Source organism: Qipengyuania sp. (assembly GCF_964227205.1).
Classification (GTDB): domain Bacteria; phylum Pseudomonadota; class Alphaproteobacteria; order Sphingomonadales; family Sphingomonadaceae; genus Qipengyuania.
This window is the reverse complement of sequence record NZ_CAXQVB010000002.1, coordinates 886,988-943,720: the sequence shown is the minus strand read 5'-3', so window position 1 is coordinate 943,720 and position 56,733 is coordinate 886,988. Positions and strand designations below refer to the sequence as shown.

52 protein-coding genes (2 of these 52 only partly in view) are annotated in these 56,733 nt (G+C 66.4%); 39 read left to right on the top strand and 13 right to left on the bottom strand.

All coding sequences use genetic code 11. The annotated features are described in order from the left end of the window. The 7 genes from ACEQZ0_RS06725 to tatC form a co-directional block, all read left to right on the top strand. Positions 1-590: the 3' portion of an SPOR domain-containing protein gene (locus tag ACEQZ0_RS06725; protein ID WP_370189619.1), read on the top strand. The gene continues 106 nt to the left of window position 1, outside the view; only the last 590 of its 696 coding nucleotides appear in the window; the start codon falls outside the window, past its left edge; the stop codon is at positions 588-590. Positions 591-671: 81 nt separating this feature from the next. Further along, positions 672-1,694: a beta-N-acetylhexosaminidase gene (gene nagZ, locus ACEQZ0_RS06720; RefSeq protein WP_370189617.1), complete on the top strand. Its 1,023-nt coding sequence runs from the start codon at positions 672-674 to the stop codon at positions 1,692-1,694. Beyond that, positions 1,691-2,500: a ScpA family protein gene (locus tag ACEQZ0_RS06715; protein WP_370189615.1), complete on the top strand. Its 810-nt coding sequence runs from the start codon at positions 1,691-1,693 to the stop codon at positions 2,498-2,500. The genes nagZ and ACEQZ0_RS06715 overlap by 4 nt, the downstream gene beginning before the upstream one ends. Further along, positions 2,500-3,099 (top strand): SMC-Scp complex subunit ScpB, encoded by a 600-nt coding sequence (gene scpB, locus ACEQZ0_RS06710; protein WP_370189613.1) that lies wholly within the window; start codon positions 2,500-2,502, stop codon positions 3,097-3,099. Before ACEQZ0_RS06715 ends, scpB begins: the two co-directional genes overlap by 1 nt. Before the next feature lie 68 nt (positions 3,100-3,167). Beyond that, on the top strand, positions 3,168-3,395 hold the full coding sequence (gene tatA, locus ACEQZ0_RS06705) for a twin-arginine translocase TatA/TatE family subunit (RefSeq protein WP_370189611.1): 228 nt from the start codon (positions 3,168-3,170) through the stop codon (positions 3,393-3,395). Between the two features lie 24 nt (positions 3,396-3,419). Continuing rightward, positions 3,420-3,854: a Sec-independent protein translocase protein TatB gene (tatB, locus tag ACEQZ0_RS06700; RefSeq protein WP_370189609.1), complete on the top strand. Its 435-nt coding sequence runs from the start codon at positions 3,420-3,422 to the stop codon at positions 3,852-3,854. Between the two features lies 1 nt (position 3,855). After that, positions 3,856-4,650 (top strand): twin-arginine translocase subunit TatC, encoded by a 795-nt coding sequence (gene tatC, locus ACEQZ0_RS06695; RefSeq protein ID WP_370189607.1) that lies wholly within the window; start codon positions 3,856-3,858, stop codon positions 4,648-4,650. Here tatC and ACEQZ0_RS06690 read toward each other — a convergent pair. Next, the gene (locus ACEQZ0_RS06690) at positions 4,635-6,284 is read right to left on the bottom strand and encodes an amidohydrolase (RefSeq protein WP_370189606.1); all 1,650 of its coding nucleotides are present in this window, start codon (positions 6,282-6,284) and stop codon (positions 4,635-4,637) included. The two genes, tatC and ACEQZ0_RS06690, sit on opposite strands and share 16 nt — an antisense overlap. Positions 6,285-6,394: 110 nt before the next feature. Here ACEQZ0_RS06690 and ACEQZ0_RS06685 point away from each other — a divergent pair, with 110 nt between their 5' ends. From ACEQZ0_RS06685 to ACEQZ0_RS06670, 4 genes are all read left to right on the top strand, one after another. Further along, complete coding sequence (locus ACEQZ0_RS06685) at positions 6,395-7,648, top strand: threonine ammonia-lyase (RefSeq protein ID WP_370189604.1); 1,254 nt, start codon at positions 6,395-6,397, stop codon at positions 7,646-7,648. Positions 7,649-7,773: 125 nt separating this feature from the next. Then, the gene (locus ACEQZ0_RS06680) at positions 7,774-8,616 is read left to right on the top strand and encodes an arginyltransferase (protein WP_370189602.1); all 843 of its coding nucleotides are present in this window, start codon (positions 7,774-7,776) and stop codon (positions 8,614-8,616) included. Continuing rightward, positions 8,546-10,756, top strand: coding sequence for an autotransporter assembly complex family protein (locus ACEQZ0_RS06675; protein ID WP_370189600.1), 2,211 nt, complete (start codon positions 8,546-8,548; stop codon positions 10,754-10,756). Before ACEQZ0_RS06680 ends, ACEQZ0_RS06675 begins: the two co-directional genes overlap by 71 nt. Next, positions 10,756-14,964, top strand: a complete 4,209-nt coding sequence (locus ACEQZ0_RS06670) for a translocation/assembly module TamB domain-containing protein (RefSeq protein ID WP_370189598.1) — start codon at positions 10,756-10,758, stop codon at positions 14,962-14,964. The genes ACEQZ0_RS06675 and ACEQZ0_RS06670 overlap by 1 nt, the downstream gene beginning before the upstream one ends. Here ACEQZ0_RS06670 and ACEQZ0_RS06665 read toward each other — a convergent pair. From ACEQZ0_RS06665 to ACEQZ0_RS06630, 8 genes are all read right to left on the bottom strand, one after another. After that, complete coding sequence (locus ACEQZ0_RS06665; protein WP_370189596.1) at positions 14,948-15,538, bottom strand: fasciclin domain-containing protein; 591 nt, start codon at positions 15,536-15,538, stop codon at positions 14,948-14,950. The two genes, ACEQZ0_RS06670 and ACEQZ0_RS06665, sit on opposite strands and share 17 nt — an antisense overlap. An 11-nt stretch (positions 15,539-15,549) precedes the next feature. Continuing rightward, positions 15,550-16,521, bottom strand: a complete 972-nt coding sequence (locus tag ACEQZ0_RS06660; RefSeq protein ID WP_370189594.1) for a hypothetical protein — start codon at positions 16,519-16,521, stop codon at positions 15,550-15,552. Between the two features lie 213 nt (positions 16,522-16,734). Beyond that, positions 16,735-20,175, bottom strand: coding sequence for an autotransporter domain-containing protein (locus ACEQZ0_RS06655; RefSeq protein WP_370189592.1), 3,441 nt, complete (start codon positions 20,173-20,175; stop codon positions 16,735-16,737). A gap of 231 nt (positions 20,176-20,406) precedes the next feature. After that, on the bottom strand, positions 20,407-21,816 hold the full coding sequence (gene glnA / locus ACEQZ0_RS06650; RefSeq protein ID WP_370189590.1) for a type I glutamate--ammonia ligase: 1,410 nt from the start codon (positions 21,814-21,816) through the stop codon (positions 20,407-20,409). A gap of 59 nt (positions 21,817-21,875) precedes the next feature. Next, positions 21,876-22,214 (bottom strand): P-II family nitrogen regulator, encoded by a 339-nt coding sequence (locus tag ACEQZ0_RS06645; RefSeq protein ID WP_370189588.1) that lies wholly within the window; start codon positions 22,212-22,214, stop codon positions 21,876-21,878. Between the two features lie 213 nt (positions 22,215-22,427). Then, entirely contained in the window at positions 22,428-23,366 is a 939-nt protein-coding gene (gene argC / locus ACEQZ0_RS06640) for an N-acetyl-gamma-glutamyl-phosphate reductase (RefSeq protein WP_370189586.1), read from the bottom strand. Beyond that, positions 23,356-23,709 carry a hypothetical protein gene (locus tag ACEQZ0_RS06635; protein WP_370189584.1) on the bottom strand — a complete coding sequence of 118 codons (354 nt, stop codon included), beginning with the start codon at positions 23,707-23,709 and terminating at the stop codon, positions 23,356-23,358. The genes argC and ACEQZ0_RS06635 overlap by 11 nt, the downstream gene beginning before the upstream one ends. A 74-nt stretch (positions 23,710-23,783) precedes the next feature. Beyond that, positions 23,784-25,172 (bottom strand): M17 family metallopeptidase, encoded by a 1,389-nt coding sequence (locus ACEQZ0_RS06630; protein WP_370189582.1) that lies wholly within the window; start codon positions 25,170-25,172, stop codon positions 23,784-23,786. Positions 25,173-25,219: 47 nt separating this feature from the next. Between ACEQZ0_RS06630 and ACEQZ0_RS06625 the strand changes: the two genes are divergently transcribed. Together ACEQZ0_RS06625 and map are read left to right on the top strand one after the other, a co-directional pair. Beyond that, positions 25,220-26,026: a DUF4163 domain-containing protein gene (locus ACEQZ0_RS06625; protein ID WP_370189580.1), complete on the top strand. Its 807-nt coding sequence runs from the start codon at positions 25,220-25,222 to the stop codon at positions 26,024-26,026. A 41-nt stretch (positions 26,027-26,067) separates the two neighbouring features. Further along, on the top strand, positions 26,068-26,895 hold the full coding sequence (map, locus tag ACEQZ0_RS06620) for a type I methionyl aminopeptidase (RefSeq protein WP_370189578.1): 828 nt from the start codon (positions 26,068-26,070) through the stop codon (positions 26,893-26,895). 63 nt (positions 26,896-26,958) lie between these two features. Here map and ACEQZ0_RS06615 read toward each other — a convergent pair whose 3' ends face one another. Both ACEQZ0_RS06615 and ccmA read right to left on the bottom strand, forming a co-directional pair. Continuing rightward, on the bottom strand, positions 26,959-27,612 hold the full coding sequence (locus tag ACEQZ0_RS06615; RefSeq protein WP_370189576.1) for a heme exporter protein CcmB: 654 nt from the start codon (positions 27,610-27,612) through the stop codon (positions 26,959-26,961). Then, positions 27,609-28,190 carry a heme ABC exporter ATP-binding protein CcmA gene (ccmA, locus tag ACEQZ0_RS06610; RefSeq protein ID WP_370189574.1) on the bottom strand — a complete coding sequence of 194 codons (582 nt, stop codon included), beginning with the start codon at positions 28,188-28,190 and terminating at the stop codon, positions 27,609-27,611. Before ccmA ends, ACEQZ0_RS06615 begins: the two co-directional genes overlap by 4 nt. Before the next feature lie 57 nt (positions 28,191-28,247). Here ccmA and ACEQZ0_RS06605 point away from each other — a divergent pair, with 57 nt between their 5' ends. Then, on the top strand, positions 28,248-28,541 hold the full coding sequence (locus tag ACEQZ0_RS06605; RefSeq protein ID WP_370189572.1) for a 4a-hydroxytetrahydrobiopterin dehydratase: 294 nt from the start codon (positions 28,248-28,250) through the stop codon (positions 28,539-28,541). 2 nt (positions 28,542-28,543) lie between these two features. On the opposite strand, the gene ACEQZ0_RS06600 is transcribed toward ACEQZ0_RS06605, so the two are convergent. Both ACEQZ0_RS06600 and ACEQZ0_RS06595 read right to left on the bottom strand, forming a co-directional pair. Beyond that, complete coding sequence (locus ACEQZ0_RS06600) at positions 28,544-29,350, bottom strand: SDR family oxidoreductase (RefSeq protein WP_370189570.1); 807 nt, start codon at positions 29,348-29,350, stop codon at positions 28,544-28,546. A gap of 26 nt (positions 29,351-29,376) precedes the next feature. Then, positions 29,377-29,994 carry a DNA-3-methyladenine glycosylase gene (locus ACEQZ0_RS06595; protein ID WP_370189568.1) on the bottom strand — a complete coding sequence of 206 codons (618 nt, stop codon included), beginning with the start codon at positions 29,992-29,994 and terminating at the stop codon, positions 29,377-29,379. A 90-nt stretch (positions 29,995-30,084) separates the two neighbouring features. Here ACEQZ0_RS06595 and ACEQZ0_RS06590 point away from each other — a divergent pair, with 90 nt between their 5' ends. From ACEQZ0_RS06590 to ACEQZ0_RS06470, 25 genes are all read left to right on the top strand, one after another. After that, entirely contained in the window at positions 30,085-30,402 is a 318-nt protein-coding gene (locus ACEQZ0_RS06590; protein WP_370189566.1) for a 2Fe-2S iron-sulfur cluster-binding protein, read from the top strand. Between the two features lie 217 nt (positions 30,403-30,619). Continuing rightward, positions 30,620-31,636 (top strand): cysteine synthase A, encoded by a 1,017-nt coding sequence (locus ACEQZ0_RS06585; protein ID WP_370189564.1) that lies wholly within the window; start codon positions 30,620-30,622, stop codon positions 31,634-31,636. A 31-nt stretch (positions 31,637-31,667) separates the two neighbouring features. Beyond that, positions 31,668-32,030, top strand: coding sequence for a hypothetical protein (locus ACEQZ0_RS06580; protein ID WP_370189563.1), 363 nt, complete (start codon positions 31,668-31,670; stop codon positions 32,028-32,030). A gap of 1 nt (position 32,031) precedes the next feature. Continuing rightward, a complete protein-coding gene (locus ACEQZ0_RS06575; RefSeq protein ID WP_370189561.1) occupies positions 32,032-32,772 on the top strand; it encodes an ABC transporter in 741 nt (246 codons plus the stop codon). Between the two features lie 343 nt (positions 32,773-33,115). Further along, positions 33,116-33,601, top strand: a complete 486-nt coding sequence (locus tag ACEQZ0_RS06570) for a division/cell wall cluster transcriptional repressor MraZ (protein WP_370189559.1) — start codon at positions 33,116-33,118, stop codon at positions 33,599-33,601. Then, positions 33,598-34,560: a 16S rRNA (cytosine(1402)-N(4))-methyltransferase RsmH gene (rsmH, locus tag ACEQZ0_RS06565; RefSeq protein WP_370189557.1), complete on the top strand. Its 963-nt coding sequence runs from the start codon at positions 33,598-33,600 to the stop codon at positions 34,558-34,560. The genes ACEQZ0_RS06570 and rsmH overlap by 4 nt, the downstream gene beginning before the upstream one ends. Next, a complete protein-coding gene (locus ACEQZ0_RS06560) occupies positions 34,560-35,072 on the top strand; it encodes a hypothetical protein (RefSeq protein ID WP_370189950.1) in 513 nt (170 codons plus the stop codon). Before rsmH ends, ACEQZ0_RS06560 begins: the two co-directional genes overlap by 1 nt. A gap of 62 nt (positions 35,073-35,134) precedes the next feature. Continuing rightward, positions 35,135-36,838, top strand: coding sequence for a peptidoglycan D,D-transpeptidase FtsI family protein (locus tag ACEQZ0_RS06555; RefSeq protein WP_370189947.1), 1,704 nt, complete (start codon positions 35,135-35,137; stop codon positions 36,836-36,838). Next, entirely contained in the window at positions 36,835-38,307 is a 1,473-nt protein-coding gene (locus ACEQZ0_RS06550) for a UDP-N-acetylmuramoyl-L-alanyl-D-glutamate--2,6-diaminopimelate ligase (protein ID WP_370189553.1), read from the top strand. Before ACEQZ0_RS06555 ends, ACEQZ0_RS06550 begins: the two co-directional genes overlap by 4 nt. Further along, complete coding sequence (murF, locus tag ACEQZ0_RS06545) at positions 38,304-39,770, top strand: UDP-N-acetylmuramoyl-tripeptide--D-alanyl-D-alanine ligase (RefSeq protein ID WP_370189551.1); 1,467 nt, start codon at positions 38,304-38,306, stop codon at positions 39,768-39,770. Before ACEQZ0_RS06550 ends, murF begins: the two co-directional genes overlap by 4 nt. Before the next feature lie 18 nt (positions 39,771-39,788). Further along, positions 39,789-40,859 carry a phospho-N-acetylmuramoyl-pentapeptide-transferase gene (gene mraY / locus ACEQZ0_RS06540; RefSeq protein WP_370189550.1) on the top strand — a complete coding sequence of 357 codons (1,071 nt, stop codon included), beginning with the start codon at positions 39,789-39,791 and terminating at the stop codon, positions 40,857-40,859. A 97-nt stretch (positions 40,860-40,956) separates the two neighbouring features. Next, complete coding sequence (murD, locus tag ACEQZ0_RS06535; RefSeq protein WP_370189548.1) at positions 40,957-42,279, top strand: UDP-N-acetylmuramoyl-L-alanine--D-glutamate ligase; 1,323 nt, start codon at positions 40,957-40,959, stop codon at positions 42,277-42,279. Beyond that, complete coding sequence (locus ACEQZ0_RS06530; RefSeq protein ID WP_370189545.1) at positions 42,276-43,544, top strand: FtsW/RodA/SpoVE family cell cycle protein; 1,269 nt, start codon at positions 42,276-42,278, stop codon at positions 43,542-43,544. Before murD ends, ACEQZ0_RS06530 begins: the two co-directional genes overlap by 4 nt. Continuing rightward, positions 43,541-44,737 (top strand): undecaprenyldiphospho-muramoylpentapeptide beta-N-acetylglucosaminyltransferase, encoded by a 1,197-nt coding sequence (murG, locus tag ACEQZ0_RS06525; RefSeq protein WP_370189543.1) that lies wholly within the window; start codon positions 43,541-43,543, stop codon positions 44,735-44,737. Before ACEQZ0_RS06530 ends, murG begins: the two co-directional genes overlap by 4 nt. Then, positions 44,734-46,158: a UDP-N-acetylmuramate--L-alanine ligase gene (murC, locus tag ACEQZ0_RS06520; protein ID WP_370189541.1), complete on the top strand. Its 1,425-nt coding sequence runs from the start codon at positions 44,734-44,736 to the stop codon at positions 46,156-46,158. The genes murG and murC overlap by 4 nt, the downstream gene beginning before the upstream one ends. Then, positions 46,155-47,060: a UDP-N-acetylmuramate dehydrogenase gene (murB, locus tag ACEQZ0_RS06515; protein WP_370189539.1), complete on the top strand. Its 906-nt coding sequence runs from the start codon at positions 46,155-46,157 to the stop codon at positions 47,058-47,060. The genes murC and murB overlap by 4 nt, the downstream gene beginning before the upstream one ends. Beyond that, positions 47,057-47,551 carry a DUF4262 domain-containing protein gene (locus ACEQZ0_RS06510; protein ID WP_370189538.1) on the top strand — a complete coding sequence of 165 codons (495 nt, stop codon included), beginning with the start codon at positions 47,057-47,059 and terminating at the stop codon, positions 47,549-47,551. The genes murB and ACEQZ0_RS06510 overlap by 4 nt, the downstream gene beginning before the upstream one ends. Beyond that, positions 47,551-48,525: a D-alanine--D-alanine ligase gene (locus ACEQZ0_RS06505; protein ID WP_370189536.1), complete on the top strand. Its 975-nt coding sequence runs from the start codon at positions 47,551-47,553 to the stop codon at positions 48,523-48,525. Before ACEQZ0_RS06510 ends, ACEQZ0_RS06505 begins: the two co-directional genes overlap by 1 nt. Then, on the top strand, positions 48,518-49,426 hold the full coding sequence (locus tag ACEQZ0_RS06500) for a cell division protein FtsQ/DivIB (RefSeq protein ID WP_370189534.1): 909 nt from the start codon (positions 48,518-48,520) through the stop codon (positions 49,424-49,426). The genes ACEQZ0_RS06505 and ACEQZ0_RS06500 overlap by 8 nt, the downstream gene beginning before the upstream one ends. After that, on the top strand, positions 49,426-50,712 hold the full coding sequence (ftsA, locus tag ACEQZ0_RS06495; protein WP_370189532.1) for a cell division protein FtsA: 1,287 nt from the start codon (positions 49,426-49,428) through the stop codon (positions 50,710-50,712). Before ACEQZ0_RS06500 ends, ftsA begins: the two co-directional genes overlap by 1 nt. A 134-nt stretch (positions 50,713-50,846) precedes the next feature. Then, entirely contained in the window at positions 50,847-52,616 is a 1,770-nt protein-coding gene (ftsZ, locus tag ACEQZ0_RS06490; RefSeq protein ID WP_370189530.1) for a cell division protein FtsZ, read from the top strand. 88 nt (positions 52,617-52,704) lie between these two features. Further along, positions 52,705-54,294: a tetratricopeptide repeat protein gene (locus ACEQZ0_RS06485; RefSeq protein ID WP_370189528.1), complete on the top strand. Its 1,590-nt coding sequence runs from the start codon at positions 52,705-52,707 to the stop codon at positions 54,292-54,294. Between the two features lie 150 nt (positions 54,295-54,444). Continuing rightward, positions 54,445-54,948 (top strand): YbjN domain-containing protein, encoded by a 504-nt coding sequence (locus ACEQZ0_RS06480; protein ID WP_370189526.1) that lies wholly within the window; start codon positions 54,445-54,447, stop codon positions 54,946-54,948. A gap of 134 nt (positions 54,949-55,082) precedes the next feature. Beyond that, on the top strand, positions 55,083-55,823 hold the full coding sequence (locus ACEQZ0_RS06475) for a Bax inhibitor-1/YccA family protein (protein ID WP_370189524.1): 741 nt from the start codon (positions 55,083-55,085) through the stop codon (positions 55,821-55,823). A gap of 128 nt (positions 55,824-55,951) precedes the next feature. Beyond that, a protein-coding gene (locus ACEQZ0_RS06470; RefSeq protein WP_370189522.1) for a hypothetical protein crosses the window boundary here: on the top strand, positions 55,952-56,733 show its 5' portion. Its footprint extends 151 nt past the window's final position; the window shows 782 of its 933 coding nt (coding positions 1-782); the start codon lies at positions 55,952-55,954; the stop codon falls past the right edge of the window.

Below are 56,733 nucleotides of genomic sequence, written 5' to 3'. Positions count from 1 at the left end.
AAGACGACGCGGCGGGGTTCGATACCGCGCGCCTCGTGATGGTCGGTGTGCTCGCGCTGGCGCTGCTCGCAGCGGTCGTCGGCGGAATCTGGTTCGTTTCCAACCAGGCCTCGGACGAACCGGAGGCTGATGGAAGCGTGATCGCCGCGCCCGAGGAACCCTACAAGACCCGACCCGACGATCCTGGTGGCAAGACCTTCGCCGGCACCGGAGATACCAGCTTCGCCGTGGGCGAAGGGCAGACCCGCGAAGGCAAGCTGGCCGAGACCGCGCCGCCCGAGTCGGTGGCGAAGCCCGCGGCTAGCGGACCCTCGATCGCCTCCACGGTGAACGAGCCTCCGCGCACTTCCGCCGCGCCGGGAACCGTAGTGCAGGTCGGAGCCTATCCGCGCCGCGAGGATGCCGAGGCGGCCTGGGCGCGACTGATGCGCCAGACCGAGGCGCTCAATGGCGTCAGCCACCGCGTCGTCGAGGCGCAAGTCGACATCGGGCGGGTTTACAGGTTGCAGGCGGTGGCCGGCGATCGCAGCGGTGCCAACCGGCTGTGCGCCGCGTTGAAAGCCGACGGGCTGGCCTGTTTCGTCAAGTAGATCGCTCGGCCCGGCGGAATTTCCACACCTCCCGCACGCCGCAAGCTTGCGGCATCGGGGCGAAAGACACAGTTTCCTTCCATGACACCCGCCATTTTCGGCATTTCCGGCCTCGAACTGACGGTCGATGAGCGTGCCTTCTTCAAGGAGGCCGAGCCGGCGGGCTACATCCTCTTCGCGCGCAATTGCGAGAGCCGGGATCAGCTGCGGCGGCTGACCGACGATTTGCGCGGCATCCACGGGCGAGAGCGGCTGATCGTCTCGATCGACCAGGAAGGCGGACGCGTGGCGCGGATGAAGCCGCCCGTTTGGCAGCGCTATCCCGCGGGCGAGGCCTTCGCGAAACTATGGGAAATCGCCCCCGCCTCGGCGATCGAGGCCGCGCGAGCCAATGCCGAGGCGATGGGCCGCGAGCTCGCCGAAATGGGCATCACGGTCGATTTTCACGCGCCCTTCGATGTGCGACGGCCCGAGACCGACGATGTCATCGGCGACCGCGCGCTCGGCAGCGAGCCGATGCAGGTTGCGGCGCTCGGCCGCGCGGTGCTCGACGGGATGGGCCGCGCGGGTGTGGTCGGGTGCCTCAAGCATATGCCCGGCCATGGCCGGGCGACCTGCGATTCGCACAAGGAACTCCCATATGTATCGGCGAGCGACATCGAACTCGGCATCGACATCGAACCGTTCCGCACGCTTTCCGCGCACTCGCTGGGCATGAGCGCCCACATCGTCTTCGAAGCGTGGGATGCGGACAATCCCGCGACGCTTTCGAAAACGGTCATCGGCGAAGTGATCCGCGGCAGGATCGGGTTCGACGGCCTGCTGCTGACCGACGATATCGACATGCAGGCGCTCGACGGAACCGTTCCCGACCGCGCCGAACGCGCGTTGGCGGCGGGCTGCGACATCGTGCTCAATTGCTGGGCGAAGATGGACGACCAGGCCGCCATCGCCGAGCGCCTCGGGGCGATGCGCGCGGCGACCGCCGAGCGGCTCGAGCGCGTGCATGCGGCGATGGGTGAGCCTCGCGACGGACCCGACACCGCCAAATTGCTGGCCAAGCGCGATGCCTTGCTGGCCATTGTGGAAGATCGCACGGGATGACCAGCGACGGCCTCCTCTTCACCGAACCCGCTGGCACCCCGCCGGATGAATGGGACGAGGTGACAAGCGAAGCGTCCGTCGACGACAATGCGCTCTACCTCGAGCTCGACGGCTGGGAAGGGCCGCTCGACCTGTTGCTCGACCTTGCGCGGCGGCAAAAGGTCGACCTCCGCTCGATCTCGATCCTCGCGCTGGTCGACCAGTATCTCGACTACATCGACCGCGCCGGCGCGCTGAAACTCGAGCTCGCCGCCGACTATCTCGTGATGGCGGCCTGGCTCGCCTATCTCAAATCGGCGATGCTCCTGCCCAAGGAAGAGCAGGAAGACCCCAGTCCCGAAGAACTGGCGCTCAAGCTGCAGCTGCGCCTCCAGCGGCTCGGCGCGATGCGCGATGCTGCAGCGCGGCTGATGGGGGGCAACCGGATCGGGCGCGACGTATTTCTGCGCGGCAGCCCCGAAGGTCTCGAAATCGCGCGCAAGAACCTGTGGCAATGCGACCAGTTCGCGCTCATCGAGGCCTATGGCCGGGTCAAGGCGCGCACCGCGCCCGCGATCCACATGGTCCGCGAAAGGCCCGTGATGACGCTCGAATCCGCGCTCGACCGGGTATCGAACATGCTCGGCGTCACGCTCGAGTGGATGGAATTGCGCGATTTCCTTCCCCCGCATGCCGAACCGCGGCTCAAGCGCTCCGCACTCGCGTCAAGCTTCGTGGCCGCACTCGAGCTGGCGCGGCTGGGTAAGGCCGAACTGCAGCAGGAGGACACCTTCGGTCCGCTGCACCTGCGCCGGATGCCCGCCTGATGGACGAGCTCGCCCGCGCCGTGGAAGCCGCGCTTTTCGCGGCGGAAGAGCCAATGACCGCAGAGGCACTGGCGGGATTTCTCGGCGATGCGGCGGTCGGCGAGGTGCGCGATGCCTTGCGCAGTGTGGCGGCGGATTACGACAAGCGGGGCATTCACCTGGTCGAGCGCGGCAAACGCTGGCATTTCGAAACTGCGCCCGACCTCGCCCACCTGCTGCGGCGCGAGAAGGAACAAGTTCGCCGCCTCAGCCGCGCCGCGACCGAGGTGCTGGCGATCATCGCCTATCACGAGCCGGTCAGCCGCGCTGAAATCGAATCGATCCGCGGCGTGCAGACCAGCGGCGGGACACTCGACGTGCTGATGGAAGCGGGCTGGGTGAAGATCGCCGGGCGGCGCGAGGTGCCCGGGCGCCCGACGATCTACGCGACCACGCCCGAATTCCTCGAGCATTTCGGCCTCTCGAGCCGCCGCGACCTACCCGGTATCGCCGAACTGCGCGCCACGGGCCTGCTCGACCCGGTCGACGATGCCTATGACGAACTGGTCGGCGGAGACGACGGCGAGGCCGAGGCGGAGGTCGAATCCGACAATGGTTAGCACGCCTGACTGGCGCTCGGCCGTCGGCAGGCCTATATTCGCCGTCTAGCTACGAAAAAGGTTTCACAATGTCGCTCGGTCCCTGGCAGCTCATCATCATCGCCATCGTCATCCTCGTGCTCTTCGGCCGCGGGCGGATCTCCGAAATGATGGGCGATTTCGGCAAGGGTATCAAAAGCTTCAAGCAGGGCATGAACGAGGACGATGCGCCCGCGAAGCGGATTTCGCACGATGCGAAGCCGGCCGACGAGGGGCTGACCCCCGATCAGGTCAAGCAGACCACCGACAGCAAGTAAGCCGCAGCCAGGCGGAGCCCGCCCATGTTCGATATCGGCGCCAGCGAACTGCTGGTCATTGTCGTGGTGGCGATTCTCGTGATCGGCCCCAAGGATATGCCGCGCGCAATGCGCACTGCGGGACGCTGGATCGGCAAGATGCGCCGGATGTCGGGCCATTTCCGGGCAGGGCTCGACGAAATGGTCCGCCAGGCGGAAATCGAGGAAATGGAAGAACGGTGGGCCGAGCGGAACAAGGCGATCATGGCCAAGTATCCCGACGGCGAGACGCCCGAGGGTGGCGCGCCTGAGAACCTGCTGCCCGACGAAATGGAATCGCTCGCCGCTGCGGGCGAAGTGCCCGATGCCGATGCGGCGGCGGAAGCGGCGATCAAGCGCGCCGCACCGGTCAAGGCGCCCGAACACACCGACGAGCCCACGCTCCCGCTCGATCCGCCATCGCCAGGCAAGGATGCCTGACATGGCGGTGATCAAGGATATCGACGAAAGCCAGGCGCCCCTGCTCGACCACCTGATCGAGCTGCGCGCGCGGCTGGTGCGCTGTGTGCTGGCGCTCGTCGTCGCCTTCGGCATCTGCCTTTATTTCGCCGATCCGATCCTCGGCTTCCTGATCCAGCCGCTCAAGAGCGCCTTTCCCCAGGGCCAGGGCCAGCTTATCTTCACCAAGCTCTACGAGGTGTTTTTCGTCGAGTTGAAGGTGGCGCTGTTTGCCGGGTTCTGCCTCAGCTTCCCGATCATCGCCAACCAGCTCTGGGCTTTCATCGCGCCCGGCCTCTACGCCAAGGAAAAGAAGGCCTTCCTTCCCTTTCTGCTGGCGACCCCGGTGTTGTTCACGATGGGCGCCGCGCTGGCCTATTACGTGGTCATGCCGACGGCCTTCAAATGGTTCCTCGGCTTCCAGGGGACCGCGGGCGGGCTGGAGATTCAGGCGCTGCCCACCGCCAATGAATATCTCGGCCTGGTGATGCAATTCATCCTCGCCTTCGGGATGAGCTTTCTGCTGCCGGTGCTGCTGCTGCTGCTCCATCGCGCGGGCATCGTCACCCGCGTCCAGCTCGTCGCGGCGCGGCGCTATGTTATCGTGCTGGTGGTGGCGCTCGCGGCGATCATCACGCCGCCCGATCCGGGCTCGCAGCTGCTGCTGGCGATCCCCCTCTTGCTGCTGTTCGAGGGCTCGCTGCTGCTGATGCGGGTGACCGAGAAGCGCCGCAAGGCGGCGGTCGACGGTCCTGAAGAGCCTCAGTCCGCTTCGTAGACCTTGCGCCCGCCGACCCAGGTTTCGAGGACCTTTGTCTCCCGCAATTCGCTCGGCGTGGCGAGCATGGGATCGCGATCGATGAGGACGAAATCGGCTCTTTCGCCGCGCAGCAGGCGACCGAAACGCCCTTCCGCGAATCCGGCATAGGCTGCGTCGCTGGTAAAGCCCGCCAGCGCCTGTTCGCGGTTGACCCGGTCCTGCGGGCGCCATCCGCCGAAAGGCTCCCCATTGGCGTCCATGCGGGTGGTCGCCGCGGCGAGACCGGCAAAGGGATCGGGCGATTCGACCGGTGCGTCCGACCCGAAGGCCAGCCGCCCGCCGAGCCGGAGGATGGTGTTCCAGGCATAGGCTCCGTCGAGGCGGTCTGGCCCGAGCCGCGCCTCGGCCATCAGCCGGTCGCTGGTCTGGTGGACGGGCTGCATCGAAGCGATGATGCCATGCTGCCCGAACTTGGGCAGGTCGACGGGATCGACAATTTGCGCATGTTCGATCCGCCAGCGCCGGTCGCCGGGAAAACTCTCGGCGATTTCGGCGATCGCATTGAGCGCATCCTCGTTCGCGGCACTACCGATGGCATGGATTGCGGGCTGGAAATTGCCCGTGGCTGCCCGCACGAGGATGTTGCGGAGCTGCGCGGGGCTCATCAGCGGAAGGCCGGTATTGCCCGGATCGTCGGCATAGGGACGCTTGAGCCAGGCTCCGCGACTGCCGAGCGCACCATCGAGATAGAGCTTCACGCCGTTCATGCGCAGCTTGTCGTCATAGAGCCAGGGGGACGGTCCCGATCCGGCGATGAGGTCCATCTGGTCGGGGCCGGCGGCGTAGGACATGATCCGCAGCGTCAGCGCGCCCCGATCCCCCGCCCGGCGAAAGGCCTGCCAGTCCTCGATCGTGGTACCCATGTCGGCCACGGCGGTGATGCCGAAGCGATGGAGGACCTTCTGCGCCTCGGCAAAGGCAAGATCGCGCTCTTTCGGACGCGGTGCGGGAACGGCGGCCTGCAACAAGTCAGTCGCCCGGTCGATGAACACGCCCGATGGGGTCTTTCCGTCGGCCAGTCGTTCGATGCGCCCTCCGGCTGGTGTCTTCGTCGCCGCATCGACGCCCGCTGCGCGCAGTGCGACGCTGTTGGCCCAGCCGGCATGGCCGTCGACCCGCTCGAGATAGACCGGGCGGTCGGCGATCGCGCTGTCGAGCTCGGCGGCAGTGGGGAAGCGGCCCAGGCCCCATTTCTCCTGGTTCCAGCCACGCCCGAGGATCCACGGGCGATCGGGATTGGCTGCGGCGAAGGCGCGAATCTTGTCGAGCGCCTCGGCGAGCGATTTGGTCTCCGACAGGTCGAGTGTGAGCGCACCGATTCCGATGCCCATGACGTGGACATGGGCATCGATCAGCCCGGGAATCATCACCCGGCCCTTGCCGTCCTCGCGATAATCGGTCTGCGGCTTCTTGTCCTTCGCCTGAAGGATCTGCGCGACCTTGCCCTCGTCGTCGATCACCAGCGCAGTGAAGCGCTGGACCTTGCCGTCTTCGCCGATGGTGATCCCCTCGACATTGTCGACCAGCACGTCGGCCTGCGCAGGTAGGGCGAAGGCGAAGGCGAGCGCAGTTGCAAGGAGTTTGAGCTTCATGTCAGGCAGTCCTGTCAGGCGGTTGGCCGCCCGCGATAAGGCATAGCTTGGCCAAGGCAAACCCTTTCGGCGATTGCGCCGCAGCCCTGCGCGCCGTAGGGGCGGGGACCATGACCGAAGCATCCCCCGTGCGTGTCGCCGCTCCGGCGACCGAGCTCCTGACTCTCGACGATGTGCGGGCCGCGGCCGCGCGCATCGAAGGCGCGGTGGTACGGACGCCGATGTTGCGCTCGCAGACGCTATCGGACATCACCGGGGCCGACATCTGGCTCAAATTCGAGAACCACCAGTTCACCGCCGCCTACAAGGAGCGCGGTGCGCTGAATGCGTTGTTGCACCTGACCGACGAGCAGCGCGCGCGCGGCGTGATCGCCGCATCGGCAGGCAACCATTCGCAGGGGCTGAGCTATCATGGGCGCCGGTTGGGCGTCCCGGTGACGATCGTGATGCCGCAGACCACGCCGAGCGTGAAGGTGATGCAGACCGAGAGCGTGGGTGGCAATGTCGAGCTGTTCGGCGAGACTTTCGATGAAGCCTATGCCCATGCGCGCGAGCTCGAACGCGCGCGCGGCCTGACCTTCGTCCATCCCTTCGACGATCCGCTGGTCGCCGCGGGGCAGGGCACGGTCGCGCTCGAAATGCTCGCCGACAAGGACGATTTCGACTGCCTCGTCGTACCGATTGGCGGGGGTGGGCTGATGAGCGGCATGGCCACGGTTGCCAAGGCGCTGAAGCCTGAAATCGAGATGGTCGGCGTCCAGGCCGAACTCTATCCCTCGATGTATTCCGCGGTGACCGGCGACGAACGCCCCTGCGGCGGCGACACGCTGGCCGAGGGGATCGCGGTCAAGGCACCTGGGGAATTCACCCGCCAGATCATCGCGGAGCTGGTCGACGAGGTGCTGCTGGTCAAGGAAGGGACACTCGAGCACGCCGTCTCGCTGCTTCTCCAGATCGAGAAGACCGTAGTCGAGGGGGCCGGGGCGGCGGGCCTCGCCGCGGTACTGTCCAACCCGGAGAAGTTCGCCGGCAAGACCGTCGGCCTCGTGCTGTGCGGCGGTAACATCGACACGCGCCTGCTCGCCAATGTGCTGCTGCGAGACCTTGCCCGTTCGGGCCGGCTCGCGCGGCTGGAAATCGTGCTGCAGGATCGCCCCGGCGCGCTGTTCAAGGTGATGCGCGAATTCAACGAACACAACGTCAACATCATCGAGATATACCACCAGCGCATCTTCACCACGCTGCCTGCCAAGGGACTGACGGCCGAGATCGAGTGCGAAGCGCGCGATTCCGAGCAGATCGACCGGCTGGTGCGGGCGCTTCGCAGCAAGGGTTATAGCGTCTCGGTGGCCGAGCTCGCCTGACCCGAAACGACCGTTCGGCGAGGCGATTGTGCTTTTCATGGTAAAGAGGGTTTTAACCTCTGACCCGCTCTGGCATTGATATGCCTGTCAGGTAGGAATTAGCCGCCCGAAGGATGCCGCCGAAAGTGACCGCACCGATACGCTTTCCCCGCTTTTTCGTGACCAGCCCTGCGCCGTGTCCGTATCTGCCGGGCAAGAGCGAGCGCAAGGTGTTCACCGAGCTGCGCGGCGACAATGCCGACGAGCTGAACGAAGCGCTCGGGCGGATCGGCTTCCGGCGCAGCCAGACGGTTGCCTACCGGCCTTCCTGTCTCGATTGCCAGGCCTGCGTATCGGTGCGCGTCGTGGCAGGCGAGTTCAAGCCGTCTGCCACCCAGAAGCGCACGCTCAAGGCGAACGACGATCTCGTCGCTACCGAATGCCGCCCCTGGGCCACCGCCGAACAGTTCGAATTGCTGCAAAAATACCTCGCTGCGCGCCACCCCGGTGGGGGGATGACGCAGATGGAGGAAACCGACTTTGCGGATATGGTGGAACACACCAGTGTAACCAGCTATGTGATTGAATATCGGGAGCCGGCTATCGGCGCCGAGCCGGGCCGCCTGGTGGGGGCGTGCCTGACGGATTACCAGGGCGACGGGCTGTCGATGATCTACAGCTTCTACGACCCTGAGCATGAGGATCGCGCCGGGCTTGGGAACTACATCATCCTCGACCACATCCGCCGCGCCGCCACCAACGGACTGCCCTATGTCTATCTCGGCTATTGGGTCGAAGGTGCCGAGCGGATGCAATACAAGGTTCGCTATCGCCCGCTCGAACGGCTCAGCCGCGGCGGATGGGAGCGCATGCCCGACCATGAACAGAAGCGCCTTATCGCGGCGGCTACCGCCCCGCGTGACAGACGGCGCGACAAGGCCCTTCCGGCCAAGGACGGGCTGTCGGCGGACTACAAGCTGCGGGATTGAGCGGGCGCTGACAGCGCTGGCTCGCTGCCTGGCGGCGCTTGCCCTCGTCGGCGGGGCCGCGCTCGCCGCGCAGGATCGCGAAGCTCCATCGAGCCTCGAGGATCTCATCCCCGACAGCGCGGTCGACGATCCCGATAGCTGGGCGCAGAAGGGAACCGACGGACCGGCCGGGGCGACGGATGACGCTTTGGGCGAACCGGAGGCGGACACGCCGATCTCCGAACTGCCGGACATGCCTGTCGCCTGGCCCGAGGAAGTCGAACTTGCGCCGTTACAGGAGCTCGAGCCGGAAGAGGATATTCGCTTCGCCGATCTGCTTGGCGATGCGCCCCAGATCGCTTTCGACGAGGCGGAGGTCGAGCGCATTTCGGATGCGCTGGTGCTGGGTTTCCCGCAGAAGGAACCGCCCTTCAGCGAGCGCAGCGATTTCGTCGATCGCTTCGCGGCCCTTTCGACCATCGAGGAACTCGGCGACGGCGAGGAAAACGTCGCCCAGCTCGCCGCGCGGGCGCGCAAGGACGAGGAACTGCTCGGCACGCTGCTCCGTGTCTACGGCTATTACGACGGCGAGATCGTCCGCACGATCGGCACGCGCGATGCAGGCGAAGACACCGCCGAACAGCGCCCCCGGGTACGCTTCGATGTCATTCCTGGCCCGCGCTACAAGGTCGGCGCAATCGATCTCGGCGATCTCGACACGGCACCCGACGCCGGCCAATTGCGCAAGAGCTTCGGGATATATCCGGACGATTTCCTTCAGTCCGATACGATCATCGCCGAGCGCTTCGACCTCGACCGGGCGCTGGGCGAGACGGGATATCCCTTTGCCGAGATCGACCAGCCCGAGCTGCTGATCGACCACGAACGCACCGCGGGCGACCTGTCGCTGCCGGTGCGCCCCAAGGGGAAATATGTTTTCGGCGAGGTGGTCAGCAGCGACGAGGCCTTTCTCTCCAGCCGCCATCTCGCGAGCATAGCGCGTTTCGAGCCCGGCGAAGTCTACCAGCGCAGCCTCGCCTTCGACCTGCGTCGAGCGGTCACGGCTACCGGGCTGGTGTCGAGCGTCGGTGTCGAGGCACGCGAGGTCACCCCGCCGCAAGGCGACCAGCCCGGCGTGGTGGCGATGGATGTCACCGTCGAACGGGCCAAGCTGCGTACGATTGCCGGCGCCATTGGCTATGGTTCGGAAGAAGGCTTCCGTGTCCAGGCGAGCTGGGAACATCGCAATCTCTTCCCGCCCGAAGGCGCCCTGCGGCTGCGCGGCATCCTCGGGACTCGCGAACAACTGGCGGGCGTAACCTTCCGCAAGAACAATTTCGGCGGTCGCGACAAGGTGCTGACGATCGACGCCTACGCCTCGAGCATCGATACGCTGGCCTACGATGCGCGGACCGTCGCGCTGACGGGCACGTACGAGCGAACCTCGACGCTTCTGTTCCAGAAACCACTCGCCTGGGGATTGGGCGCCGAAATCCTCGCGACCGACGAAAGAAACCGCATCGTCGATGGCGTCGAGCGGCCGCGGCAGACCTATTTCATCGGGGCGCTGTTCGGACGGGCGACGCTCGATACCAGCGATTCGCTGCTCGATCCGACCCGCGGTTTCCGGGTCACGGGCTTTCTCGCGCCCGAAACGTCGCGCACGCAGGGTGAACAGTTCTACTACCTCCGCTCGCGGATCGACGCGTCCTATTACCTGCCGCTCGGCGGGCGGACGGTGATCGCCGCGCGGGCCGCCTTCGCCAGCATCCAGGGCGCCGAACTGGTCGGGATCGCGCCGTCGCGGCGGCTGTATGCGGGTGGCGGCGGTTCGGTGCGCGGCTATGGCTACCAGTCGATCGGGCCCAAGAATGCATTCATGGAGCCGACTGGCGGGCGCAGCCTCGTCGAGGCTTCGCTCGAGGCACGGATCGGTACCGGCTTCCTCGACGGCGCCGTGTCCGTCGTGCCGTTCTTCGATCTGGGCAGCGTTTCGACGTCGAGCACGCCCGATTTCGGCGAGATCAAGATGGGGGCGGGGCTGGGCCTGCGCTACACCACCGGTTTCGGCCCGATCCGCCTCGACGTCGGCTTCCCGCTCAACCCCGAGCCCGAAGACGCGGCGGTCGGGGTCTATATCTCGCTGGGGCAGGCCTTCTGATGGCGGAGGATGTGCTCGTCGAAGCCGAGGAGGCAAGCGGCGCCCGCCGCAGCCACGCGGGGCGGGCGGTCAAGTGGCTGCTGGGTGGGCTGGCGGCTCTCGCATTGCTCGTGGTCGGAACGCTGCTTGTCCTCAACACGCCGCTGGGCGAGCGCTTTATCGCCAGCAGGATCGCCGAGCGGACCTTCCCCAATGGCCTCAACGTCCGCATCGGGCGGATCGAAGGAAATCTCTATGGCGTGGCGGTGCTGCACGATGTCCGTCTGTCCGATCCCAAAGGCGTGTTCCTCACTATCCCGCGCGCGGAAATCGACTGGAACCCCGGCGCCTGGCTCCATAACCGGCTCGAGATCGACAGCTTCGCCGCTCGCCGTGCCAAGCTCGCCCGGATCCCCGAATTCCTCCCCAGCGAAGAGGATAATCCGATCCTCCCCGGCTTCGACATCAGTATCGAACGGCTCGAAATCGACAACCTCGTGCTCGCTCGCGGGATCGCCGGCGACAGTCCGCAACGCGTCGACCTGACCGGAAGCGCCGAGGTCGCCGACCGGCGGTTGCTGGTCGACATCGACGGCCGGCTGGGCGAGCGTGACCGGCTTGCGCTGTTGCTCGATGCCGAGCCCGACGGCGACGATTTCGATCTCTCGCTGGACTTAGATGCGGAGGAAGACGGCCCCATTGCAGCGCTGGCCGGTCTGGATGGCGCACACCGCGCGCGTCTGCGGGGCGAGGGGACCTGGTCGAACTGGACCGGCGGGCTACTCGTCCGCAACGACGAAGGGCGCGTCGCGGCGCTGCGCATTACCAATCGCGCCGGGCGCTTCGGTCTGCTGGGCAAGGTCGATCCTTCGGGCTTCGTGACCGGCCTTCCCGCGCGGGCGATGGGCGACGATGTCGCGCTCAAGGCAGAACTGGCGATCGACAACCGCACCATCGATGGCCGCACGATCCTGGTCGGCCGCGGCCTCACTCTCGACGCCAAGGGACTGCTCGACCTCGCCGAAAACCGCGCGCAGGACCTCGAGATCGTCGCCGTCGTCCGCGATCCGGCGCTGCTCGGAGAGGGTATCGCACTGCGCAATGCGCGGCTCACGGCAACGCTCGACGGGCCGTTCAAGGACCTCGCGATCGTCCACGACCTGCAGGTCGGCGAGCTCGATCTCGGCGGGACCAGGCTCACGGGGCTCCGTCAGGCCGCCACAGCGCGTTATGACGGCACGCGCTGGATGCTGCCCCTCGACCTCGCAGTCGGGCGCGTCTTCAGCGGCAACGCCCTGGTCGATCCCCGGCTCATAAACGGCGTTGCGCGCGGTTCGCTAGTCCTGACGGGATCGGCGCTGCTGTCCGACGACTTGCGCCTCGCCTTTCCTGCCATGTCGGCCAATCTCGCGCTGCGCGGCGACCTGGCCGGCGGAGACTATCGCCTGCGCGGGCCGGTGCGCGCCGAACGGCTGACGCTCGAGGATGTCGGCATGCTCGGTGGCACCGCGGTGATCGAACTGTCGCTGGCCCCGGGCGCGCCGTGGCGTCTTTCGGCCGATCTCGACGCCCGAATCGCGCCGGTGACCAATGCCACGCTGGCCAATCTCGCGGGGGCCCCGATCCGCGTGCGCGGCGGGGTGGCAGTGGGCGGCGATGCACCGCTCGATTTCAACCGGATGCGGATCGATGCGAGCAAGGTCCGTCTCGCGCTCGACGGCAGCGTTCGCGAGGGAACGACGCGGCTCGCCGGGCGCGGAACCCATGTCGATTACGGCGCCTTCACTGTCGAGGCTCGCCTGACCGATGCGGGGCCGAGCGCGGCGCTGGTCTTCGCCAAGCCCGCCACCGGTCTCGAGAATGTCCGTGTCGCCATCGCCCCGCGCGACGATGGCTTTGCCATCGACACCGATGGCCAGTCGCTGTTCGGCCCCTTCGCGGGCACGCTCGGGCTGACTGCGCCGGCGGGCGGGCCGACGCGCATCGCGATCGAAACCATGCAGGTCTCGGACACCGATGTTTCCGGCAGCCTGCTGCTTGTGGACGGCGGCGCCGACGGCCAGCTGTCCTTCGCCGGGGGTGGGCTCGACGGAACCGTGGCACTCGCCCCGCGGGGCGGGGGCCAGGGGCTCGATATCGACCTGCGCGCACGCAATGCCCGCTTCGGCGGCGAAACCGCCTTGCGTATCGCGCGTGCCGATATTTCCGCTACCGGGCTGATCCGCAAGGGCCATACCAGCTTTACCGGGACGGGCACGGCGACCGGCCTGTCCTATGGCTCGCTGTTCATCGGGCGACTGGCTGCCAAGGGCGAGATGGACGATGGCGTCGGCAGGATCGACGCCTCGCTGGCCGGACGACGCAGCGGACGGTTCGCGCTCGATATGAATGCCATCGTCCGGCCCGAGGGGATTGCCCTGGCGGCCCAGGGCGAATTCGCCGGTCGGCCCATCTCGATGCCGCGCCGCGCGGTGCTGACCAGCCTCGATGGAGGAGGGTGGCGGCTCGCCCCGACCCAGGTGTCGTATGGCAGCGCGGGCATGATCGCGGCCGGCAGCTTCGGCGGTGGCAATCTCGACTTCGAATTCAAGCTGGCGCGGATGCCGCTCTCGTTGATCGACATCGTCCGTCCCGACACCGGGCTGGGCGGTACGATTTCGGGGACGGTCGACTATCGCACGGGTACGAGCGGCCTGCCGGTGAGCGAGGCAAAGGTGAAGATCGAGGGCTTGACCAGGTCGGGCCTCGTCCTGACCTCGCGCCCGGTCGATGTCGCCCTTGTCGCCCGGCTGAGCGAGAGCGAACTCGCCGCGCGGGCGCTGCTCGCCAACGAGGATATCCAGCGCGGCCGCGTGCAGGCGCGGATCACCGGACTGCCCGGCAGCGGTCTGCTGCTGGACCGTCTGCGTGCGGGCCGGCTGTTCGGCCAGCTGCGCTATCGCGGCGCGGCGGAAAGCCTGTGGCGGCTCGCCGCGCTCGATACGTTCGACATCACCGGGCCGATCGCCATCGCCGCCGATGCGACGGGATCGCTGGAGGATCCGACGGTGCGCGGTTCGATCGCGGGCGACAGGCTGCATCTGCGCAGCGCCCTATCGGGCACCGACATCCGCGCGCTGGCGGTGCGCGGAAAGTTCAGCGGTTCGCGGCTGCAACTCACCAGTTTTTCGGGGACCCCGGTCGATGGCGGGAGCGTCAGCGGGAGCGGGATCGTCGACCTGCGGACGCTCGGCGAAAGGGTGGAGGGCCGTCTGCTCGAAATCCGCGGACCGATAATCGACCTGCGCGCTTCGGCGAGAAACGCCCGGCTAATCGATACGGCGGGCCTCAGCGCCACGATCTCCGGCCCGCTGCGGATCGTCTCGAACGGCCTCGGTGGCACGATCGCCGGGCGGGTGCGGGTCGACCGCGCCAGCTGGAGGCTGGGTACGGCGGCCGACGATTTGCGCCTGCCGCAGATCGCCACGCGCGAGATCAACGCCCCGGCCAATCGTGCGCCGCGTGTCGCGCCCGCGCGTCCCTGGCGTTATCTCATCGACGCCAAGGCTTCGAGCCGGATCGACGTCGACGGCATGGGGCTCGACAGCGAATGGTCGGCCGATATCCTCCTGCGCGGGACCACCGACGATCCGCGGATCGGCGGCAGCGCGACAATGGTCCGCGGCGACTACACGTTCGCGGGAACCCGGTTCGAGCTGACCCGGGGAGACATCGATTTCGACGAGAGGGTCCCGATCGATCCGCGGCTCGACATCAGAGCCGAAACCGAGCGTGACGGCTTGACAGTGCAGGCCAGCGTTCGGGGCAGTGCGACCCAGCCGGAGATTGCCTTCAGCTCCAATCCGGCGTTGCCCGAAGAGGAACTGCTTGCCCGCCTGCTGTTCGGCGGTTCGGTTACCAGCCTGTCGGCCACCGATGCGCTGCAGCTGGGGGCAGCGGTCGCGAGCCTGCGTGGGGGCGGCGGCATGGACCCGATCAACCAGCTGCGCAGCGCGATCGGGCTCGACCGGTTGCGGATCGTCAGCGCCGATCCCGCCCTGGGACGCGGTACCGGCGTGGCGTTGGGCAAGAATTTCGGGCGCCGCTTCTATGCCGAAATCATCACCGATGGGCGCGGCTACAGCGCGACCGAGGTGGAATTCCGCGTGACCAGCTGGCTCTCGCTACTCGCCGCCGTCTCGACCGTGGGCCGCGAAAGCGTCGTCGCCGAGATCAGCCGGGACTATTAGCCGGAGTTTCTTCCCGCGGCAGCAGGACCGTGTCGATGGGCAGGATGACGCCGTTGATCGCGGCTACGGCCGATTCTCCGACGCGGGCGGTCACACCCTCTCCCGTCGCAGCCACGATTGCATCGCCCGATCGGCTAAAGGTCATCTCGGTTCGCCCGAGCGTGGTCATCGTGACCGGTCCGCCGTTGCGCTCGATCGCCGCCTCGATCGCCTCCGGTGTCAAATGACCGGGGAGCAGATGATCGCGCAGGATTGCGACCAGCACGGGGCGCTGCTCGGCCTCGAGCAGGGTCTTGCCCTTGTCGCCCAGTGCGGCGAAGGCAGGATCGTCAGGCGCCAGTAGCGTATAGCTCGCCGGACCGTCGAAAATGCCTGACAGGTCGGACTGTTCGACCGCCTCTCTTAGCGATTTGAACCGATCGTCGCCGGCAAGCACCGACGCCAGCGTTTGCGTGCCTTCGTCGATGGTCTCGATTGCATCGCTCTCGGGGCTCTCTTCCGCGGTGCACGCGGCGAGCGAGCCCAGCAGGGCGAGGGCCAGGGGCGCGGCAATGGGTTTCCAGGTCGTGGTCATGAGCGGCCCTTTCAGATCAGCAGGTCGATCGCGGCAGCCACCAGCCGCGTTTCGGGATCGATGCGATAGACGTAGCCGTCGGAGTAGCGATACCAGGCATCGGGCGTGTCGCGGTACCGTTCGCGGAAGGAATAGGGGACGTTGTAAACGTCGTATCCATGCGGGATCGGCTGCCCGACGACGAAGTCGTCGCCCGTCAGCAGCGCCGCTACCGACGCGATGGCGGCATCTTCCGGATCGATGCGGTAAATCACATTGTCGGCGTAGCGATAGGCATCGGGTCGCCCGAGGTCGAAATAGTCGACGTAATAATCGGGCACGGCATAGCTCTCGTAGCTCGATGGCCAGACCTTGCCGATCGCCAGCGCGCCACCGAGCAACGGGATGTAGCCTGCAATCCGGCCGTCATCCGAGGGACGCAACAGGTAGCCGTCGGAATAGAGATAGCGACCCGCAGCATAATTCGTCAGGCCGAACAGGCGCGGACGATAGGTATAGCCATTCCATCCGGTCGGGGGAGTAGAGCGCTTCTTCGCCTGCCCCGGGGGCAGGCAGCCGTTGTTCTTGCGGGCAAGGCCCGGCGGGCATCCGGCTACCAAGCTGCGGTCGCGGTCGCGCGCGAGAAACCTCCGGTCGCGCTCCTCGGTCGAGCGGCGCAGTTCGGTGCTGGCAGCGGGGAGGATTTCGCGCCGCTGGTCGCGGCTTTCCGGGCGCGCTGCGCGGCGCTCGGCCACGCCCGCATTGCGCCGATCCTCGCCGCGGCGTTCGGCCGAGCGATGCTGCGCTTTCCCATCATCTTCGGACCTTGCGCGGCGGTTCGGTTTCTCATCCCGAGCGGAGGCCTTATCGCGCCCGCCCCGTTCGGTCTTTTCTGCGGCGTGCTGCTTGCCGCCGTGTTCATTTCCTTTGCCTTTGCCGGGCTCCGCATGGGTGCCCGTCGCGACAAGCGCAATCGCTGCCGCACCTGCGAGCAAGATACGCATCTTGGATCTCCTTTGCCCGACAAACGGCGGCTGCCAGCCCGGGTTCCGCTAGACCGGAGCGTAAGGGTTCGAACGGGCTTGCCGGTCGATCAACCGTGCGGAGTAAGACCGCGTTGCGTCAGCCGCAGGGCGATACTTCCCCCCCGTCATGCAAGAAGGGCCGCCCGGTTTCCCGGACGGCCCTGCCTGTCGGGGTGGGTAACCCCTGCTGACTTAGAACTTGAAGCTCGCCATCGCCCGGTAGGACTGGGCATTGGCATCGGCACGACCGATCGTCGTGTCGACACCGATACCGAACTTGGCCGATCCCGAGACGACCTGTGCCGACAGGCCGACTTCGGCCCAATCCTTGTCGCCATTGGCAATCGCGAAGGGTACGGCAGGGCCGGTCCCGGCGGCGAACTGCGCCCCGACAGCACTAGGACCATCATTATATTCGTGGACCCAGTCGGCATTCATGTCGATCTGGAACGAATTGGTGACCTTCTGATAATCGAAGCCAAGCCGACCCTGCAGGCTTTCGAATTCCTCACGGGTGATCCGCAGGCCCAGTGCGCCGCCGCTTTCTTCGACCACGTCGAAGGAATGGTCTGCATAGCGTAGCTCGATCCCGGGCGAGAGCGTGCCGAAATCTCCTTCAATATCGTAGGAGATACCGACCGCTGCGGCGATGCCGCCGTCGCTGCTCTCGCTCGCCAGCGTCTGCGCGCCGCCGAGGAAGTTCACTGTTCGCATGGTGTCCATGTCGACGCTGGTCAGGCTAACCTGGCCGTCGAGGACGAAGCCGTCTTCGGTCTTGGTGCTGCCGTAAAGCGATACGGCGAACATCTTCGATTCGGCTTGCTGGCCGAGCGCGACATCTGCGTCGAGGTTCGAATAGTAACCCGACAGGCCGACCATCGAACTCTCGCTCGGGAAGTACTCGATACCGCCGGCGAGGAAGTAGCCGTCGATGTCGGTGTTGGTAGTATAGCCCGGCATTGGAGAACCGCTGCCGTTAAGCAGGCCGCCCGCCAGGAAGATGCCGACATCCTCGCGGATGGCACCCTGGCGGACACTGGTGGGTTCCTCGCCCTGATCGAGTCCCAGCGCCGTCGTCATGAGCGGCTGGCTACCGCGCGAGACCTGCATTTGTGCGGTCTGGATCGGATTGCCGAGCGTCGCGATCGTGCCGCCCGAGCGTTCGAGGTTCGACTCGCGCAAGCGAGACGCGTTGAACGAGCCGAGCTGGTTGTAGGACTGTGCAGCGAGCTGCCGGACCGCGCTTTCCGACACCGGAGCCAGGCCGTCGAAAGTGGCCTGGATGGTCGCGGCATCGGCGAAGTCGAGAGCGTAGAGCTCGGCCAGTGCCGCATTGCTGCGATTCTGGTCGAACAGCCTGGCGTAGCCGATCTGGGCGGGGCTGAAGGGATCGACCGCCGTGAGATAGCTGCGCGCCAGGATTTCCATCGTCACCGCAGTGTCGGTGTAGGCGAACCTCTGATGCAGGATGGCGGAGATATCGTTCGCGGTGAACGTACCGGTCAAGCCGCCGTCAGCGGTGAGGATCGTATACACCTGGCCGTTGCCGTTTACCTGCTGGGTAATGCCGGCGCCGACCGCGACTACGCCGCCGAGCGAGGCTTCGCCCGTCACTGCCACGCGGTCGGAAGCGTTGTTCGGCCCGATATCGATCATCAGCGTCGAGCCTGAAGACAGCACCAGCGAACCGTCGATCGTCAGCGTGTCGATCCCGCCGATCGTGCCCGGCGAAATCGCGCCCATGATGTTCGTGACAAAGGGTGCGGTGATCGTGCCGCCGCCCTGCAGGGCGCCGCCGAACAGCGTGTAGTCGCCGACGGAGTTGAGCGCACCGTTGACCGTCATCGTGCCGCCGAACTGGCTGATGTCGATCAGCGAGGTCAGGCTGCCGTCGGCCGTGATATTGAGGCCCGCGGTGCTCAGGACGGTCAGGCGGTCGATGGTGACATCGCTGCTCAGCGTCGTGGTGCCGGCATTGCCGAGCGTCACGTCGAAGTAGCGCGGATCGACATTGACGTCGGGATCGATGTCCACCGTCGGATCGACGTTGTCGGGCACGAAGCCGGTTGCGCCGGGCAGGCCGTTGTCGAGCGTCGGATCGGGCAGCGGGTCGTCCGAGAATTCGGGGCTGCCGCCATCACTGTCGTGCGGCGTGTCCTCGGCAAAATCGGCACCCGTGCCATGGGCGACTTCTTCGGAGAACTCGGGTCCGCCGTTCTGGCTCTGATGCGCGTTGATCAGGCCATCGCGACCCAAGGCACCGCGAGGGGCAGGAGCGGCGGCATCGGCGGCGTTGCCGCCACCGAGCGCATCGGCCATGTCGTTGCCGACTTCGCCGATGCCCGAACTGACCAGCCCGTCGGCATTACGCGCGGGCGGTGTGTTGTCGCCGTTGGAAAGGTCCTGGCATCCGTCGCCGGGATTGTCGCCCTCGGGATCGAAGCACACTTCGCCCCAGTTGGGCTCGTCACCGGTAATGCCGTTACCCGGCGTGGTCGGGATGCCGTTGACGATGTCGCCATTGGCATCGATGATCCGGTAGTTCGGGTCGAGCGTGGTTTCCCAGTGGCTCGCATCTTCCCAGGCGCCGTCGCCGGCCTTGGCGGTGACATAGCGATAGGGATTGTTGGCTGCGATCCAGTCCCAGAACAGGAACAGCGGCTGGTAGAAACTCTCGGTGCCGTAGCTCGAGAAGACCTGCGGGCCGAAGAAGCGCGAGCCGCCCGAGAGCACCGCAATGACGAGGTCCTCGTCGGTGATTTCGTTGTTCGCTGCGTCGAGAATCAGCGGGCCGCCCGAGTCGCCACCGGCGGTGGTGCCTTCGCGTTCGCGCGGCTCGTCCTTGTAGAGGTTGAAGTCGAACGGGTTGGTCTTGTTCGGATCGTCGAAGTCGAGGCGGTAGAGAACCTGTGGCAGGTCCCCGAAGGGGTTGCCGAAGAGGAAGGTGTTGCGCGCGTCGAACGACGTCAGCGCCCCGATCATGTTCTCCGCAGCCTTGCGCCGCCAGTCGATTCCGCCCGAGGCACCGGTCGTGCCCGAACCGGTGCGGCCATAGCCGGTGATGTTGACGTGATAGCCGGTGCCGTCCGTATCGTCGATCGCGTCGGGAGTCGGCAGCGGCGAGAACAGCAGCGACCAGGTCGGCAGGTTGGCGGCCGGCGTGTCGAGGCTGGCGAGGGCGACGTCGCCCTCGAGGAAGCCGAAGCCGTCGGGACGCTGGACCGAACGCGGATCGTAGTAGATGCGGTTGACGTTGAAGACCGCCAGATCGGGGTTGCTGGCAAAGCCGTTGCTGAACCAGTTCTGGAAGCCGGGCAGCGCGTTCACGTTGAACGACCAGGCAGCCGGTACATTGTCGACATTGAATTCGGTCGCGTCGCGATCATTGACGCAGTGTGCCGCGAAAATGACCGTGCGCGGGTTGATCAGGGTGCCCGAACAGACGAAGCCGTCGGCACGGAAGAACATGCCGACCCCGCTGAACTCGTCATCGTTGTCGACGATATCGTCGGGCGTGTAGTTGTCGTTCGGCACGATGGCGTGTGCCGGAGTGCTCAGCGCAACCGACGCCAAGGCGATGGTGGCAGCACCCGCGAGCAGACGGCCGCCGGTACGGTTAAGTGTAGATTTCATTACGAAGCCCCTCCAGGAAATGTTCGCAAGCGCGCGCCCCAAGCCGCGCATGGCCCTGTTCTAGAACCGGAACGAACAAAAAGAAAAGGGTATGGATACCACCCAGACGAAACTTTTGCGCAGCGTTGTGGCTCGAAAGTCTCACTTTTTCATACAAGACAAAGAGAAGGGCGGCCGGATCGCTCCGACCGCCCAATCGATTTCCGTCCGCCTTGGTTCGGACGGAGCGCCTCAGGCGCTGTAATACATGTCGAACTCGGCCGGGCAGGGCGTCGTTTCGACGCGCAGGACCTCGTCCCACTTGAGTTCGGCGTAGGCCTCGATCTGGTCCTTGGTGAAAACGTCGCCCTTCAAGAGGAACTCGTGGTCGGCTTCGAGCGCCTCGAGCGCTTCGCGAAGCGAGCCGCACACGGTCGGAACGTCGGCGAGCTCTGCCGGCGGCAGGTCGTAGAGGTTCTTGTCCATCGCTTCGCCAGGGTGGATCTTGTTCTGGATCCCGTCGAGGCCCGCCATCAGCAGCGCCGCATAGGCGAGATAGGGGTTGGCCATCGCGTCGGGGAAGCGGAACTCGACGCGCTTCGCCTTGTCGCCCGCACCGTAGGGAATGCGGCACGAGGCCGAGCGGTTGCGCGCCGAATAGGCGAGCAGCACGGGCGCTTCGAAACCCGGCACCAGACGCTTGTAGCTGTTGGTGGTCGGGTTGGTGAAGGCGTTGAGCGCCTTGGCGTGCTTGATGACGCCGCCGATGTAGTAGAGGCAATTTTCGCTGAGGCCGCCATACTGGTTGCCGGCGAAGGTCGGCTTGCCGCCATCCCAGATCGACATGTGGGTGTGCATCCCCGAACCGTTATCGTCCTTGATCGGCTTGGGCATGAAGGTCGCGGTCTTGCCATAGATATGCGCGACCTGGTGCACGACATACTTGTAGATCTGCATGTTGTCGGCGGTTTCGACGAGCGTGCCGAAGGTCAGGCCCAGTTCGTGCTGCGCGGCGGCCACCTCGTGGTGGTGCTTGTCGCAGTTGAGGCCCATTTCGATCATGGTCGAGACCATCTCGCCGCGGATATCGACGGCGCTGTCGACCGGGGCGACGGGGAAATAGCCGCCCTTGGCGCGCGGGCGGTGGGCAAGATTGCCGCTTTCGTATTCCTTGCCGCTGTTGGTCGGCAGTTCGATGTCGTCGATGGCGAAGCCCGAGCCGGCATAGCCGTCTTCGAAGCGGACATCGTCGAACATGAAGAACTCGGCTTCGGGGCCGACATAGATGGTATCGCCGATGCCGGTCGACTTGAGGAAGGCCTCGGCGCGCTTGGCGGTGGTGCGCGGGTCGCGCGCATACCATTCGCCGGTCGAGGGCTCGACGATGTCGCAGAACAGGATCAGCATCGGTTCGGCGCTGAAGGGATCGACATAGACCCGCTCGAGGTCGGGCTTGAGGATCATGTCGGATTCATTGATCACCTTCCAGCCAGCGATCGACGAGCCGTCGAACATCAGCCCGTCTTCGAGCTGGTCCTCGTCGAGCGTCTTGGCGACCATGGTCAGGTGCTGCCACTTGCCCTTGGGATCGGTGAAGCGCAGGTCGACCCACTCGATACCGTCGTCCTCGATCTGCTTCAGGACCTTCTTTGCACTCGACATTGATATTGCCTCCGTTTGAACTTGAACTGGAATTGCAGGGGCGCGTGCCCCGCGTGAAATCAGATGGCGTCGTCGTCCTTTTCCCCGGTGCGAATGCGCAGTGCGCCTTCGATCGTGGAAATGAAGATCTTGCCGTCGCCGATGCGGCCGGTCTGGGCGGCAGCGGCAATGGCTTCGACGGTGCGCTCGGCAATTGCGTCGGACACGACCACTTCGAGCTTCACCTTGGGAAGAAAGTCGACCACGTATTCGGCCCCGCGATAGAGCTCGGTATGGCCTTTCTGCCGCCCGAAACCCTTGGCTTCGGTCACGGTGATGCCCGATACGCCGATCTCGTGCAGCGCCTCCTTCACCTCGTCGAGCTTGAAGGGCTTGATGATCGCTTCGATCTTTTTCACGTCGTCTCCGACCCCCGGAAAATGTGGAACCTGTTCCTTCGCGCGCTTCTTTCCAAGAATCGTGCCAAGGCTGGGGCGAGGGGGTAGACGAAGATTCGGTGCGCGCCAAACGCCCTTGGCGCAATTTTTGCGTCGGCGGAGAGTGCCTTCGGGCAATCCCCTGCGCCGGCGCGGGCAAGACTGCTCACGCTTCAGTCAACGCTTGCCTAAATATTAGGCAGCAGTCAGTTTGAGGCCGGCGGTTTCGGGCAAGCCGCACATCAGGTTGAGGTTTTGCACCGCGGCCCCGCTCGCCCCCTTGCCGAGATTGTCGAGCCGGGCGACGAGCCGCGCGTTCCAGCCGCCTTCATTGCCGAAGACGAACAGTTCTAGACCGTCCGAAGGCTCCGCGTCGCGTTCGAGCAGGAGTTCGCCTGGCGGCGCCTTGTCGCGGACCGTCACCACGGGTGTCTCCGCGTAGAAGTCTGCCAGCGCGTCGCGCAGGGCATCGGCGTGCGGGTTGCCCGCCATCGCGCCGAGGTGCAGCGGCACCTCGACCACCATGCCGCGATAGGCGGGGACGACCGCCGGCGCGAACAGGACCGGATGTGCAAGCCCGGCATGCGCCTGCATCTCGGGCAGGTGCTTGTGCGCCATGTCGTAACCATAGGCGCGGAAGGCCGGCGCGTTTTCGCTCTCGAAACGTTCGATCAGCGCCTTGCCGCCGCCCGAATAGCCGCTCACCGCATTGACGGTGTAGGGCCAGTCGGCGGGCAGCAGTCCGGCGCGCACGAGCGGTGCGACCAGCGCCAGGAAGCCGGTCGGATAGCAGCCGGGATTGCTGACGCGGCGCGCCGTGCCTACGCGCTCGCGCCCGACCAGTTCGGGAAAGCCGTAGCACCAGCCTTCGGTTGTGCGGTGCGCCGAAGAGGCATCGATCACGCGGGTGCCGCCGGCCGGATCGAGCAATTCCACCGCCTCGCGCGCGGCCTCGTCGGGCAGGCACAGGATGGCGATGTCGGCCTCGTTCAGCGCCTCGCGCCGGGCCGCGGTGTCCTTGCGCCGCTCTTCGTCGAGCGCAAGCAGCGTGAATTCGCTGCGCCCGGCGAGCCGTTGGGCGATTTCGAGACCCGTGGTACCCGCCGCGCCGTCGATGAAGACCTTATGCGTCACTGGTCGGGGCGAGCTGGCCGAGCCGGACATAGCCGCTCGGCCCCTGGGGGCCGCAGGCGATCCACGCCCAGTCTCCGGCGCAGTCGAGCAATTCGATCGCCTGACCCGCCGCCAGCGTTGCGCCATCATCGGCATCGTCGCGCATGGTGAGCTTGAGCACCGCGGGCGCATCGCCGATCCGCCGCAGCTGGGGGATGACGTAATGCGCGGCGAGATAGTGCTCGGCGAGCGCGATATGCGCGAGGTCGCCGCGCAGCGGGAGCGTTCCCGGCGCGGGCCTGTCGACCGGGCCTTTCAGGCCGACGGTAGTCTCGGGGAGGGAATAACTGGCTGGAGCAGTCACGCTGTGTGGTAAATCCGGTTGTGAGTGTTGCGGGCGCTTAGCCGCGCACGGGCTTTCAGGCAAGGCGGGGGGCCTCAACCTCCCCCGAAACGGGCCCGCAGCATGTGCCAGGCGGCGCGCAGTCCGTAGGCGTCGCCGCCCTTGGGGCGGCCCGGCTTGGCCTGCGGACGCCAGGCGAAGGTATCGAAATGCGCCCAGTCGATCCCCTCGCCGACGAACTTGTCGAGGAACAGGCCGGCGACGCTCGCCCCGGCGAAGGAATTGGCATGGGCATTGCCGGTGTCGGCGATGTCCGAATTGAGCCATTCGCGATAGGCTTCGGGCAGGGGCAATCGCCAGGGTTCATCGTCATGCGCCTTGCCCGCCGCGATCAGGGCCTCGGCGGTCTCGTCGCGGCGGGCCATCAGCGCCGGGTAATCGGGCCCCAGCGCGACGCGCGCAGCGCCGGTCAGCGTGGCGAAATCCAGGATCAGTTCGGGCTTCTCCTCGCTGGCACGCTGCAGCGCATCGCCGAGGATCAGCCGTCCCTCGGCATCGGTATTGCCGATTTCGACCGTCAGCCCCTTGCGCGATCTGAGCACGTCGCCGGGACGGAAGCTGTTGCCGCTGATGGCGTTCTCTACCGCGGGCACCAGCAGGTGCAGGCGGACCGGCAGGCCCACGCCCATGACGAGATCGGCGAGCGCGATGGCATGCGCCGCGCCGCCCATGTCCTTCTTCATCAGCAGCATGCCGGTGGCGCTCTTCACATCGAGTCCACCCGAATCGAAGCACACGCCCTTGCCGACGATAGCCAGGACGGGATCGCTCTCCTTGCCCCAGGTGAGATGCATGATGCGCGGCGCGTGGTGGCGCGCGGCGGCGCGGCCGACCGCATGGACCATGGGATAGCCCTGTTCCAGCGCGTCGCCCTTGGTCACCTTGAGCGTGGCCGAGTGCTTCTTGGCCAGCGTCTCGCACTGTTCCTCGAGTGCGGCGGGGCCCATGTCCTCGGCCGGCGAGTTCACGAGGTCGCGCACCAGGCATACCGCCTCCGCTTCGGCGATCGCGGGCTCGATCGCCTTGACCTCGCGGGTCAGCAGCACGCGCGGGCCGACGGGGCGTTCGGGCTGCTTGTAGCGGGTGAAGGTGTATTGCGCGGTCTGCCAGCCGTGCAGCGCGGGGCCCGGTTCGCCCTCGGCCCGCCGATAGGTGCCCGCCGGCAGGTTTTCGGCGAGCTTCGCCATGCACCAGCTCGACAATTTGTCGGGATCGGCCACGCCGCCGACCGCGAACCAGCCGTCGCCCTCGGGCACGATGCCCACCTGAAAGCCGCTGCCGTCGAATTTCTGCGCCTCCAGCGCCGCGCGCTGGCTGGCGGAGAGTTTCTTCACCCAGCCCGCGAAGCCGTCGCGGTTGACGAGGTGGATGGAAATCGCCTCTTGCCCCCGGTCGGGCTGGATAAGCGGCTGCTTGTCGGCCATATCGGAAAATGCCCCTGATCAATTCGAATTTCGCAAAGGAAACCGCGATGCGTGCGCCCCTGTTCCTGATTTCGCTCGCGCTGTCGAGTGCGGCCTGTTCGGACCGCGCCGACTATGCCGAGAAGGCGGGGGTGAGCGAGGCCGCGACCGCGGATGCCGAAGCGACCGCCGCCCCGGCGGCAAGGGCGCATGCGGTAGAGCAGGAGACCGAGCGCTACCAGTTCGCCTATTCCTGGCCCGCCGCAGTCGCCGCCGAACCCGAGCTGGCCGACTATCTCGGCAAGCGTGCCGAAGCGATGCTCGCCGGACTGCGCGAGGAAGCCGACGAGGACTGGGCCTCGGCGAAAGGACGGGAGTGGACCCCGCGCCAGCACAGCGCCGCAGAGGAATGGAAAGTGGTCGCCGACCTGCCGCGCTTCCTCAGCCTTTCGGGCCATCTGTCGGCCTATTCGGGCGGGGCGCACGGCATGTACGGCACGGAATCGCTGGTCTGGGATCGCGAGAAGCGGCAGGCCGTCAAGGGCATCGAGCTGTTCAATTCCCCCGTCGCGCTGGAGCAGGGGCTGGGCAAGCGGTTGTGCGACGCGCTCGACAAGGCGCGCGCGAAACGGCGCGGCGCGCCGGTCGAGGAGGGGAGCAACGACATGTTCGACACATGCCCCGGCCTCGACGAGGCGGAGGTGCTGGTCGGCTCGTCCAACGGCAAGACCTTCGACCGCATCGCGGTCTATTTCGGGCCCTATGTCGCGGGCGCCTATGCCGAGGGCGATTACGAGCTCGATTTTCCCGTCACCGCATCGGTCCTCGACGCGGTGAAGCCCGAATATGCGAGGGCGTTCAGCGTCAAGCACTAGCGCACTCGCAAATTGTCCGGTCAATCGCTATGTGGGCGCGCATGACCGAATATCAGGTGATCGACAGCGACCAGACCGTCTATCGCGACGGCACCATCAAGCTTCACGGGGCGGAAGGCTTCGAGGGCATGCGCAAGGCCGGGCGGCTGGCCGCCGAAATCCTCGACGAGCTGACCACATTCGTCCAGCCGGGCGTGACTACGGGGCAGATCGACGACCTCGTGCGCACGATGACGCTCGATGCCGGGGCGGTGCCCGCGACCATGGGCTATCGCGGTTATGCGCACAGCTGCTGCACCTCGATCAACCACGTGATCTGCCACGGCATTCCGTCGGACAAGGCTCTGAAGGACGGCGATATAGTCAATATCGACGTGACCCCGCTGCTCGATGGCTGGCACGGCGATACCAGCCGCATGTTCTTCGCCGGCGAACCCTCGATCAAGGCCAGGCGCCTGGTCGAGGTGACCTATGAATGCCTCATGCTGGGGATCGAGGCCGCCTCGCAGCCCGGTGCGCGCGTGGGCGATATCGGCGCCGCGATCGAGGCGCATGCCCGCCAGTTCCGCTATGGCGTGGTTCAGGAATTCTGCGGTCACGGTCTCGGTCGCCTGTTCCACGATGCCCCCGAAGTGATCCATGCCGCGCGCGCGGGCACCGGGCCGCAGCTGAAACCCGGCATGTTCTTCACCATCGAACCGATGATCAACGCAGGACGGCCGCACGCCAAGGTGCTGGGCGACGGCTGGACCGCGGTTACGCGCGACAAGTCGCTCTCGGCGCAGTTCGAGCATTCGATCGGCATTACCGAGGACGGAGTGGAAATCTTCACCGAAAGCCCCAAGGGCCTGCACAAGCCGCCTTACTAGGGCTTGGTCGCGGGGCTTCAATGGTCTCGTCACCCCGGATCAGGTCCGGGGTGACGAATGGTCTCATCCCTCTCGCGCCGCTCTGATCGCCGCTCCTGCGGCGAAGGGGGCGAGGGCGCATAGCCCAAGGCTGATCGCGCCCGCCAGCAGCAGCGCGCCCGGATCGGGCCGCGCCAGCGCGCCTGCGCCGAAGATCAGGATCGGCACCGCCAGCGGGATCACCATCAGGCCGGCCAGCGCTGCGCCGCCGCGCAGCGTTGCGGTGAGCGCGGCGACGGCCAGGCCGACCGCGGCGAGCCCCGGGGTTCCCGCGAGCAGGCCGAGCAGCACGGTGCGCGTGGTCTCAGCCGTCAGGCCGAGCAGCGCGGCGGCCGGCAGGGTCGCGAGCAGCAGCAGCGGCGCGAAGGCGAGCCAGTGTGCGAGCAGGCGGACCGCCATCGCCAGTTCCTCGCTCACCCCACGCAGGTGCAGCTGGTCGAACACGCCCGCCTCGAGATCGCCCGCGACGAGCTTTTCGAGCGGGAGGATCGCCGCGAGCAGCGCCGCGACCCAGATCACGCCGCCGCCGGTGCGCGCGAGCAATGGCGCGTCGGGCCCGACGGCGAAGGGATAGAGCATCGCGACGGCGAGGAAGAACAGCAGCGGCAGCACGCCGCCGCCGCCGCGCCCCCCGGGCAGCAGCAGGCCGAGATCGCGGCGAAGCAGCACGCCGATCATGCAGCATACTCCGCGAGATCGAGCGTCTGCGGCGCGGGCAGGGCGATCGGCTGGTGCGAGGCGACCACGGCGATGCCGCCACCCTGGCAGTGCAGCGCGATCAGCGCCTCGAAGGCCTTCTGCGCCTGGCTGTCGAGCCCGTTGAGTGGCTCGTCGAGCAGCCAGATCGGGCAGTTGCGATTGATCAGCCGGGCGAGTGTCGCGCGCTTTTTCTGGCCGGTCGAGAGATAGCGCACGGGCACGTCCATAAGCGGGCCGAGCTGCAGCACTTCGAGCGCGCGACCCGGATCGCGGCAGCCGTCGATATCCTCCCAGAAGGCGAGCGCGCGTGCGAGCGGCAGGTTTGTGTCGAGCGCCAGCCGTTCGTCGACCAGGCCGAGCGCCCCTTCGCGTTCGACCGTGCCCGTGAAGGGGCGCAAAAGGCCGGCGAGGATTCGCAGAAGGCTCGACTTGCCGATCCCGTTGGCACCGGTAACATGGACCGCGCCGCCCGGATCGGCGGAAAGCGAGAACCCACGAAACAGCAGCCGCTCGCCGCGGCGGCAGGCTATATCCTTTGCGACGAGGCGAGCTTGCATGGGCAGGGGCGATAGGCAAAAGCGCCCGCAGCGACAAGCAGAGGAGATTCGCGCACCATGACTGTCGAGCAACTGACCGAGGACGAACGCGACAGCTGGCTGCGCGGCCTGGCCGGCTGGGCGCTCGCGCGCGAGGGCAAGGCGATCGAGCGGACCTTCGAATTCGCCGACTTTTCCGAAGCCTTCGCCTTCATGACCCGTGTCGCGATGATCGCCGAAACGCGCGACCATCATCCCGAATGGTTCAACGTCTACAACCGCGTCGAAATCACTCTGACCACGCATGATGCGGGCGGCCTCAGCCTGCGCGACGTCAAGATGGCGCGCAAGATCGACGCTTTGCTGGCCTAGGCCTACTGCCCCAGCGGACGGAAGGATTCGCGGGTCTGCTTGCGGACCCGGCCAGGCATCCAGCGCGCGCCGAAGGCGATGCGCTTCGCCGTTTTGCCGACCACCGTGTGCAATCTCTCGCCGTGAACCGCCGCCCACGCAGCCGCGGCAACCTCTTCCACAGGCGTGATCTCCAGCCCGGCCTCGGTCACCCGCTGGCGGATGCCCTCGTTCGAGCGCGCATTGGGATTGTGGTCGAGCAGCGGCGTATCGATGAAGCTCGGCATCAGGCTGCGGACATTGATCCCGTCCTCGGCCCATTCGCCGTCGAGGCTCTCGGTCACCGCGCGGACGCCGAACTTGGTCGCCGAATAGACGCTGGCGCCCGGCGTGCCGTAGATGCCGGCGGCGCTCGCGGTGTTGAGCAGGCAGGATCCCGGCGCGGTCTTCCGGAGGTGCGGATAGGCCGCCTGCGCGCCGAACAATACGCCCTTTAGATTGATGTCGAGGCAGCGCTCGATTTCCTCGGTGCTGTTTTCGAGCAGCGAGCCGCCGAGCGGAATGCCGGCATTGTTGAAGACCACGTCGACCCGGCCGCCTGCCGCGACCGAGAAGGCCTCGAGCGCCTCGTCCCAGGCGGCGCGGTCGCGCACGTCGAGGACATGCGCATAGGTGAAGCCGTTGCCGATCAGCTCTTCGGTCCCGCGCATGCCCGCCTTGTCGATATCGCCAAGGCCGACGAACCAGCCGCGCTGGGCGAAATAGAGCGCGGTCGCGCGCCCGATTCCCGAGCCGCCCCCGGTGATGAAGATTGCCTTGCGCTCGCTCATGTGTTCACTCCCTCCCGACCGCGCAATCAGAGCGCGGCATTGTTATAAGTGTGCCAGGTGAAGATGGCCATCGCGCCGCGATACGGGCGCCACTTGTCTCCCAGCGTGCGCGTTTCCTTCTCGCTCGGGCGCGCGGGTAGGTCGAGCAGGCGGCCGACCGCTTCCTGCACCGCGAGGTCGCCTGCCGGCCAGATGTCCTGGCGGCCCTCGGCGAAAAGCAAATAGATTTCCGCCGACCAGCGTCCGATGCCCTTGATCCGGGTCAGTTCGGCGATCGCCTCTTCATCGTCCGCGGGCAGGCTGTCGAACTGCAGTTCGCCGCTCGCCACCAGCTCGCACAGGCTGCGGGCATAGCCCTGTTTCTGGCGCGAGAGGCCACAGGCGCGCAGCGTGTCGAAATCGCGGGCGAGCAGTTCGTGCGGGGGCATCTCCTCGCCCAGTTCGCCCTCGAGTCTGGTCCACACCGAATTGGCCGCAGCCACGCTGACCTGCTGCCCGACGATCGTGCGCAGCAGCGTGCGGTAGCCGGTCGGGCGAATGCGCTCTTCGGGATAGCCGCAGCGCTCGATCGCGGCGGCGACCACGGCGTCCTGGGCGGCTACGGCATCGAGATGCGTGCGCAATTGTGCATTGGTCAGACCCATGGCGAGCGAGCTTGCCTTCCCCGTCCCGATTGAATAGCAGCGCGACGCATAGGTTGGGCCAGTGGCCCTTTGCAACCGAGGATACGCGCAATGCCCAAACTGATCGTCACCACCCGCGAAGGCGAAACCAGCGAAATCGACGTCGCCGACGGCCTGACCGTGATGGAAGCGATCCGCGACAACGGCTTCGACGAGCTGCTCGCGCTGTGCGGCGGTTGCTGTTCCTGCGCGACCTGTCATGTCCATGTCGATGCGGCCTTTGCCGACAAGCTGCCGGAGATGAGCGAGGACGAGGACGACCTGCTCGAATCGACCGATCACCGCGAGGCGACCTCGCGCCTGTCGTGCCAGATCCCCTTCACGGCGGAACTCGACGGGCTGAAGGTGACGATCGCGCCTGAGGATTGATGGCGCCGGTTCGCGCCTGGCTTCGTTACTCGCTGCGCGCTGCAACAGCGCGGTCGGGACGGATGTCCTGACTGCACCCACAAAAACGCCCGAAAGGGGGACGCGGCAGCCGCATGCAAAGCGCTGCGGCGCTTCCCGCACCCTGCAATAATCCCCTTTCCACGCTGCAAGCGCTTGTAGTTTGCACCCGCCGACCCGCGCGCCTACCTCGCAGGACATGATTGCACCAACTGTACGCGAGCAGACGCTCGACCTGATCGGCAACACGCCGCTTGTCCGCCTTGCAGGACCCAGCGCGGAAGCCGGATGCGACATCTTCGGCAAGTGCGAATTCGCCAACCCGGGCGCCAGCGTGAAGGACCGCGCGGCGCTCTATATCATCCGCGACGCGGAGGAGCGCGGCGAGCTGAAACCGGGCGGCACGGTGGTCGAAGGAACCGCTGGCAACACCGGTATCGGCATCGCGCTGGTGGCCAATGCGCTCGGCTATCGCACGATCATCGTGATGCCCGACAACCAGAGCCGCGAGAAGATGCAGACCATCCGCGCGCTGGGCGCCGAACTGGTCACCGTCCCACCGACCAAATATGCCGACTGCAACCACTTCCAGCACGTCTCGCGCCGCATGGCGGAAGAGATCGACGGCGCGATCTGGGCGGGTCAGTTCGACAACACCGCCAATCGCAAGGCGCATATCGAAGGCACGGCGACCGAATTGTGGAAGCAGCTAGACGGGCGGATCGACGGCTTCACCTGTGCTGCGGGTACCGGCGGGACGATCGCCGGCGTCGGCATGGGGCTCAAGGAGTTCGACGAGAATGTGGTGATCGCGCTGACCGATCCGCACGGTGCGGCGCTCTACAATTACTACGCCAATGGCGAATTGAAGGCGGAAGGTTCCTCGGTCGCCGAAGGGATCGGGCAGGGCCGGATCACCGCCAATCTCGAAGGCGCGCCGATCGACACGCAGTTCCGAATTTCGGACGAGGAAGGGCTTGTCTGGGTCGCACGGCTGCTGCGCGAAGAGGGTCTGTGCCTCGGCCTGTCGAGCGGGATCAACGTCGCCGGCGCCGTTTCGCTGGGCAAGCAGCTGGTCGCCGAGGGGCGCGAGAACCCGCGCGTCGCGACCATGCTGTGCGATACCGGCTTCCGCTATCTCTCGACGCTCTACAACCCCGAATGGCTGGCGGCGAAGGGCTTGCCGGTCTTCGATTGGTTGCAATCGGACGATTGACTGGCAGGCGGCGGAGCCTAGGCTTATGCACGTGCCCCAATTCTTCGACATGAGCCGCAAACCGCCGGTGGGCGAACTGCCCGAGGTGCCCGGCAATGGTGCCCGGCGCGAGCGGACCATCCAGCGCCTGCAGATCGGGCTCACCGGGATCGTCATGATGATCCTGCTTGTCGGACTGGCGAGCATCATCCAGAACCGTGCGGCCGAAACCGATGCCACCACGGTCCCTGCGGCGGCGCCGACGACCGAGCCGACCAGGGCCACCGCGCAAAACGATCCACTGGTCGAAGCCGGCGTGGTGCCCGACCTCCCGGTCCAGCCTGCCGCCCAGCCGACCGTGATGCCGACCTCCGCTCCGCAGACCGGTGCCGATGCCCCTCCGCCTGCCAATTAGGATGCTCGCGACATCGCTGGCCATGCTCCTCGCCGCCTGTTCGGCAGGGTCGCCGAGCGAAGACGCTGTGACCAAGCCGCGCGTCGGTTTGTTTACGAGCCTGCCGATCTATTGGGGCGAGGGCGATATCTCCGCCATGCTCGAAGGGGCGGGTGAGAAGGACTGGGTGCGCGAGGAGCTCGAAACCCGTTTCGAACTCGTCCCGCTCGATACGCTGGAGCCCGAAGCGCTCGCCGGGCTCGACCGGGTCATCCTCGCGCAGCCGCGCCCGCTCGCGCCGTCTGAGAATGTCGCCTTCGACCGCTGGCTCGCCGGGGGCGGCGAGGCGGTCATTCTGGCCGATCCCATGTTGACGCGCCATTCGCGCTTTCCGCTGGGCGACCGGCGGCGCCCGCAGGACGTAGTCCTGCTGTCGCCCATTTTCGGGCATTGGGGACTCGAACTGAGCTTCGACGAGAGCCAGGCCGCTGGCGAAAGCCTCGCCCAGATCGGGGGCAGGGCAATTCCGGTCAACCTGGCCGGGCAGTTTGCGGCGCGCAAAGCCGATGCGGACGACCGTGCATGCACGGTAGAGGGTGCAGGGCTGCTTGCCCGGTGTACGATCGGCAGCGGGACGGCGGTCTTGCTGGCCGATGCCGCCCTGCTCGACTGGGAAGGCCCCGCTCCTGTTCCCGCGCAGCGGCGCGACGCGCTGTGGTTTCTGGTCGGTCCGCTTGCCTCCGGCCCGGGCTCGCCCGACTGATCGGGGATAGTGCGGGAGAGACTCGGGGAAGGGGCGGGAAAGATCGGGAATCCGTCGAAATTCCGTGCCTTACCACTGGTTTTGTTAGCTATATGGTAACCATTACCACCATCAGCTTCGTGAAATTATAATGTAAAAACAGATATTTGCCGGATTATCCCGTGAAATCCCGCAATTTTCCCTTCCATCCCCGCCTGACCCGCGATAAACCGGCTTCACATCGGACAAGCACTGTCACTGCGCGTCTCGCCGCCAGGCGGGGCGGCTCGCCCACTCGTCTGGGCGAGGGGGAGGTCTTGTGCGGTGGGGAGGTGAGCGAAACCGTATTCGAGGTTTGGGGCAAGTGGCATTCGGAGGGTACAGCGGTCAGGCCTATTCGCCCGCGGGCGACAAGGGCCGCTTTGTGCTTCCGCCCCTGTTCCGCAAGGCGGTGAAGGACAGCAGCGACGGCCGCGTCCTGTGCCTGATGAAGCATCCCAGCTGGAACTGCCTCGTCGGCTTCGGCCTCAGCCGCAAGCCCGAGCTCGAAGCGCAACTCGACCGCGAGGAAGAACTCGCCGCCCGCCTCGGCAAGGAATACGACCGCGATACTCGCTCGAGCCAGTTGTTCGGCTTCCAGGAATTGCCCTTCGACGATAGCGGGCGCTTCGTCATGCCCGAACACCTGCGCGTGCTCGGCAGGATCGAGGACGGGCTCTATTTCCAGGGCGGCGGTCGCTTCTTCACTCTGTGGAACCCCGAGGAACTCGCCCAGATGGGCGACGACTGGGCGGGCGCGAAGGCCGCCTGCGACAGCTTCCTCGCCGATGCGAAGGCCAAGGGCAAATGACTCTTCGGCAGGCTCAGGGCGAGCGGGGTGCCCCGCATATCCCCGTCCTCCTCGACGAGGTCATCGAGGCACTCGACCCGCAACCGGGCGACATCGTCATCGATGCGACCTTCGGCGCCGGGGGGTACACCCGCGCGCTGCTGGATCGCGGAGCCGTCGTGCACGCGTTCGACCGGGATCCCGATGCAATTGCTTCGGGTCGTACATGGCGGGAGACGGAGGAAAATCCGCCCCGCCTCATCCTTCATCCGCATCGCTTCTCCGAAATGTTCGACGTCATGGCGGCGGCGGGCGTCGCGAAGGTCGACGGCGTGGTGATGGATATCGGTGTCTCCTCGATGCAGCTCGACCAGGCGCAGCGCGGCTTTGCCTTCTCGGCCGACGGCCCGCTCGACATGCGCATGAGCCAGGAGGGCGAGAGCGCCGCCGACTTCCTCAATACGGCCGACGAAAAGGCGATCGCCGACGTGCTCTATACCTATGGCGAGGAGCGCCAGTCGCGCCGTGTCGCGCGGGCGATCGTCGCCGCGCGCCCGCTCGAGACGACCGGCGAGCTCGCCCGTGTGGTGCGCAAGGCGCTGGGCCACAAGCCGCATGACAAGAAGGACCCGGCCACCCGCACCTTCCAGGCCATCCGAATTCACGTGAACGGCGAGCTCGACGAACTGTCCCAGGGGCTGTCGGCTGCCGAACACCTGCTGCGTGAAGGCGGCCGCCTCGCGGTGGTCAGCTTCCACAGCCTCGAAGACCGGATCGTCAAGCGCTTCCTGCGCGAGGCATCCTCAACCCCGAGCGCCTCGCGTCATGTCCCTATGGCGGCGCAGGATGATCCGGTCTTCTTTCGTGTCAGCAAGGCGATCAAGCCGGGCGAGGCCGAAATCGAGCGCAATCCGCGTGCCCGTTCCTCGGTCCTGCGCCACGCCACGCGCACCGCCACGCCTGCGCGGGAGGCGGCGTGATGGTCCCCGGTTCGCGCATCCGCCAGATCGGTTGGGCGCTGGTCCTGGCGATCTGCTTCGCGCTGCTCCTCGCGCTGACCTTCAAGGTCAATGCGGTGAAGAGCGACGTGCGCCTCGCCGAACGCAAGATCATCGCCGCGCAGCAGGCCAAGCTGATGCTCGAGACCGAATTCGAGACCCGCGCCAGCCAGCAGCAGCTGTCCGACTGGAACGCGGTCGAATTCGGCTATTCGGCGCCGCGCGCCGACCAGTATCTCGAGAACGAGCGTCAGCTCGCCGCGCTGGGTACGCCGCGCGGCGTCGATGCACCCGCGCCGGTGCGCGTCGCGCTCAACCGCCCGGCCCCCGAAAGCGCGGGACTGTTCGCCGAATGGATCGATGACGGCGAGCAGCCCGAGTCCCAGCCGCATGGCGATCGCCGCGAGCTGGCATCGGCTGCTGCAGAGGGACTGGCCGACCGGCTCGCACGCCCGGCCGTCTCGATGGCCGTCGCCGCCGAGGTGAGCCAGTGAACGCCTTTTCCGGCTTCGGCCCCGCCATCGCTGCGGGCAGGAGCGGGCACGGGGCGGTGAGCATGGCGGTGGCCTCGGGCCGCGTCCAGCTGGTCACCATCCGCGAGCGCTCGCTGACCCTGGCGCGCTGGCGCGTGCTGTGGATCGCGCTCGGTTTCGTTTTCGTCGCCCTGCTCGCGCTGGTGCGGATCGCCTATCTCGGCATGTCCGACCACGGTTTGCGCGGCACGTCGCTCGAGGAAGCGCTGCTGCCCCCGCGCGGCGAGATCACCGATCGCAACGGCGTGCCGCTGGCGCGCGCATTCCCCGCCTATGCGCTGTGGTTCAACCCGACTGCGCTGGGCGACGACGGGGCGCCGCTGGTACGCGACCCGGCGACCGTCGCAGCAAAGCTGAAAGCGATCTTCCCCGATCTCGACGAGAAAGCCGTCGCAGCGCAGCTCGCTTCGGGCAAGCAGGGATATATCCGCCGCCGTGTCCTGCCCGAGGAAGCCAACCGCGTGCAGGAAATCGGCGAACTCGCGCTCGAAATGCCGATGGAACAGGATCGCCATTACCCGCAAGGGTCGATGGCGGCGCATGTGCTCGGCTATGTCGCCGCCGACGGGCACGGCCGCGTCGGCATGGAGCAGGTGCTCGACAAGCATCTCTCGAACCCCGCCACACGCGGCACCCCGGTCGCGCTGTCGATCGATTCGCGCGTCCAGGGCGCGCTCGAGGACGAACTGCGCCGCGGCATGAAGCTGGTCCAGGCGCAGGGCGGTGCCGGCATCGTGCTCGACGTCGATAGCGGCGAGGTGCTCGCGCTCGCTTCGCTGCCCGAATTCGATCCCAACAAGATCGACGCGCGCGGCCAGAAACTGATGTTCAACCGCGTGACCAACCAGGTCTACGAACTCGGATCCACCTTCAAGCCGCTGTCGATCGCCGCCGCGATCGATGCCGGCGTGGTCCGCAATCTTGGCCGCCGCTGGGACGCGAGCCCGGTCAAGGTCGGTCGCTTCACCATCCGCGACAGCCACGATCTGGGTGCCGATCTCAACGTCATCGAGACGCTGATCCATTCTTCGAACACGGTGACCGCGCGCGTGGCCGACGAGCTCGGGCCGGAACGCATGCGCCGCACGATGATCGATCTCGGCATGAACGAGCGCCCCTATATCGAACTGCCGGCCAAGGGTTTCCCGATCTGGCCGGGCGAGAAATGGCCGCGCCTGCGCTCGATGACGGTCGGCTACGGCCACGGCATCGCGGTAACGCCGCTGCACCTCGCCAGCGCCTATGCGGCAATGGTCAATGGCGGCATCTGGCGTCCGGCGACGCTGAAGAAGCTGGGGCCGGGCGAAGCGCCCAAGGGCCGCCGCGTGTTCAAGGCCTCGACCTCGAGCCGCATGCGCCAGCTGCTGCGTGCGATCGCCGTCTACGGCACCGGCAGGAATGCCGATGCCCCCGGCTACCGGGTCGGCGGCAAGACCGGCTCGGCCGAAAAGCCCGGCGGCAGCGCCGGGTATCGGCGTACGGCGCTCGTCTCGACCTTTGCCGCCGCCTTCCCGATGGACCGCCCGCGCTATGTCGTGATCGCCATGCTCGACGAGCCGCGCGGCACGCTCGCCAGCTCCTACCAGCGCACCGCGGCCTGGAACGCGGCGCCGATCGTCGGGCGCCTAGTCCCGCGCATCGGCCCGCTGATCGGAGTGCGTCCCGACGACACGCGCGACGTCGACATCTCGGACATCAAGCCGCTGATCCCGGAGGCCAACAAGTGAAGCTCGCCCAGCTGTGCAACGCGGCAGGAATCGCCTGCGATGCCGACGTCCAGGTGACGGGCTTCGCGATCGACAACCGCAAGGTTGCTCCCGGCACGGTCTTCGGTGCCTTCGAGGGCGCGCGCGTCAATGGCGAGGACTTCATTCCCGCCGCGATCGAAAGCGGCGCCGTCGCAGTCGTCGCGCGGCCCGAGGCCAGGGTCGAGGGCGCGCTGCACATCGCCGATGCCACGCCGCGCCGGGCCTTCGCCGCGCTGGCGGCGCAGTTCTTCACTCCCGTGCCCGAACATATCGTCGCGGTGACCGGCACCAACGGCAAGACCTCCACTGTCGAGATGACGCGCCAGATATGGCGCATGGCGGGCGAGCGCGCGGCGAGCATCGGCACGCTCGGCGTGACCACGCCGGACGAAAGCGTGTCGACCGGGCTGACGACGCCCGATATCGTCACCTTCCTCTCCAACCTCAGCGGATTGGCGCGCGAGGGCGTGACGCATGTCGCCTATGAAGCCTCGAGCCACGGCCTCTCGCAATTTCGCAACGAGGGCGTGCCCGTCGAGGCGGCAGGCTTCACCAATTTCAGCCGCGACCACCTCGATTACCATGCCGATATGGAAGACTATTTCGCGGCTAAGATGCGGCTATTCGACGAGGTCGTCTCCGATGGCGCAACGGCGGTCATCTGGATGGGATCGGGCGACAGCGGGTGGAATGCGCGTGTCGTCGACCATGCGAAGCAGCGCGGCCTCGAGATCATGACGGTGGGCGAGCAGGGCGAAGCGATCCGCCTTACCCGCCGCGAACCGACCCAGCTCGGCCAGTCGCTGACCATCGAACACGACGGCAGGGCCCGCACGATCAACCTGCCGCTGATTGGGGCCTATCAGGTTGCCAATGCGCTCACGGCTGCCGGGCTTGCGCTTGCGACGGGTATCGATGCCGGCCAGGTATGGGACGGCGTCGCGCGTCTCCAGCCGGTGCGCGGGCGGCTCGAACGCGCGGTGATCGCGCCCTCGGGCGCTCCCGTCTATATCGATTACGCCCACACGCCCGACGCGCTCGAGGCGGCCGTCGCCGCGCTGCGTCCGCATGTCACGGGTCGCCTGATAACCGTCTTCGGCGCGGGCGGCGACCGCGACCACGGCAAGCGCGCACCGATGGGCGAGGCCGCAGCCAAGGCCAGCGACGTGGTGATCGTCACCGACGACAATCCGCGCGGAGAGGATCCTGCGGATATCCGCCGCCAGGTGCTTGAGGGCGCGCCACAGGCACGCGAGATAGGTGATCGCCGCGAAGCCATATGTGCGGCCATCGCCGAAGCGGGCGCGGAGGACATCGTCCTCGTCGCCGGCAAGGGACACGAAACGGGTCAGATCATCGGATCGGGAGAGAACATGCGAGTGCTGCCCTTCGACGATGTCGAGGTCGCGCGCCAATGCGCGGCCGGAATTGCCAGAGGTGATGCATGAGCGCGGCGATCCTGCGGCATCCGGCCTATCTCGAATGGCCTGCCGATTCGCGCGACCGGTTGCCGCTGACGCTGTGGTCGGCCAGCGATATCGCCGAAGCCGTGGGCGGCACCGCCAGCCACGACTTCCAGGTCGCAGGCGTCGAGATGGACAGCCGCGATGTGGTCCATGGCGATCTCTTCATCGCCTTGCAGGGCGAGGCGATGGACGGCCATCGCTTCCTCGACAAGGCCTTCGCCAATGGCGCCGCCGGGGCGATCGTCGACCGCAAGGTCGACTGGCCGCACATCCTGGTCGACGACACGACCGAGGCGTTGAAGGCGCTGGCCCGCGCCGCGCGCAGCCGCGCCGAGGCGAAGATCATCGGCGTCACCGGATCGGTCGGCAAGACCGGGGTCAAGGAAGCGATCTTCGCCAGCCTCGAACGCGCCAGCCGCGGCGCCGCGCACCGTTCGACGCGCAGCTACAACAACCATGTCGGCGTGCCGCTGAGCCTTGCCCGCATGCCCGCGCGCAGCCGCTTCGGCGTGTTCGAGATGGGCATGAACCATGCCGGCGAAATCGCCGGTCTGACCACGCAGGTACGCCCGCATGTCGCGGTCATCACCACGATCGCCGCGGCGCATATCGAAAACCTCGGCAGCATGGAGGCGATCGCCGACGCCAAGGCGGAGATCTTCGCCGGGCTCGAACCCGGGGGCATCGCCGTCATCCCCGCCGACAGCGAGTATTACGAGCGCCTCAAGCAGGCTGCGCTGAATGCCGGGGCGCAGGTCGTCAGCTTCGGCAGGGCACGCTTTGCCGATGTCCGCTTGCTCGATGCGATCCCCAGCGCCAACGGCGGCAGCCTCGTGACCTGCGAATTCCCCGAAGGACGGTTGTGCTACACCGTCGCCGAACCCGGCGATCACTGGGTAGTCAACTCGCTCGCGGTGATGGCCGCGGTGCGCGCGGCAGGGGGCGACATGGCTGCGGCCGGTCTCGCGCTCGCCGAAATGGGCGGGCTCAAGGGGCGCGGCGCGCGCCACGGGATCGACGTTCCCGGCGGCAAGGCGCTGCTGATCGACGAGAGTTACAATGCCAACCCCGCGAGCATGCGCGCCACGCTCGCGCAGCTCGGCCAGACGCCCTCGGGCCGCCGGATCGCGGTGCTCGGCGCGATGAAGGAACTGGGCGATTTCGGCCCGCAATTCCATGCCGCACTGGCCGACCCCATCGTCGAGGCCGATGTCGATTATGCGCTCCTGGTCGGCGACGAGATGCTCGCGCTCGCGCGCGAACTGGGGAAACCGCAGAACACCGCGCTTGGCAAGCCGCTTGCCTGGGCGCATTGCCGAACCGCCGACGAAGCGATCGAGCTGCTCGAGGACTATGGCGTCGTCGCTGGCGATGCCGTGCTGGTCAAAGGGTCGAACTCGGTCGGCCTCGGTCGGCTCGTGGATCATTTCACCCGCGCCGGCTAGGCGCGACGAGAGGCCGAATTGCTGTACCTCCTCGCCGAATGGTTGAATTTCGAAGGCATCTTCAACCTCGTGCGCTACCAGACCTTCCGCGCCGGGGCGACGCTGATGACCGCGCTGGTCATCGGCCTGGTCATCGGGCCGCGCTTCATCGACATGCTGCGCGTGCGCCAGGGCAAGGGCCAACCGATCCGCGAGGACGGGCCGCAATCGCACCTCGCCAAGCGCGGCACGCCCACGATGGGCGGGCTGATGATCCTCATCAGCCTGTCGCTGGCGGTCCTCGTCTGGATGGATCTCAGGAACCCGTTTATCTGGGCGGTGCTGGCGGTCACGCTGGGGTTCGGCCTGATCGGCTTCCTCGACGATTACGACAAGGTGACCAAGGCCAGCCACAAGGGTGTTTCGGCGCGCGTGCGCCTGCTGATGGAATTCGCCGTGGCGGGGGTGGCGAGCTATCTCGCCGTGAGCCAGATCAATACCTTCCTCTATGTGCCCTTCATCAACAATTTCGGGATCGAGCTGGGGTTCTTCTATTACATCTTCGCCGCCATCGTGATCGTCGGCGCGGGCAATGCGGTAAACCTCACCGACGGTCTCGACGGGCTGGCGACCATGCCGGTGATCATCGCCGCGGGCACCTTCGCGCTGATCGCCTATCTCGTCGGCCGCGTCGACTTCTCGAGCTATCTCGGCATCCCCTATGTCGAAGGCGCGGGCGAGCTGGCGATCTTCTGCGCGGCGATCATGGGGGCGGGCCTCGCCTTCCTGTGGTTCAACGCGCCGCCTGCCGCGGTGTTCATGGGTGATACGGGTTCGCTGGCACTGGGCGGCGCGCTCGGGGCGATCGCCGTGGCGACGCATCACGAGGTCGTCCTCGCCATCGTCGGCGGGTTGTTCGTGTTCGAGGCGCTTTCGGTCATCATCCAGGTGTTCTGGTTCAAGCGCACCGGCAAGCGCGTTTTCCGCATGGCGCCGATCCATCATCATTTCGAACAATTGGGCTGGTCGGAGAGCAAGGTGGTGATCCGCTTCTGGATCGTCGCCATCATCCTCGCGCTGATGGGGCTGGCAACGCTCAAGCTACGATGATCATGGACCTCCCCTGTTTCCCCGCGAAGGCTGGGACCTCGGTAGGCAGGCGGAATGCTGGACGGCCCGAGACCCCCGCCTGCGCGGGGGATCGGTCATGATCAACTCGCCCGCATGGAAGGACAAGCGCTACGCGGTGCTCGGCCTCGCGCGCTCCGGCCGGGCCACGGTCGAGGCGCTGCTGGCGTCGGGCGCCGATGTGCTGGCGTGGGACGACCGCGCCGAGGCGCGCGAGCCTTTCGTGGGCCGCTGCGTTCTGGCCGATCCGCTCGAGGCTGACCTCACCGGCTATGCAGGCGTGGTGGTCAGCCCCGGCGTCCCGCTCAACACGCACCCGATCAAGCCGCATGCCGACCGTTTCGGCGTGCCCGTGATCGGCGATATCGAACTCTTCGCGCAGGCCCGCGCCGACCTCCCGCCGCACAAGGTCGTCGGCATCACCGGCACCAATGGCAAGTCGACCACCACCGCGCTGGTCCACCACATCCTCAAGACCGCGGGCGTGCCGACCACGATGGGCGGCAATATCGGCCTGCCGATCCTCGAGCAGGACCCGCTTCCGGAAGGCGGGGTCTATGTGCTGGAGCTGTCGAGCTACCAGATTGATCTATTGCAAAGTCTGGAATGCGATGTCGCAATCTTGCTAAATGTGACGCCAGATCACCTGGACCGTTATGAGAGTTTTGCAGACTACGCGAATGCCAAAATACGGTTGTTCTGGCTTCAGAATATCAAAGGTAGCGTGGGTATTGCGCCAGAAGCTTTGATGTACGAGCACGGTGAAATCGCAGGTGTTCACACTCACGGCAATGCGGGTTCTGACGTCTCGATTGAGGAGATCCTCGCGGAGTTTGAGGCCGGAGTTCCAAGCGGTTTTGACCAAAATCGTTGGCCCTCACTGAAGGGCCCTCACAATCTCCAAAATATTGGTGCGGCAATTGGTGCTGCCCGATCTTTGGGCCTAACTTTCGATGTGATCGAAGCAGCTCTCCGAACCTACCCCGGCCTCCCGCACCGCATGGAGCGGGTCGCCGAAATCTCCGGCGTCGCCTATATCAACGACAGCAAAGGCACCAACACCGCTGCCTCGGCGCCTGCGCTGGCGGCGTTCGGGAACATTCACTGGATCGTCGGCGGTCTGGCCAAGGAGCCAGGGCTGGGCGAATGCGAGGCCGAGATGGGCCATGTGAAAGCGGCCTACACCATCGGCAAGGCCGGGCCGGACTTCGCCGCGCTGATTGAACCAATTGTGTCCGTCGAACGGTGCGAAACACTCGACCATGCGGTCGCCAAAGCGGCGCAAAATGCCGTGCCTGGCGACACCGTGTTGCTCAGCCCCGCCTGCGCCAGCTTCGACCAGTATGCCGACTTCGAGAAGCGCGGCGAGCACTTTCGCGCTCTGGTGGAGGCGCTCAAATGACCTCGACTATGCAGCCCTATGTCCCCGGCAAGCGCCAGCCTGCGCATATGCCCAAGGGCAAGCTGTCGCGCTGGTCCGAGCTCAAGATCTGGTGGCGCGAGATCGACCGCGTGCTGCTGCTGCTGGTCCTGCTGCTGATGGGCCTCGGCACCGTCGCGGTGGCGGCGGCAAGTCCTGCCAGCGCCGATCGCCTTTCGACCGCAAGCCAGACGCTCGACCCGCTCTATTTCTTCTACCGCCACCTCGCCTGGCAGGTGCTCGCGATTGGAACCATGCTGGGCATCTCCATGCTCGCGCGCGAGAATGCGCGGCGCTTCGGCCTCCTGCTCGCCGCGGGGATGACCGGCCTGCTGTTCCTCGTCCCGCTGGTCGGTGCGGAGATCAACGGCGCGCGGCGCTGGATCAATCTCGGCATGCAGTTCCAGCCGTCCGAATTTTTGAAGCCCGGCTTCGCCATCGCCACCGCCTGGATCCTTTCCTGGCGGATGCGCGATCCCAACATGCCGGTGGCCGGCATCGCCACCGCCTATGTCGCCTTGATCGCCGCGCTGATGATGATGCAGCCCGATTTCGGCGGGACGATCCTCTTCGCCGGCGTGTGGTTCGTGGCGATGGTCCTCGCCGGGATCGACATGAAACGGCTCGGCGCGGTGATCGGCGGCGTGCTCGTCGCGCTGACCGCGACCTATTTCCTCTACGACAATGCCCGCCACCGTATCGACAGCTTCATCGGCGGCGGCACCGCCTACGACCAGGTCGATCTCGGCGCGCGCACGCTCACGGCGGGCGGCTGGCTCGGGGCAGGCTATGGGCTCGGCATCCGCAAGATGAGCCTGCCCGAGGCCCATACCGACTATATCTTCAGCGTCATCGGCGAGGAATTCGGGCTGATCGCCTGCGCACTGATCGTGTTGCTCTACCTTGCCATCGTCGGCCGCGTGCTGATGCGGCTGATCGACGAGGAAGACCTCTTCGCGCTCCTCGCCGGGGCGGGGCTGATCGCGCTGCTCGGCGGGCAGGCCTTCATCAACATCCTGGTGAACCTGCAACTCTTTCCCTCGAAGGGGATGACGCTGCCGCTGGTGAGCTATGGCGGGTCCTCGACCATCGCCGTCTGTCTCACCCTCGGCCTGCTGCTGGCGGTCACACGGCGCAATCCCTTCCTCAAAAGCCGGACCAAGGGACTTGGCGACCGGCTCGGCTTCGGGCAGATGGCCCCGATGCAAGACCACACGGGTTCCGCGCGCCGGGAGATTCACCCATGACCGGTGCCAGTCGTCATTACGTCCTCGCCGCCGGGGGTACCGGCGGGCACCTGCTGCCCGCTTTCGCGCTCGCCGCCGAACTCCACCGGCGCGGCCACCACCTCGCGTTGATCACCGATGCGCGCGGCGCGCAGATCCCGGGCAAGCCCGATTTCCTGCCCGCGCACGTCATCCCGGCGGGGCGTTTCGGCAAGAACCCGCTCACCTGGATCAAGGGCATCAGGGCCGTGCTCGAGGGGCGCCGCATGGCGCTGCGCCTGTTCGAGAGCTTCGAGCCGAGCGCGGTGGTCGGCTTCGGCGGCTATCCATCGCTGCCCGCGATCCTCGCAGCGACCAGTGCCGGTGTGCCCACCGTGGTGCATGAACAGAATGCCGTACTGGGCCGGGTCAACCGCCTGTTTGCCGGGCGCGTCGATGCCATCGCCACCGCCTATCCCGAGGTCGAGCGGCTTGGCGCCAAGCATGCCGCCAAGGTCCATCTGGTCGGCAATCCGGTGCGCGCGGGCGTGTTGTCGCTGCGCGACGAGCCCTTTCCGGCCTTTACCGAGGACGGGTTGCTGCGCGTGCTGGTTACCGGTGGCAGCCAGGGCGCGCGCGTGCTCTCCGAAGTGGTTCCCGATGGCCTGTCGATGCTCCCGCCTGCATTGCGCCAGCGGCTGCAGGTCACCCAGCAGTGCCGGCCCGAAGACCTCGACACGGTGCGCGAACGCTATCGCACCCACGGCATCCCTGCCGAACTCGGCACTTATTTCGAGGACATGGCCGCGCGGCTGGCCGATGCGCATCTGTTCATCGGCCGCGCCGGCGCCTCGACGATTGCCGAGCTGACCGCGGTCGGCCGGCCCGCGATCCTGATCCCGCTGCCGGGTGCCACCGATGATCACCAGGCTGCCAACGCGCGCGAACTGGCGAAGGCGGGCGGGGCGCGGATGATCCGTCAGGAACGCTTCACCGGCAAGGAGCTGGCCAAGCAGATCAAGGCGCTCGCCGAAAATCCGCAAGGACTCGCGAAGGCCGCGCATGCTGCCTGGAACTGCGGGCGCCCGAGGGCGGCCGAAGACCTCGCCGATCTCGTCGAGAGCTTCGGCGGCAGCGAGCTGATGGATGTCATCCGTGTCGGCGGCAACAATGCCCGCGGCGCCTCGCAGGGCCTGCCCGCGGGGCAGGGCGCCAACCGGGAGACCGCACGATGAGAGGCGTCGCAACCGATATCGGGACCATCCATTTCGTCGGCATCGGCGGCATCGGCATGTCGGGCATCGCCGAGGTGATGGATAACCTCGGCTACAAGGTGCAGGGCTCGGACGCGAAGGAAAGCGCGACCGTCGAGCGCCTGCGCCAGCGCGGCATCCAGATCGCCATCGGCCATGCCCCCGAGAACGTCGCAGGCGCAGCGGTCGTCGTCACTTCGACTGCGGTCAAGCGAACCAATCCCGAAGTTGCCTATGCGCTCGAGAACCGCATTCCGGTGGTGCGCCGCGCGGAAATGCTCGCCGAGCTGATGCGCCTGAAATCGACCGTCGCGGTCGCAGGCACGCATGGCAAAACCACCACCACCAGCATGATTGCCGCTCTGCTCGACGCGGGCGGGATCGACCCGACCGTCATCAACGGCGGGATCATCGAGCAATACGGCTCCAACGCGCGGCTCGGCGACAGCGAGTGGATGGTGGTCGAGGCCGACGAGAGCGACGGCAGCTTCCTGCGGCTCGACGGCACGATCGCCGTGGTCACCAATATCGATCCCGAACATCTCGATCATTACGGCGATTTCGACGGGGTGAAGGACGCCTTCGTCGAGTTCATCCACAACGTGCCTTTCTATGGCGCGGCGGTGTTGTGCATCGACCATCCCGAGGTGCAGGCGGTAATCGGCAAGGTGCGCGACCGTAATGTCGTGACCTATGGCTTCAACCTCCAGGCCGATATCTGCGGGGTGAACGTGCGTCCCGATGCGGGCGGCAATTGCTTCGACGTGATCGTCCGCCGCCGCGGGCAGGAGGATCGCCGGATAGAAGGCGTGCGTCTGCCGATGCCCGGGCGGCATAACGTGCAGAACGCGCTCGCCGCGATCGCGGTCGCGATCGAGATGGGCTGCGACAACGAGGTCATCTGCAGCGGCTTTTCGCATTTCGGCGGGGTGCGGCGGCGGTTCACCAAGGTCGGCGAAGTGCCGAGCGGCACGGGCGTGGCAACGATCATCGACGATTACGGCCACCACCCGGTCGAAATCAGGGCAGTGCTCGCCGCGGCGCGCGAAAGCGCGGGCGAGGGGCGCGTTATCGCGGTCGTCCAGCCGCATCGCTACACCCGTCTGCGCGACCTGATGGACGAGTTCCAGTCCTGCTTCAACGAGGCCGATCAGGTTTATGTGACACCCGTCTATGCCGCCGGCGAGGAGCCGATCGAGGGCGTCGATGCCGATGCGCTCGTCGCCGGATTGAAGGCACGCGGCCACCGCGCCGCGCAGACGGTCGCCGGCGAGGACGATCTCGCGGCGACGCTGGCAGGCGACCTGCGCGCAGGCGATCTCGTGGTCTGCCTCGGGGCTGGCGATATCACGCAATGGGCGGCAGGCCTCGCCAACGGCATTGCACGGGCGACCACGGCATGACTGCCCTGGACGAGCCCGTCGACACCGCGGGATTGCGCGGCAAGCTGACGCCCGCGGCGCCGCTCGCCAAGCTCGTCTGGTTCAAGGCCGGCGGCAAGGCCGACTGGCTGTTCGAACCCGCCGATCTCGACGATCTCAGGCTCTTCCTCGAGCGCCTCGACGGTCGCCTGCCGGTGATGGCGCTGGGGCTCGGTTCGAACATGATCGTGCGCGATGGCGGCGTGCCGGGCGTGGTGATCCGGCTCGGCAAGCCCTTCGCCAAGATCGAGACCGGCGCCGATCACACGCTCACCTGCGGCGCCGGCGCGCACGGCATTCTCGTCGCCTCGACCGCGCGCGATGCGGGGATCGCGGGGGTCGAATTCATGCGCGGCATTCCCGGCACGGTCGGCGGCTTCGTGCGGATGAACGGCGGCGCCTATGGCCGCGAGGTCAGCGATGTGCTGATCGATTGTGATGTGGTGCTGTCCGACGGGAAGCTCGTCACGCTACCAGCGAAAGAGCTTCGCTATACCTATCGCCATTCCGAACTGCCCGAAGGCGCAGTGGTGGTGCGCGCGCGCTTCCAGGGCGAGCCGGGCGAACCCGCCGCAATCCGCGCGACAATGGACGCAATCGGCGAGGCGCGCGAGCAGTCGCAGCCGCTGCGCACCAAGACCGGCGGATCGACCTTCAAGAACCCTCCGGGCAAGAAGGCGTGGGAACTGGTCGATGCGGCGGGCTGTCGCGGCCTCAAGATGGGCGGGGCGCAGGTGAGCGAGAAGCACACCAACTTCCTGCTCAATGTCGAGGATGCGACCAGCGCCGATATCGAAGGCCTGGGCGAAGAAGTGCGGCGCCGCGTGCGCGAAAATTCGGGCGTCGAGCTCGAATGGGAAATTCAACGTGTGGGGCGGCCGTGAGCGAGCATGGTTTGGATGAAATCGAGCGCAAGATCGTGGATGATGTCGCGACTCATGGATGTTTCATCATGTCGGTTTTCGATCCCGAAGGCGTGGAGCCGGATATTTCCTACTCCATTGGATTTCAGCAAACCCTCGATCAGCCCGAGGTGATCGTTTTTTCGCTCTCCAAGGCGCTCCGGGTCTCGATGATCAATGAGATTTGGCGCCAAGCATCGGCTGAAGGCCTTGTCCTCAAGGATGGTCTCGAGATCCGCGATCTACTCGAGGGTTTTGTCTGCGTCGCAAAGGAAGTCACTGATAGGGATGCCATCGTCGAGCACCTCGGTTCGGCGATCTGGTATAACGAACGGCATAAGGGGGCGGTTCTCGACCGAGCCTTCCAGATTGTATGGCCGGGGGCGAAACAGGGCCTGTTTCCTTGGGAGCAGGGATGCGATCAATCCGTGATCGACGACCAGCCTGCTCTTTACCACTCCGGACTACATTGATGACCGATCTCCCCAAACTCCACATCGCCGTGCTCATGGGCGGCTGGGCCAATGAACGGCCTGTCAGCCTGATGTCGGGCGAGGGCGTCGCCAAGGCGCTCGAGGAACGCGGCCATCGCGTCACGCGGATCGACATGGACCGGCAGGTCGCCGCGCGGATCGCCGAGACCGCGCCCGACATCGTGTTCAACGCGCTCCATGGCGTGCCGGGAGAGGACGGCACCGTCCAGGGCATGCTCGACCTGATGGACGTGCCCTACACGCATTCGGGCCTCGCGACCTCGGTGATCGCGATCGACAAGCAGCTGACCAAGCAGGCGCTCGTGCCCCACGGCATTCCCATGCCCGGCGGACGCATCGTCACGAGCGCGGACCTTTACGAGCGCGATCCGATGCCGCGCCCCTACGTGCTCAAGCCAGTCAACGAGGGCAGCTCGGTCGGCGTCGCCATCGTCACCGAGGAAGGCAATTACGGCAATCCCATCGCGCGCGATGCGAAGGGACCATGGCAGGAATTCAGCGAGCTCCTCGCCGAACCCTATATCAAAGGTCGCGAAATGACTGCGGCGGTGGTCGATTTCCCCGATGGCCCGCGCGCGCTGGCGGTGACCGAACTGAAGCCCAAGAGCGGCTTCTACGATTTCGACGCCAAATATACCGACGGCATGACCGACCATGTCTGCCCCGCCGAGATACCCGACCCCATCCGCGAGCTCTGCCTCGAATATGCGCTGCGCGCGCACAAGGTGCTCGGCTGCCGCGGCACCAGCCGGACCGATTTCCGCTGGGACGAGACGCAGGGCGAGGACGGGCTGTTCGTGCTCGAGACCAATACCCAGCCGGGCATGACCCCGCTCAGCCTGGTGCCCGAACAGGCGAAGCATGCCGGCATCGCCTATGGCGAATTGTGCGAATTGGTGGTTGCCGCCGCGCTGCGCCATCATGCCGAAAAAGCGGGTGGTGGCGATGGCTAGGGTCAAACGCAAACCCACCGGGGTGCGCCGCTCGGCCGCGACGCGCAGCCGCAACCAGAAGGCCCGCGCCGCGCGCCAGCATACCAGCGGGCTGTTCGACCGCGCGATGGCCGCGCTGCCCTTTACCGAGGAGCAATGGCACAGGTTTTTCCTCTCCGCGATCATCGTTGCGGGGCTCGGGATCGCCTGGACCATCGCCAGCTTCGCCGGCCTGCCCGAGATCGCCCAGGCAGAACTGGCAAAATCGGCGTCGCGCTCGGGCTTCGAGGTGCGGCGGGTGCAGGTCTCGGGCGTCAAGCGAATGAACGAGCAGCTGGTCTACGAACGCGTGCTCGCCGAGCAGGACCGGCCGATGCCGCTCGTCGATCTCGCCGAGGTCCGCGAGCGCCTGCTCGACCTGCCCTGGGTGGCCGATGCCCGTGTCTCGCGCCAGCTGCCCGAGACGCTCAAGATCGATATCGTCGAGCGCGTCCCGCACGCGGTGCTGCGCAAGCCCGACCGGCTGATGCTGATCGACCGTCAGGGCAACGAACTCGAACCGATCAGCGCCAGCAAGGCCAAGGGAATGCTGCTGATCGAAGGCCCGGGCGCCGCGCGGCAGGTGCAGGAACTGGGCCGGCTGCTAGACGCGGCGCCCGCGTTGAAGCCGCAGATCGCTTCGGCCGAATGGGTCGGCAACCGGCGGTGGAACCTGACCTTCAAGACCGGCCAGCTGCTCGCGCTGCCAGAAGGCGACCTCGGTGCCCCGGCACTGGTCAAGTTCGCCCAGCTCGACGGGATGCACCGGTTGATCGGGGGCAAGCCGGTGGCGATCGACATGCGCGTGCCCGACCGCGCCTATCTGCGCTGCGCAGACGGGCCTTGTCCCAAGCTGACCTCGCTCAACGCGAGGAGCGAATAATGGCCACCCAGCAGCCGCGCATCACCAGCGTCTTCGCCGCGGTCAATATCGGGTCCTTCCGCGTTTCGGCGATGATCTTGGGCCAGGCGGAGAGCGGCGAAATGGTGGTGCTCGGGTCGAGCCACCGCGCCAGCGAAGGCATCAAGCGCGGTTATGTCACCGACATGCGCGCGGCGAGCCACGCCATCCGCACCGCGGTCGAAAAGGCCGAGGCCAATGCCAATACCTCGATCCAGAGCGTGTGGATCGGCTGTGCGGGTGCGGGCCTTTCCAGCAAGATCTCGAGCGTCGAGATCGCGATCGGCGGAAGGCGCATCGAAGAGGACGATATCGAGCACCTGCTCTATGCCGCGCGCGATCACCTGCATCCCGACGGGCGGATGGTGCTTCACGCGCAGCCGGCGCATTACACGCTGGACGGCGCGCATGGCGTTGCCAATCCCAAGGGCCTCCATGCCGAGGCGCTCGGCGTAGACGTTCATGTGACGCTGGCCGAGGGCGCGCCGGTGCGCAATCTCATCGAGGCGGTGCAGACCGCGCATCTCGATGTCGAGGGCGTAGTCGCCAGCCCGCTTGCCGCGGCCTATGCCTGCCTCACCACCGAGGAGCGCGATCTCGGCGTGGCTCTGGTCGAAATCGGCGCGCAGGTGACCAATGTCTCGGTCCATGCGGCGGGGATGCTGCTGGGTCTTAAGTCGATCCCGGTCGGCTCGAACGACATTACCGATGCGATCGCTTCCTCGCTCGGCATCCGCCGCAGCCAGGCCGAACGGCTCAAATGCGTCGCCGGATCGGCGATCGCGACGCCGACCGACCATCGCGAGATGATCCCGGTCAACGGCCCTGGCGAGGAACCCGGCGGAAGGCTGGCGCGCGGCGCCGACGAGCACAACCGCATCGCCCGCGCCGAGCTCGTCTCGATCGTCACCGACCGGCTCGGCGTGACCACCGCCGAAGTCGGCAAGGCGCTCAAGGCGATGGGCTTTACCGGCGCGCAGGGCGGCCAGGTCGTGCTCACCGGCGGCGGGGCGGAACTGCACGGGATCGCCGAATTCATGCAGGGGGCGCTCGGGCGTCCGGTGCGGATTGGCAAGCCGCCCGCGCTGCAGGGCCTGCCCGAGGCGCATGCGACGCCCGGTTTCGCCACGCTCGCGGGTCTGTGTCTCTACGCTGCCGACGATCCGGTCGATATCCGTTCGGTGGGTCCGCGCTACCAACCGACCCGGCGCTATCGCGGCATGGGTCTGGTGAACCGTGTTTTTCAAGCGGTGCGCGAGTATTTCTGAGGGTTGCTACGCGGGGCGATCCCGCCTTTAGGCCTTGTGGATAAGGCATCCGGCGGCTCGCCCAGCGATTCGCTTTGTGCCCGAGTTGTGACATAAAGCGCGTAATTGACTTTCGAATTCCCAGGGGACTCTTGATGAGTATCAATATCGGACCGGCATCGGATGACGATCTTCGTCCCAAGATCATGGTCGTTGGTGTCGGCGGTGCGGGCGGCAATGCCATTGCCAACATGATGGAAGCGCAGATCGAGGGCGTCGATTTCATCGTCGCCAATACCGATGCGCAGGCGCTCAGCAGTTCCCCTTCCGAAAAGCGCATCCAGCTCGGGCCCGACATCACCGGCGGTCTCGGCGCGGGTGCGCGCCCCGAAGTGGGCAAGGCCGCAGCCGAAGAGACGGTGGCGGATATCGAAGACGCGCTCGACGGCGTGAACATGGTCTTCATCGCGGCGGGCATGGGTGGCGGCACCGGTACCGGCGCAGCGCCGGTCATCGCCGAGGCGGCGCGCAAGAAGGGCGTGCTGACCGTCGGCGTGGTGACCAAGCCGTTCCTGTTCGAGGGCACGCGGCGCATGCGCGCCGCCGAAGCGGGTATCGACGAGCTGCAGAAGCATGTCGATACGCTGATCGTGATCCCCAACCAGAACCTGTTCCTGGTCGCCAAGGCGGAAACGACCTTCAAGGAAGCCTTCCAACTGGCCGACGAAGTGCTGCAGCAGGGCGTCCGCTCGATTACCGACCTGATGGTCATGCCCGGCCTCATCAACCTCGACTTCGCCGACGTGCGCAGCGTCATGAGCGAGATGGGCAAGGCGATGATGGGTACCGGCGAAGGCGAGGGCGACAATCGCGCGCTCGAGGCCGCCGAACGTGCCATCGCCAATCCGCTGCTCGATGGGGTCAGCATGACGGGTGCCAAGGGCGTGATCATCTCGATCATCGGCGGCGAGGACATGAAGCTGCTCGAAGTCGACGAAGCCGCGAACCACATTCGCGAGCTGGTCGACGAGGATGCAAACATCATCTGGGGCTCGGCCTTCAACCCCGATCTCGAAGGCAAGATTCGCGTGTCGGTAGTCGCGACTGGGATCGAGCCCGACGGATCGGTGGCCGTGGCGCCGACGCGGAGCTTCTCGATGCGCGAGAGCAGCGCGCCGAAGCGCCCGGTGCTCGACCTGCCGAGCGAGACGGCGACCGAGGAAGAACCTTTCGAACTCAGTGAAGGCCTTTCGGCGGATCCCGAACCGCAGGCTGCGAGCGATGCCGTTCCCGCTCCCACGCCCCAACCCGAACCGGCCATGGATGAAGGCGATGCGCTCGACCTGACCGACGAGGCCTATGCCGAAGAGGACGAGCGTCCCTTCGGCCTGTCACCCGCAACATCGGGCTCCTCGGACGAGGAATCCGAAGAGGATTTCGACGACGTCGACGATATCGTCGATCCGCTCGCCGGCCTGCGCAACGAACATACCGAACGCTTCGACCGGCAGGACGAGGCAATGGGCGATGACGACAATTCCGCCTTCACCGCGCCGCGAGGCACCGGGGGCGCGGAGCAGCAGCGGCCGCCGCTAGACCTCTCGGGGGGGATGCGCGAACCCGAGGGGGGCTCGCAGGACGAATTCGAGCTCGGCGATGAGCATCTTGCCGGCGGCAGCCCGCTGGCGGCGAAGCCGACGCAGCGCCAGCCCGGTGGGGCGGCCGACCAGGGCGGCCAGGCTGGCGCGCCGGCCGGCGGGGGCTCGGGTTCGCTTCCTGGCAACACATTGTTCGAACGCATGGCAAACCTCTCGCGCGGCGCCAACAACGCCGAAGGTGATGAGGACGAGGATGACGATAGCGACGGCGCCAGCAGCGGCGGGCTCAACATTCCACGTTTTCTCGGACGCCAGAACAACCAGTAAGTGCAGCTGCGTCGGCGCGGGGTGATGCCCGCGCCGATAGGAGCGGGATATGATATCTAACCGGCGACTTGCGACTGCGATCGCGCTGTTGACCGTCGCGGCCTACGCGGCGCCTGCTGCGGCGCAGCACGAGATCGTCCAGCCGCTGCCGGGAGAAGGCGAACGCAAGTTGAGCGAGGCGCTGTCCCGGCTCGCTCGCAACGCGGCGGATACGAACGCATTGCTCGATGCGGGCGAGGCGGCGCTCGACCTGGGTGACATCGACGCAGCGATCGGTTTCTTCGGTCGGGCGAACCAGCTTTCGCCGGGCAATGCGCGCACCAAGCTCGGGCTGGCTCGCGCCTACACCCGTTCGCGCCGTCCGGTCGAGGCGTTGCGGCTCTTCGCCGAAGCCGAACAGGCCGGGGTCTCGCTGGCGCGGATGGCCGAGGATCGCGGGCTCGCCTTCGATCTGGTTGGCGATGCCGTAAGCGCGCAGCATCTTTACCGGATCGCTCTGGCCAACGGGGCTGGCGAAGAAGTGGTCCGCCGCCTTGCATTGAGCCAAGCGATCTCCGGCGATCGCAAGGGGTTCGAAGCCACGCTGAGGCCGCTGTTGCAAAAGCGCGATGTCACGGCTTACCGTACGCGTGCGTTCGGGCTTGCGATCCTCGGCGATGCGCGTGCCGCAAAGGATATTGCCAACACCATGCTTCCAGCTGGTGTGGGTGCGCGGATGGCAGCCTATTTCGACTACATGCCCCAGCTCACCAAGGCACAGCAGGCCGCCGCAGCCAATCTGGGCGTTTTTCCCCGCACCGCAAGCATCGGGACCGACGACGCGGGTATTGCTGATTATTCCGCCCCGCCGATGCAGGTGGCGCGCGCCGACGCCGCGCCCGGACAGCAAGCGTCCGCCGCTGCTCCTGTTGCTGTCGATCCGCGCGATCGCAGGCCCCGGCGCCGTCCCGACATTACCCGCAGCAGGGATACGCGAAGCGCTTCGGTCCGGTCTCCGGATTCGGCACCGGTGCGGCCGACTGCGCCGCCGCCTTCGCCGCCATCGCCGCCATCGCCGCCTTCCGCCGGGCCCCGACCGGCGACGGATGGCGCGCCGCCCGCCGCTATCGCGCAGGCGTCGGAGCAGTTCGCTATACGGCAGGACCCGGTTGTGATCGCCCAAGCTGAGAAGGCGTCGATCGTTGCGGAACCGGCGCCACTTCCGTCGCCTGCTGCCACGCCGGCACCTCCTCCTCCTCCTCCTCCTCCTCCCCCGCCGCCCGCCGAGAGCCCGGCGACCGTGGCCGATGCGTTCAGCGGCTTTACGCTCGAGTCCCAGGACCGGGGGCCGGCGGCAAGCGGCGCGGTCGATATCACGCGTATCGATATCCCGCGCGAGCGAGCCGCGCCCAAGCCACCTCCGCCGCCCGCCCATCCCTCGCGCCACTGGGTGCAGGTGGCCACCGGCAAGGATACCGCTGCGCTGAAGTTCGACTGGCGCAGGATCGCGCGCAAGGCGGAGGGCAAGCTCGACGGCAAGGGGCCCTTCGTCACCCCCTGGGGCGAGGCCAACCGCCTGCTTTCAGGTCCCTTCGACAGCGCCGAGAGCGCGCGCGAAATGGTCAATGAACTCAGGAAGATGGGCCTGGATTCCTTCCCCTTTACCAGTGCCGAGGGCGAGAAGATCGACAAGCTGTAACGAGCGGCCACGGTTAACGCCGGGCACACACTTGTTCACAAGCTTTGCACAAGCCAGCGCGGTTCTCCCCAGCGTCGAGCCCCGCCTGCATTGCCAAGCGCCCCCGGGCTTCTGCATCCAGCGGGTCATGACGGGTACGGAACAGCTTCGATGAGACCAGCAGAAGACCGCTTCGAGGCCGAGGGGGACGCGGCACCGCTCGACATGCTGGTGGCGCTGTTCGAGGCACGCGGCTGGCCGTGCGATTCGACCGCGACCGAGATGAGCGGAGAAATCCAGGGCAGCTGGACCAAGTACCAGCTGCGCGGCATCTGGCGGCCCGAGGACATGGTGCTGCAAATCCTCTGCCTGCCCGATATCCGGATTTCGAAGGACAAGCTGGCGCCCGCGCACGAGCTGGTCAGCCTGGTCAACGAGCAGATGTGGCTCGGCCATTTCGACATCTGGTCGAATGGCGGCGTGCTGCTCTATCGTAATGGCACCATGCTCGGCGACGACGGGTTGTTGAGCCTCGGTCAGGCGCAGGCGCTGGTCGAGATCGCGGTCGACGAATGCGACCGCTTCTACCCGGCGTTCCAGTTCGTCCTCTGGGGTGGCCGCACCCCGACCGAGGCGCTCGAGGCCGCCATGGTGGACGCCGCGGGCGAGGCTTGATCGCTCCTTCGTCGAGCGGGAATGCGCCCTCGGCGATCCCGGGTCGGTTTTGCTTGAAATTGCAGTCCCGAATGCCGATATTCGGCCCACGGAGCAGGGCGTATTGCCGCGCTGCCAAGAGGAGTTGCACAGACATGGCCAATTGGAACGACACCGACCAGCGGCAGGGCTTTACCGCCGTGCCACGCGCCGGCGACGCCGTTGCCAGGCAGGAAACCTTCGATGCGGGCCTGCGTGCCCACATGCTCAAGATTTACAACTACATGGCCTCGGGTGTGTTGCTGACCGGACTGGTCGCGATGCTTACTGCGCGCAGCGGCCTGGCATTGACCTTCGCCAGCGGTCCGCTGATGTGGCTGGTGGCGCTTTCGCCGCTCGCGATCGTCTTCGCAATGAGCTTTGGCGCCAACAAATTCAGCCAGGGCACGCTCCAGATCATGTTCTGGGGCTTTGCGACCCTGATGGGCTTGTCGCTGTCGACGATCTTCCTCGTCTATACGGGTGAAAGTATCGCCGCGACGTTCTTCGCCACTGCCGGTGCCTTCGCGGGCCTGAGCCTGTACGGCTACACCACCAAGAAGAACCTGCAGGGCTTCGGCACCTTCCTGGTGATGGGCGTCATCGGCCTCATCATCGCGAGCGTGATCAACATCTTCCTCCAGTCGAGCACGCTGACGCTGGCCGTCAGCTTCCTCGGTGTGCTGATCTTCGCGGGCCTCACCGCCTACGATACGCAGCGCCTGAAGCAGGAATACCAGTATCTGCGTGGTACCGAGTTCGCAGGGAAGGCCGTCATTCTCGGCGCGCTGAGCCTGTATCTCGACTTCATCAATATGTTCCTGTTCCTGCTGCGCTTCATGGGCAGCCGCGACTGATCCACTCGTCGCACACAGGAATCACTTGATCGTGCCCGGGGCGTAACCAGCGCTCCGGGCATTTTCTTTGCCCGGCGCAACGGCTAGGCGGGCATGCTTCATCCCCCGTCAAGGGACGCGGGCTCAGGATGAACGACAGCTTTATCGAGGAGGGTCCACGCGCCATGAGCCGCGGTACGAACATCACCATTCGCATGGCGGCGATCGCCATCGGCATTTCTGTTCTTGGCGCCTGTGCGGCGCCGCCTCCGCCGCCCCCGCCGCCTCCGCCGCCGGTCGTCGAAGCGGTACCCATCCGGCCGCTACCGCCGGGACAGGCTTCCTATGTCATGGACATCCCGCCGGTGAATTCGTTCGGCCTGCGCGAGACGGTCAATCTGGGGATCTCGGACGACGAGAAGGTGTGGCACTTCCGTTCGGCCTGGAACGTCGCAGCGCTTAACTGCCTCGATCCGCAGTACCAGCCGATCCTCGACGCCTACAGCAGCTATATCAAGGACTATGCCCGCCCGCTGAAGCAGGTGAACGACCGGATCGATGCCGACTATCGCAACGAATACGGCAAGGGGCGCTCAGCCATCCAGGCGCGCGAAAGCCAGATGACGATGGTCTACAACTATTTCGCGCTGCCGCCTGCCCGCGCCGATTTCTGCCGCACCGCGCTGGGAATTTCGCAGCAGTATCTCGCGGGAGACAAGGTCGATCCGCTCGGCTTCGCGCTGGCCAATTTCGCGGCTTTCGAAGGCCCGTTCGAACGCTTCTTCCAGGCCTATGAACAATACGAGCGCGAATCCGCCGCCTGGGATGCGCGCTATGGCGAGCGTTATGGGGCCTCGCAGCCGGGCTATGTCGCGGTGATGCGGGCGCGCTCGCAGCGGCTGCCCGGGCCCGGTGCCGATCCTTCGATGCT

What these genes read in the sequence shown, in the direction of transcription:
- tatA (WP_370189611.1), top strand. Translation starts at nt 3,168, where the DNA reads ATGTCGCTCGGTCCCTGGCAGCTCATCATCATCGCCATCGTCATCCTC.
- tatB (WP_370189609.1), top strand. Translation starts at nt 3,420, where the DNA reads ATGTTCGATATCGGCGCCAGCGAACTGCTGGTCATTGTCGTGGTGGCG.
- murB (WP_370189539.1), top strand. Translation starts at nt 46,155, where the DNA reads ATGACTGCCCTGGACGAGCCCGTCGACACCGCGGGATTGCGCGGCAAG.
- ACEQZ0_RS06665 (WP_370189596.1), bottom strand. Translation starts at nt 15,538, where the DNA reads ATGACCACGACCTGGAAACCCATTGCCGCGCCCCTGGCCCTCGCCCTG.
- ACEQZ0_RS06595 (WP_370189568.1), bottom strand. Translation starts at nt 29,994, where the DNA reads ATGGGTCTGACCAATGCACAATTGCGCACGCATCTCGATGCCGTAGCC.
- ftsZ (WP_370189530.1), top strand. Translation starts at nt 50,847, where the DNA reads ATGAGTATCAATATCGGACCGGCATCGGATGACGATCTTCGTCCCAAG.
- ACEQZ0_RS06480 (WP_370189526.1), top strand. Translation starts at nt 54,445, where the DNA reads ATGAGACCAGCAGAAGACCGCTTCGAGGCCGAGGGGGACGCGGCACCG.
- ACEQZ0_RS06575 (WP_370189561.1), top strand. Translation starts at nt 32,032, where the DNA reads ATGCTCGCGACATCGCTGGCCATGCTCCTCGCCGCCTGTTCGGCAGGG.
- ACEQZ0_RS06715 (WP_370189615.1), top strand. Translation starts at nt 1,691, where the DNA reads ATGACCAGCGACGGCCTCCTCTTCACCGAACCCGCTGGCACCCCGCCG.
- ACEQZ0_RS06670 (WP_370189598.1), top strand. Translation starts at nt 10,756, where the DNA reads ATGGCGGAGGATGTGCTCGTCGAAGCCGAGGAGGCAAGCGGCGCCCGC.
- ACEQZ0_RS06590 (WP_370189566.1), top strand. Translation starts at nt 30,085, where the DNA reads ATGCCCAAACTGATCGTCACCACCCGCGAAGGCGAAACCAGCGAAATC.
- ACEQZ0_RS06500 (WP_370189534.1), top strand. Translation starts at nt 48,518, where the DNA reads ATGGCTAGGGTCAAACGCAAACCCACCGGGGTGCGCCGCTCGGCCGCG.
- ACEQZ0_RS06625 (WP_370189580.1), top strand. Translation starts at nt 25,220, where the DNA reads ATGCGTGCGCCCCTGTTCCTGATTTCGCTCGCGCTGTCGAGTGCGGCC.
- murG (WP_370189543.1), top strand. Translation starts at nt 43,541, where the DNA reads ATGACCGGTGCCAGTCGTCATTACGTCCTCGCCGCCGGGGGTACCGGC.
- nagZ (WP_370189617.1), top strand. Translation starts at nt 672, where the DNA reads ATGACACCCGCCATTTTCGGCATTTCCGGCCTCGAACTGACGGTCGAT.
- ACEQZ0_RS06600 (WP_370189570.1), bottom strand. Translation starts at nt 29,350, where the DNA reads ATGAGCGAGCGCAAGGCAATCTTCATCACCGGGGGCGGCTCGGGAATC.
- ACEQZ0_RS06505 (WP_370189536.1), top strand. Translation starts at nt 47,551, where the DNA reads ATGACCGATCTCCCCAAACTCCACATCGCCGTGCTCATGGGCGGCTGG.
- rsmH (WP_370189557.1), top strand. Translation starts at nt 33,598, where the DNA reads ATGACTCTTCGGCAGGCTCAGGGCGAGCGGGGTGCCCCGCATATCCCC.
- ACEQZ0_RS06560 (WP_370189950.1), top strand. Translation starts at nt 34,560, where the DNA reads ATGGTCCCCGGTTCGCGCATCCGCCAGATCGGTTGGGCGCTGGTCCTG.
- ACEQZ0_RS06475 (WP_370189524.1), top strand. Translation starts at nt 55,083, where the DNA reads ATGGCCAATTGGAACGACACCGACCAGCGGCAGGGCTTTACCGCCGTG.
- glnA (WP_370189590.1), bottom strand. Translation starts at nt 21,816, where the DNA reads ATGTCGAGTGCAAAGAAGGTCCTGAAGCAGATCGAGGACGACGGTATC.
- ACEQZ0_RS06630 (WP_370189582.1), bottom strand. Translation starts at nt 25,172, where the DNA reads ATGGCCGACAAGCAGCCGCTTATCCAGCCCGACCGGGGGCAAGAGGCG.
- murD (WP_370189548.1), top strand. Translation starts at nt 40,957, where the DNA reads ATGATCAACTCGCCCGCATGGAAGGACAAGCGCTACGCGGTGCTCGGC.
- ACEQZ0_RS06615 (WP_370189576.1), bottom strand. Translation starts at nt 27,612, where the DNA reads ATGATCGGCGTGCTGCTTCGCCGCGATCTCGGCCTGCTGCTGCCCGGG.
- map (WP_370189578.1), top strand. Translation starts at nt 26,068, where the DNA reads ATGACCGAATATCAGGTGATCGACAGCGACCAGACCGTCTATCGCGAC.
- ftsA (WP_370189532.1), top strand. Translation starts at nt 49,426, where the DNA reads ATGGCCACCCAGCAGCCGCGCATCACCAGCGTCTTCGCCGCGGTCAAT.
- ccmA (WP_370189574.1), bottom strand. Translation starts at nt 28,190, where the DNA reads ATGCAAGCTCGCCTCGTCGCAAAGGATATAGCCTGCCGCCGCGGCGAG.
- murC (WP_370189541.1), top strand. Translation starts at nt 44,734, where the DNA reads ATGAGAGGCGTCGCAACCGATATCGGGACCATCCATTTCGTCGGCATC.
- ACEQZ0_RS06690 (WP_370189606.1), bottom strand. Translation starts at nt 6,284, where the DNA reads ATGAAGCTCAAACTCCTTGCAACTGCGCTCGCCTTCGCCTTCGCCCTA.
- ACEQZ0_RS06655 (WP_370189592.1), bottom strand. Translation starts at nt 20,175, where the DNA reads ATGAAATCTACACTTAACCGTACCGGCGGCCGTCTGCTCGCGGGTGCT.
- ACEQZ0_RS06685 (WP_370189604.1), top strand. Translation starts at nt 6,395, where the DNA reads ATGACCGAAGCATCCCCCGTGCGTGTCGCCGCTCCGGCGACCGAGCTC.
- ACEQZ0_RS06585 (WP_370189564.1), top strand. Translation starts at nt 30,620, where the DNA reads ATGATTGCACCAACTGTACGCGAGCAGACGCTCGACCTGATCGGCAAC.
- ACEQZ0_RS06555 (WP_370189947.1), top strand. Translation starts at nt 35,135, where the DNA reads ATGGCGGTGGCCTCGGGCCGCGTCCAGCTGGTCACCATCCGCGAGCGC.
- tatC (WP_370189607.1), top strand. Translation starts at nt 3,856, where the DNA reads ATGGCGGTGATCAAGGATATCGACGAAAGCCAGGCGCCCCTGCTCGAC.
- ACEQZ0_RS06660 (WP_370189594.1), bottom strand. Translation starts at nt 16,521, where the DNA reads ATGCGTATCTTGCTCGCAGGTGCGGCAGCGATTGCGCTTGTCGCGACG.
- ACEQZ0_RS06530 (WP_370189545.1), top strand. Translation starts at nt 42,276, where the DNA reads ATGACCTCGACTATGCAGCCCTATGTCCCCGGCAAGCGCCAGCCTGCG.
- scpB (WP_370189613.1), top strand. Translation starts at nt 2,500, where the DNA reads ATGGACGAGCTCGCCCGCGCCGTGGAAGCCGCGCTTTTCGCGGCGGAA.
- ACEQZ0_RS06605 (WP_370189572.1), top strand. Translation starts at nt 28,248, where the DNA reads ATGACTGTCGAGCAACTGACCGAGGACGAACGCGACAGCTGGCTGCGC.
- murF (WP_370189551.1), top strand. Translation starts at nt 38,304, where the DNA reads ATGAGCGCGGCGATCCTGCGGCATCCGGCCTATCTCGAATGGCCTGCC.